The organism is Peptoniphilus duerdenii ATCC BAA-1640 (genome assembly GCF_000146345.1).
GTDB classification, from domain to species: Bacteria; Bacillota; Clostridia; order Tissierellales; family Peptoniphilaceae; genus Peptoniphilus_B; species Peptoniphilus_B duerdenii.
On sequence record NZ_GL397071.1, the window covers coordinates 841,538 to 885,417 of the forward strand.

Genomic DNA, 43,880 nt, shown 5'->3' on the forward strand with positions numbered 1-43,880 from the left:
TATTCCTATTTTGTGATAAAATAATAAATGATCAATATATGATTCTTAAATATACTTTATAGAAATTTTAAAAATTTAGTATGAGTCTGAAAATTTATTTTAATTCAGTTCATCTTGTTAAAAGGTTACTAAGTACTAATTTCCAGATTAAAGGTAATGTTTTAATTATATTTTTGTATTTGGTTTCATTTTGACTTGATTAAGTAGTTTTTTAAGGATTCGTATATAAATAAAAAATTCATTCGTATATAATATATTTAGAAATTCTTCTCAATCTTATTTATAATTATATACGAAAATATGTGTTGAGGTGATTTCATGAATACAGAAAATAGATCAAATATTCTTAAACAATATGAAAGTATTGCTAATTTTCTAGCCACGACTCTAGGAAAAAACGTTGAAATTGCTCTTCTAGATTATAATGAAGGAAAAAGCAAGATAATCTACTTAATAAATGGCGAACTAAGCGGAAGAAAAATAGGTGATGAGTATTCCGGTTTTAGCCTTAGAAAGATTTTAAAGACTGATTATAAAACAACAGACTATGTTTCTAACTACATTGTTATGAACGAAGTAAGTCACAGAGTTTTTAGAGCTTCTACATTCTACATTAAGGATGAAGGGGAGCTAATCGGCATGTTAAACCTACACTATGACCTAACTAAGTTCTTAGAGTTTAGAGATTTCTATGAAAATGAACTTCTTTTCGGTGTTGATGAAAGCAAATCTGAACCTAAGGAGTTCTTTACTGAGTCCATCGATTTAATAGTGGAAAATATGATTAAAAATGTATTTATACACTGGGACAGAAGTGTTCCTACGAGCAAGATACTAGATTCAGCTAACCCAATTAGACAGCTCTACGAACTAGGAGTGTTTAAATTCAAAGGTGCAATCAATAGAGTAGCAGAGCTTCTTGATATATCAAATCAAACCGTTTATAGATACATTAAGGAAATAGAAGAAAGCGAGAAATAATATTTTTTAAGTTTTGATCTCTAGAAATCCCATTTTGGGAAAACATAAAATTTTAGAGGTGAATAATGGGAAAAAGAATTGTGCTTGCCCTTGGGGGAAATGCTTTAGGCAACTCTCCAGAAGAACAGAAAGAAGCTGTTAAATTAACTGCTGAATCAATAGTTGATCTTATAGATGCTGGTAACGAAGTGGTAATTGCTCATGGAAACGGACCTCAAGTAGGTATGATTAACCTTGCAATGAACATAGCGAGTGAATCTGAACATCAAACTCCAGCTATGCCATTTCCAGAATGTGGAGCAATGAGCCAAGGATACATTGGATTCCATCTTCAAAATGCAATTGAAAATGAACTTGCTAAAAGAAGTATAAATAAAGGCGTGGTTACTCTTGTGACTCAAGTGCTTGTTGACAAGAATGACATGGCATTTGACAATCCTACTAAACCAATTGGTTCATTTTATTCAAAGGAAGAAGCCGACGAGATTGCATTAGAAAAAGGATACACATTTAAAGAAGATGCTGGTCGTGGATATAGAAGAGTAGTAGCTTCACCAAAGCCAGTAGATATAGTTGAAAAAGAATCTATAAACGCGATACTATCTGCAAACCAAGTTGTAATCGCTGGTGGCGGCGGAGGAATCCCAGTTATAATGACTGAAGCTGGGCTTGAAGGTGTTGCTGCTGTAATCGACAAGGACTTCACATCAGCTAAGATTGCTGAGCTTGTAGATGCAGACATACTCGTAATCTTAACAGCGGTTGAAAAAGTAGCTATTAAATTTGGAAAACCTGATGAAAAATGGTTAGATACAATGACCATAAAAGAATGTGAAAAATACATTTCTGGCGGAGAATTTGCACCAGGATCAATGCTTCCAAAGGTAGAAGCTGCAATGGCATTTGTAAATTCAAATGAAAATAGACAGTCACTTATTACTTCTCTTGAATCTGCAAAGGACGGCTTAGCAGGTAAGACAGGTACAAAAATTACAAGATAAATAAAAGTGCTTCCAATGGAGGCACTTTTTAGTTTAAATAATTTCTATGTTATAATTAGAATAAATATTTACTTAGAAGGCGGGAGAATCATTTGAAAAATAATAATGAAAATAAAAATAGAGTAAAAAGGATAGAACCATGGTTTGTAGGATCTGTTTTAATGAGTCTTGGATTTATTGTACTCGTTTGTTTTTCTCTGGCAAAAGATGTGGACATGAAAGGACCGGTTGCGATGTACGCATTATTTTTAGCAGGAGATAGGGGAACCAATTTCTTTGACGAGAGCCAAGGTAAAACTATAAGGTATTTAAATCTACTTATGGCAATCGGCGGCGTAATAATAGCAATTGCAAATTTAATAGAAATACTTAGAGGATGAAAATCCTCTTTTTTTATTTTTGTTATGACTCATTTGCCTAGATTAGGTCTTCGGAGGTTATACCCGTTCGACTACGACGGTTCCGCATTGCTTCACCGTCTCCGCTCAGGGTGACCGTCTTCCTTAGGTTCTCTTATTAGACAATGTAAGTAGGTGGTCGTCACCCTGAGCGAGCGAAGCGAGTCGAATGGGTATAAGCTATATTTAACCTAGTCCATGCAAGTGAAACCATCCAAACCTAACCCCGCCAGGGTAACTGCCTTTCCCATATCTTTTCAACAGAGCCTTTGGCTATTGAAGCAAAATTCTTCCGCTACGTGGGAGTCTGTAGTCTTATAGACAACAAAAATCACAAAAAAATATTTTTTTATATTGACAACTGTATGCCGTGTTATATAATAAGTAATACAGAGGTGGGTTATGATTTATAAGATTGATACTACTAAAGATACTCCGATCTACATTCAGATTCGGAATATGTTTGTGAATCTTATCGCTTATGGCGAGCTGAAGAGGGGCGATCCTATTCCTTCTGTTAGAAGTCTTGCCAGTGATTTAAATTTAAATATTATGACTGTGCAGAAGGCTTATACGCTTCTAAAAGATGAGGGTTTTATCGAGGTTGACAGGAGCGTCGGCTCTCGAATTTATTCGGATGCTTCTCTTAAATGCGAGGCTTACGAAGAAAATTTAGAAGATTTATTTAAAGAGGCTATTGCCCGCGGTTATTCCAAGGACGAGGTGGAGGTGATTCTCGATGGTATTTATGATAATTCTACTTGCTAATGCATATTTCATTACAATTGTTGCGTACTTTTCTCAAAAGAGGAATCTGCGTTATGAAAATGGCTATGTCCTCGCGACGACCATGTCCTATGCACAGTTTCAGTCCGATGAGGTACAGGAGATTCTAAATCACGAAAAAGAAATGCGAAAGAAGATTTGTATCGTTTCTCTATTCTTTCCTCTTCTCATGTTTGTGACCAAGTCTGAGGCGTTTATTATGTATATCTTCATCGTTTCTGTACTTGGAGTTTCTATGGGGATGGGCTATTCCACCTATCTTTCCATGAGGAAGCTAAGGGCGCTTAAGAAGTCTTGGAATGTGGACGATGCCAAGGTGCTTTTTGTGGACGTGGTGGCGAATATGGAGATTGAAAAGGCGAAGATTTCAAAATATTTTTACGTCTTGCCGATTATTTTGCTACTACCTTCTCTTTTGAAGTTTAAAATCAATACTCTTGCTTTTACCATCATCATCACTGGATTTATCAATGTGCTTCTCTTTCTCTTCTTTGGTTTTATTTTGAGAAGGAGGGGAAACACGGTTTACACTTCAGACAGGGACGAAAACATCCGTAGGAATCTCCGTGCCAAGGTCTATCCTGAAAGGGTAGCGATCATCCTTGCTACGATTTTTGCAGGGATTACTTCTGTGCTGGTACTCGCAATGGATGGCTTCATTGGATCGAAGTTCATTCTTTGGTACTTGGTTGCGGAGATGGCGGTGGTACTTAGCTACACCATCTACCTTGTGAAGTCGGAGCAGAAGATTGACGAGGAGTTTATCTCTTCTGAAGATGATTTCTACGATCTTTTCGGTTACAACAATCCAAATGATCCGAGAATTCTCGTGCCTTCCAAGTTAAATATCGGCAATATGGAAATTAATCGTGGCAACAAGGCGGGAAAGGCGATCTACTTAATTTCTACGATTTTAATCATTGCACTTTTACTTTCTGTGGGATATTTCTTAACTCCTTCAACCTATAATTATGATTTTAGAGGGGACAGGTTGGAAATCCATGCGAAGGTTTATAGCGACAAAATTGATTTTTCTGATGTGGAAGATTTGGAACTTCTCGACGAATTTCCAAAGGTTGAGATGATCAGAACCAATGGTGCTGCCATCGAGTCCCAAGGTTATGGTGATTTTGAGATGAAGGGTATCGGACCTGTGAGACTCTACATTTACAGAAACGTAGATAAGGTCATCCACATGAAGACGAAGAACAAAAATTTCTATTTCAATTTGGAAGATGATGAAAAGACTATTGAACTTTATAATAAAATTAAGAGTAATTTAGGAGAATAATATGCTTGAAATTAAAAATTTAACTAAAAAATTCGGTGACAAGGTGGCGGTGGGTAACATCGACCTATCGGTAAAATCTGGGGAAATCTACGGATTCTTAGGTCCCAACGGTGCTGGTAAGACCACGACGATTAAGATGATTGTGGGAATGCTCATGCCTGATGGGGGAAGTATATCTATTGATGGAATCGACGCAATAAACGACGATGTGGAAGCGAAGAGACAGATCGCCTACGTGCCAGATAGCCCAGAAATCTACGACATCATGACTGGAAGACAATACCTAAACTTCATCGCCGATGTCTTTGAACTTAGCGACGAAGAGAGAAATAAACAGATTGATAGATACGCAGAAGTATTTGAGATGAAGGAAAATCTCGATGTGATGATCGCTGGATATTCCCACGGGATGAAACAAAAGATCGTCATCATGGGAGCACTGATTCACAGTCCAAAACTTTTAATTCTCGACGAACCGATGGTTGGCCTCGATGCGAAATCTTCTTTTAGATTAAAGGAAATCATGAGAGCCTTGGCAGATGAGGGCAGGACAGTATTTTTCTCCACCCACGTAATGGAAGTTGCGGAAAATCTCTGCGACAGAATCGGCATCATAAACAGAGGCAAGATTATCGCAGTTGGGACGCTTGACGAAATCAAGGCTGCAGCAAAAGACACGGGCAGCTTGGAAAAAATATTCTTGGAGCTAACAGATGACAGAGCTTAAAACATTATTAAAGAAGGATTTTAAAAGTTTCACCTATAGAATTTTCAATTTGAGGACCAACGACGGCAAAGGAAAAAGAAAGAGAATTTTAAATATATTTTTATCTCTGGTTTTAACCATCTACATCATGGGACTTTTCGGAGTGGTTGCACTATCTGCTATCACAAAAATTGCTGAGACCGAAGCAGGATACATGGTTATGATCCAGCTCTTCCTTGGAATGGGAATATTCTTATTGATATTTTACATGGTGGCATTTATGTCGGCGATCTTCTACTCAAACGAGGTGAAGATGCTCATGACTTTGCCAATTAAAAGAGACAACATCCTATTTTCAAAGGCACTATCCATGGGGCTTATCTTCTACATCATATTTGGAATATACGCGAGCTTCGTCTACATTCCATATGCAAAGGCTGGATTTAACGATGTGGCGAAGATCCTTCCGGTAATCATGCTTGTCATAGGCTCGGTGAACTTTGAAATTGCTGTAATCACAATAGTTGTGTCAGTTGTCATGAGGTACCTAAACCAATTTAGAAGCACTAAGTACATCTTCCAAGTGTTGGGATTTACAATTTTGATGGGTTTTTCAATCGGAATTCAATTTGTAGTAAATAGTGCAGTTACAAAGAATCTTGCGGTTTCAAACGGAATAGAAAAAGTTGCAAGTTGGGTGCCACAGATTTTCTTTTTGAAGGTAATACTTGAAAAGAATATTGGAATAGCAATGATCACGGGTATTTTAGCAATGGTACTTGGAAGCGTAATTCTATATATATTTTCAAAAGTATCAACTGGATTCGTCTTCAAGGCGATTAATCTTGAGAACTCAAAAGATTCTCACAAGAAGCATGTAAAGGCGAGGGCGAACACAAAAGAGAATGTTGCGAAGACATTGATGAAGAGGGATCTTCTAAATATTTTAAAGACCCCAGTATTTCTATTCAATGTGGGAATGGGTGGACTTATTTTAGCGGTGTTTGTGGTATTTTTCCTATTTAGCAGTTCAAAAACTATAGGAATAACCCCAAGTTATGGAGTAGTATCAGAGCTTGTCGGCTCATCATTTTCATCTCCAATGGAAGAAGTAATTTTTGCGGCAGCAGCATTCTTCTTAGTTGGGGCAATTGTGAGCATATCAAGTAACACAGCACTTACCAGTTTTACGAGGGAAGGAAAAAAGATTTGGCTGACACAAACCTTGCCAATCTCGGCGAAAGAACAGGTGAGAGGAAGAGTTGCAGCATCAATTTTGCTACAAAGTGTAAACACAATCCCAACTGCATTAATAGCATTATTCTTGGTGGGATTTAGACCAATGTTTATTATCGGAGCCTTAGTAGGACTTGGGGTTGCAATGTTTTTCATAGCGGCATTGGCGATGCTTGTAGGATCATTTAAACCGAAACTCGACTGGGACAACCCACAACAAGCGGTGAAGAGAAATGGAACGGTAATGGTATTTAACCTCGGATTTCTCGGATATATATTCTTGGCAAAATTCATTATATTGGATATATTACCGAAGTATATGAGCCTTAAGTCTCTGGGCGGACCGACGAAAATCGTGGCGGTGGTGCTTGCGGTGCACATGGTTGCGGCGGTTGTAATGTACATGGTCGCACCGATCGTTGTGAAGAAAAGAATGAGAATGTATAATTAGAATTTTAATTATAAAAATATATTAGAAAATAGCGACGTAAGGTCGCTATTTTTATGAGAACATATTAATCTATCGACATATTTTTTACTCAACAATAAATCATAAATCGAAAATTTAACCATTTATGATATAATTTATACAGGTGATTATATGAAATATATTGAATTTAAAATAGAAACAGACACTTCTCACAAGGAGGAAGTGTTAAATATTCTCTATGACAACAATTTGTTTGAGTACATGGAGTCTAGCAAGGAAGTTATAGACGAGCTCGGTCGTTCAAAGGACAGTTGGGACTTTGTAGATGAAAATGTGTTAAATATTGATTCTGATGCGGTGGAGCTCACTGCTTTTCCCGAAAATGAGGAGATAGCGAAGAGTCTTATAAATCTTTTTAAAAGTATTGAAAATACCAAGACCAGTTATCTTATAAAAGACGATGAAGACTGGGCGAACAACTGGAAAAAATACTACCACCAAGTGCCTATTGCGGAAAAACTTTTGATCAAACCTTCTTGGGAAGATTTGGAAGAAGAGTTCCAAGATAGATTAATTGTTGAGATTGATCCTGGCATGGCTTTTGGCACCGGGACCCATGAAACTACCTACATGTGCCTCGAAGCTCTTGAAAAATATGTTAAAGATGATGATGTTGTATTCGATGTCGGATGCGGTTCTGGAATTCTAGGTATCGCTGCGGCAAAACTCGGCGCAAAGGAAATAGTGGCTGTGGATCTCGATGAAAAATGTGTCGAAACTAGTATCGAAAACGCAAAGTTAAATGGTGTGGATGATAAAATGGAAGTCCATCTTGGAAATCTTCTTGATGTGGTGGATGGCACTGCAAATATTATCGTTTCAAACATCATCGCTGAAATCATAACCGGACTTGTCTTCGACTTAAGAGAACATTTAGTTCCAAATGGAATCTTCATCGCTTCTGGAATTATCGAAGAAAAGATTCAAATGGTTGTGGACGAGCTTGAAAGAAATGAGTTTGAAATTTTAGATATCAAGAAGAAAAATGGTTGGTCTCTAATCATAGGTAGAAGTATCGATGTTTAGAGTGTTTCAAGACAGTTTGGAGAGTCTTTCCGAAGAAAACAGACACCATCTTTTAAACGTGGTGAGGCTAAATCCAGATGAAGAGTTTGAGATCGTGTCTTCTGGCAAAGTTTATAGAGCAATCTATGACGGTGAACTTAAGATTTTAAGAGAAGTGGAAAATTCCCATGAGACGAGGCTTAGAATAAATCTCTACATGGCGCTTATTAAACAGGATAAATTCGAACTTGCCTTGGAAAAAACCACAGAGGTGGGTGTATCTTCTATAACTCCTATAATTTTTAAAAGAACTGTGGTAAATATAAAGGGCAAGGAAGATAAGAAGCTACTGAGATGGCAAAAAATTTTGGAATCTGCTGCGAAGCAATCGAAAAGAGACATAATTCCATCTATAAATAACCCAGAAAAATTAGAAAATATAAATTTTAAAGGAACATTGATCGTTCCCTACGAAGGTGCAGAGAATCTCTACATCGATGATGTTTTAAAAAATACAAAAGGTATAGAAGAAATCTCCATATTAATCGGTCCGGAAGGCGGATTTGATGAGTCGGAGATAGAATATTTAAAGACTATGGGATGCAAAATCGTAACCTTGGGAACTAGAATCCTACGGGCGGAGACTGCGGCAATCGTCGCTTGCTACCAGGTCGGAGTAAATGAGGTGGTTCGTTGAAGACATTTTCAATTTTGACCCTCGGTTGCAAGGTCAACCAGTACGAGTCAGAAGCTATGAAAGAAATCTTTGAAAAAAATGGATATATAGAAGTAGATAGTGAAACGGATGTGGCGGACGTGTACGTGGTGAACACCTGCACAGTTACCAATCTTTCAGATAGAAAATCGAGACAGTATATAAGGCGTGCCAAGAGGGAAAATCCCGATTCCATCGTCTGTGTGGTGGGATGTTACTCCCAAGTTAGTCCTGATGAAGTACAGGCTATCGAAGGCGTGGACATCATAATGGGCACCACCGACAGAAGTAGAATTTTTGAGTTGGTGGAAAATTTTAAGAAGGACAAGAATCAAATCTCCATCGTCAAATCTCTTAAAGGTTTTACAGAGTTTCAACATATAGAAATCGACAAGGAATCGGAGATGACCAGATCCTACATGAAGGTTCAGGACGGCTGCAACAGATATTGCACCTACTGCATCATTCCATATGCGAGGGGTCCAATTAGATCGAGAACCATTGAAGATTCTGTGGAAGAAGCGAAGAGACTCAGCGAAGCAGGCTACAAGGAATTGGTGCTAACTGGGATTCACATCGGATCCTATGGAAAAGACTTAGGAGATGAAAGACTTGTAGACCTCATAGAAGAGATTACGAAGGTGGATGGCATTGAGAGAATACGTCTATCTTCCATCGAGCCGATAACCATCACTAGAGATTTTCTCGAGAGGATAAAGGCGACGGGAAAAGTCTGTGACCATTTTCATTTGAGCTTACAAAGCGGATCCAATGCAGTTCTTAAAGCCATGAACAGACGCTACACCAGAGAAGAATACATCGAAACCTGTGATTTAATAAGAGAGTACTATCCTTATGTTGGTCTAACTACAGATATCATCGTCGGATTTCCAGGAGAGACTGACGAAGATTTTGAAGATACGGTGGACCTAGTTAAGAGGGTTGAATTTTCCAAGATTCACGTCTTTAAATATTCCAAGAGATCTGGAACTCCTGCAGCGGAGATGAAGAACCAGGTGGATGGAAATATAAAGATCGAAAGATCCAACAGACTTCTCGAACTTTCCGACAAGATGATGGAAAGATTTATAGAAAAAAATAGAGATACAAAGTTAAAAGTCCTCTTTGAAGAAGAAAAAGACGGATATATGAGAGGATATAGCACGAACTATATAGATTGTAAGATTAAGACCGACTTGGAACTTAAAAACCAGGTTCGTGATGCAAAAATAGTGGCAATAGATGGCGAAAGTGCCATTGTAGAAATAGAAAGGAGTTAGTATGGATTGTTTATTCTGTAAAATAATAAATGGGGACATCCCATCAGAAAAAGTGTACGAAGACGATCTAGTGTATGCTTTCAAAGACATAAATCCAGAAGCCCCAGTTCACTTTTTAATCGTGCCAAAGGAACATATTAAAAGTGCCTACGAACTAGATGAAGCACACAAAGAATTAATAGGACATATATTCCTTGTAGCGAAAAAAGTTTTAAAAGATATGGGAATTGAAAATGGATTTAGAATCGTAAACAATGCGAGAGAAGACGGTGGACAGACTGTAGATCACCTACATTTCCATGTGCTTGCAGGCAGAAGTTTAAATTGGCCACCAGGTTGATTTAGAAATGGAGTGGGAAACCACTCTTTTTTTATGTCCAAATATAAAATAAATGCTCTACATGTTATAATAACAGTATGAAAATCAATTACGACATAGAGATGAATAAAATAATAGAAAAATTAGATAGAAAGCCGAGACTTTTAATCCATTCCTGTTGCGGACCTTGCTCCACTGCGGTGCTTGAAAGGCTGGTAAAATATTTTGAAATAGATATTTTATTTTTTAATCCAAACCTGGATAGTGAAGAGGAATTTGACAAGAGGGTCATCGAACAGAAAAAAGTAATCGCCCACATGGAAGATAAAAATCAATCCAAAATAGGGATAGTTGCCGTGCCTTATAATCACGATGAATTTTTAAACATTGCAAGTGGACTTGAAAGGGAGAGAGAAGGCGGCAAGAGATGCATGAGGTGCTACTATCTTCGTCTTAAAAAAGCGGGAGAGTATGCAAAAGCACAGGGCTACGACTACTTCACCACCACATTGTCCATAAGCCCTCATAAGAATTCTCAAGTCTTAAATAAGATGGGAATTGCCTTGGGAGAAAGAATCGGAGTAAGCTACCTGATGAGCGACTTTAAAAAGAAGAATGGATTTAAACGCTCAGTGGAAATATCGGAAGAACTACATCTATACAGACAAGATTACTGCGGATGTGAATTTTCAAAAATAGAAGCCATGGAGAGAATGAAATGAAGAAATTAATGGCAGGACTACTAGTAATAGTTGCGGCAGCCCTATGCCTATCCTATGCCTACTTTTATTACGGACAACATAGTGCAAGTAAAAAGCCTGCAAAAATAGAAAAAATAAATAAAACAGAAGAAAAAGAACAGGAAAAAGTGGAGCCGGTCCATGTAAAACTTATGGCGACAGGGGACGTTATGTTTCACATGCCTACTTACAAAAGTGCATTTAATAAGGAAAAAGGCGAGTACGACTTCACAAGCTTCTACGAAAAAGTAAGCGAAGATCTAAAGGGAGCGGACTTTGCCTTTGCAAATTTGGAAACAACAATAAATCCAAATAGACCTCTTGCCAGCTATCCAATGTTTAACACGCCGAAGGAAGCCTTGAAGTATTTGAAAGCAGCTGGATTTAAGGGAATGTCCACTGCAAATAACCACTGCATCGACACAGGCTTAGAAGGAATATTTACTACAATTGATGAACTAGATGCCAATGGATTTATACACTTCGGCACGAGAAAGACTGAAGATGAAAAACCACCAATCGTGGATTTAAAGGGAATAAAAGTTGGATTTATCTCCTATTCAGAAATTTTTAACGGAATGGAAGGGGTCATACCTGCAGATAAAAAATATGTCATAAGTCCAATCAACTATGAAAAAATAAAATCGGATATAGATTACTTAAAAGAAAATGGAGCAGATATAATCATCTCCATGCCTCACTACGGAGTTGAGTACAAGACAGAACCGACACAGTTACAACAGGAAGCATCGAAATTTATGTTAGATAATGGAGTGGACCTAGTGCTAGGATCCCACCCACATGTCCTTGGAAGAGCGGGAATGTGGGAAGTGGGAGGAAGAAATAAATTCTTAATCTACTCCATGGGCAATTCCATCTCCAACCAAAGACAACCATGGATGGGCACCTATGACACGGAAATGGGAGTACTGGTGGAGATAGATATCACAAAAGCAGAAGAAATAAACTTCGAAGTGGCGCTTCATCCCACATATGTGGCAAGATTTAGACAAGAAGGCGGAAACAGGTACTACGTCTACAAGATGACTGACCTCTTTGAAGGCGGAAAATACCAAGGAGACATTGACGAAAAAGAGAGACAGAAGGTCCACATGCTCTACGAAAGAGCCAAGGAAATATTGGGAGAAAAATATGTTAAGTAAAATATTTTTACGATATATGGATGAAGCCGCAAACCACATTGGTCCCATGTACAACTGTGCAGAAGCCATCATCCTTGCGGTGGATGAAGAATATAAATTAAATCTACCAGAAGAATTGGTGAAATCAGTGGCAGGATTCGGAGGAGGTATGGGAGCAGGCTCAACCTGTGGCTACTTAACAGGAGCCATATCTGCACTTTCACTTATCTTTGGACCAGAAGATCCACCTTATGGCACCATGGATCTCGCGGGAATATGTGCGATATATGTAGAAAATTTTGAAAAACTGGGTAGTACCATAAACTGCGTCGACCTAATAGCAGAAAACCCACCATGTATCGACATGGGAGTAAAGAGTCTTGACCTACTTCAGGAAGTAATCGAGCAGAATAAAACTAAATAATATATTTTACAAATTAAAATAATTTTTGGATAAAGTAAAAAGGCTATGGATTTTCCGTAGCCTTTTTAAATTAATGTTTAATTAGTCCAAAATAATTTTAATTTAGTTTCATGTCGCCGTCTCTTATTATGCCTTTATTTTTTAAGATCAAATATACTACATAGGATATTATCGCTGGCAGTATGAAGTGGAGTAGTGCCATGTTTAGTAGTACTGTTCCTTTTGAGATGGATTCCATTGCGTTTATGGTTCCAATCTGTCCTACGAATCCGCAGGTGCCCATGCCTGATCCCAGTGGGGTGTTTTCCATCTTAAAGATTATTGTGGAAATCGGTCCTAGGATTGCTGATGCTATGATGGATGGTAGCCAGATGACTGGTTTTCTTATGATGTTTGGCATTTGTAGCATTGAGGTTCCGATTCCTTGTGCTAGTAGTCCTTCGAAGCCATTATCTTTGTACGAGATTACTGCAAATCCTATCATGTTTGCACAGCATCCAACGGTTGCCGCTCCTCCTGCTAGGCCTGATAGACCAAGCATTATACATATTGCCGCACTACTTATCGGCAAGGTTAGTATCATGCCCATTGCTACTGATACGATTACGCCCATGATAAGCGGTTGTTGTTTCGTGGCTGCCATGATTGCATTTCCGATTGCAACCATCATTGCTTGGATATATGGTCCTATGAATGTGGCTATAATCGCGCCTACTAAGACTGTTACCACCGGTGTTAGGACGATGTCGATCTTAGTTTCTTTGGAGATTAGTTTTCCAAATTCCACTGCGAAGATGGTGGATATAAATACTCCTATTGGTCCTCCTAGTTGATACCCTGCTACACCAACTACTGCTGATGAGAAGAGGACTAGGTCCGGTGCGTTTAGTGAATACGCAATGGATACTGCTATTGCTGGTCCTGTTGCAGCTTGTACTATTGGCCATAGGGTCTTGGATAGAAATTCGATATTAAATTCTTGCCCTATGGTGTTAAGTATTGTTCCTACGAGCAATGATGCGAATAGACCATATGCCATGGCTCCCATTGCATCGATAAAATAAGTTTTGAAAGAGATGTTTACTTTCTTTCTGTTTAAAAATTTGTTCAAGGTTTACCTCCTGTTTATATTATAGTACAATTTTTATTTTTTGAATGAGTGTTTTAATTTTTAAACTAAAATTGTTGTCGTTTATTCTAAACAAAAAAACCTAGGTTGTCCTAGGTTTATAGTTTGTCCCAAATGGTTACTTCGCCATTTGCGAGGGATTTCTGTATGTCTATTACTCTTTGGTTTCTTGAGCCTCGAAATCTAAGGCTTAAGTCCAATTCTTTTTCTATAAATAATCCGTCTACCAATATGTCACATTCTTTTAGTAGTGCCAGTTTTTCTTCGTCTTCTAAGATTTTCTCATAGGTAAAGCCTGAGTAGACCCAGATGGATTTATCCACTTCTCTTTTTATTTTTTTTACGATTTCTTTTAGTTCATGAGGATGTTCCATTGGCTCACCGCCGATTAGTGTGAGTCCGGATACTTCTTGTAGTTTTAAATCTTCTATTACTTCTCTTGTTTCTTTGTCCGTCCACTTTTCTCCGAAGTCAAAGTCTTGGTACTCTTCGTTAAAACAGCCTTTACAGTGGTGGTTACATCCGGTGACAAAGATGGAGGTTCTTATGCCTTCTCCGTTTGCCACGTCGTATTTTCTAATTTGTCCGTAGTTCATTAGATGTGTAGAACTCTGTCTTTTATTTCTTTGGTTCTTCCTTCTGTCCAGAAGTTTTCGCCAAGGTATCCACAGGTTCTTCTAACTACTGTAAGGGTGTCTTTATCTTTGTTGTGACATTGTGGGCATTCCCATTGTCCGTCTTCGTTGACTTTTATTTCTCCATCAAATCCACACTTTGCACAGTAGTCTGATTTGGTATTGAATTCTGCATATTGGATATTGTCGTAGATATATTTTACTATGGTTTCTATTGCATCTAAGTTGTGACTCATGTTTGGAATTTCTACATAGGAGATACATCCGCCTTGGGATTTGTCTTGGAATTTTGCTTCGAAGGCAAATTTTTCAAATGCGGTGATCTTTTGTCTTACATCTACGTGGAATGAATTGGTGTAGTATCCTTTGTCCGTAATGTTTTCTATGATTCCAAATCTATTTCTGTCGATGGTGTTAAATCTATGGGTTAGTGATTCTGCTGGTGTGCCATAAACTGCAAATTGTAGTCCAGTTTCTTTGGTCCATTCTTCTTTCTTTTCGTTTAGTTTGTCCATAATCTTCATGGCAAAGTCAAATCCTTCTGGATCTGTATGTGGAACTCCCTTTATGAGCATGGATGCTTCGTAGATTCCAATGTATCCGATGGTTACTGTTGCGTATCCGCCTTTTAGAAGATGGTCTATGTGTTGGTTGTGAACGAGTCTTGCAATGGCTCCGTGTTGCCAATGGATTGGACTTACTTCTGATGTTACATCCTTTAGATGGTTATATCTTAAAAGACCAACTCTCTTAACTAGGTCGAGTCTCTTTTCTAATATTTCAAAGAATTTTTCTTCGTCGCCACGAGCTAGGATTCCTATTTGTGGTAGGTTTATGGTGCACACGCCTATGTTGAATCTTCCGTCGAACTTGTAGTTGCCGTTTTCGTCCTTGTATGGTGATAGGAATGCCCTACATCCCATAGGTGAGAAGACATTGCCTTCGTAGTTTTCGCGCATTTTCTTCGCTGAGATATAGTCAGGGTACATTCTCTTTGCTGTACATCTTATAGCAAGGGCGGTTAGATAATGGTATTTTGAATCTTTGTGTATATTATTTTCGTCAAGAACATAGATTAGTTTTGGGAATGCTGGTGTAACATATACGCCTGCTGTGTTCTTGATTCCTTGTATTCTTTGTACTAATATTTCTTCGATGATTTGTGCAACTTCGTCTACGTATGGATCTTCGTCCTTTACGTGCATAAATAGCGTTACAAAAGGTGCTTGTCCGTTGGAAGTCATAAGGGTATTTATTTGATATTGGATGGTTTGAATACCTGATTGCAAATCCTTCTTAGTCATTGCGTCCGCCATCTTTTGTGCAGTTTCTACGTCGCCTATCATTTCAACGCATAGGTTTAGATTCTTTTCGTAAGAACGTCTTAGATATTTTCCAAGGCAAGAAATATCTATTGATTGTCCGCCGTATTGGTTGGAAGCAATCTGTGCTATTATCTGTGTCATAACATTACATGCAACTTGGAAAGATTTAGGAGTTTCAATCATCTTGCCATTTACAACCGTTCCGTTGTCAAGCATATCCTTCATATTTACCAAGCAGCAGTTGAAAATCGGTTGAATAAAATAATCCAAATCATGGATGTGGATTGCACCACTGTCATGAGCTTCAACTAAATCCGCTGGAATCATCTTTCTCTTTGCAATGTCCTTTGAAACTTCTCCCGCGATTAAATCTCTTTGGGTAGAGGCGATGATTGCATTTTTGTTTGAGTTTTCATCGATAACTTCGATGTTGGTTTGGTCAAGTAGACCTATTATTTCGTCATCTGTAGTGTTTGACTCTCTCTTAAAAGCCTGAACAGATTTATATGATTCATAAGCCCTAGCAGTTGCAGGGTTGTTTAAATTTATAAGTCTATAGTAGACTTGTTCTTCAATATCATAGATGGATAATTCTTTATTAAGTGCCTTTGCGTCTTCATAAATTTCGTCGGCTATGGCTTTAGCTTGTCCTTCCACGAAGACTCCGTTGGAAGAATGCATAGCCTTGTTAATAGCAATTTCTATTTTGCTTTTGTCAAAAGGCACCCTGTCGCCATTTCTCTTTCTTACATACATTTCTATCTCCCTCACTTTTTAATCATAAATATATAATACTATATGTTGTGGTGTTAATCAATCAAAATTTAAAATAAATACTATATAAAGTGCAGTAACTTTATGTAACTTTACTAGACGATGGGCTATTATAAATGTTATAATAAATTTTAAAGGAGAGATTATGAGAAGAACAAAGATTGTGTGCACCATAGGACCTGCTTCAGATTCTGAAAAGGTACTAGAAGCACTTTTTAAAGAAGGATTAGATGTTTGTAGACTTAATTTTTCCCATGGGACTCAGGAAGAGCACCTTGAAAGACTAAAGAGAATAAAAAACATTAGACAAAAACTTAATCTACCGATAGCAACCATGCTTGATACCAAGGGACCAGAGATAAGGCTGGGAATTTTCAAAGACCAAAAAAGGATTAATCTGGAATCGGGAGATAAATTTACTCTTACTACTAGAGATTTGGAAGGAGATGAGCACATCGCCTCCGTATCTTACAAGGATCTGCCACATGATGTAAAGGAAGGCTCGAGAATATTAATCGACGACGGACTTGTCGAACTGAGGGTAGAATCCATAGAAGGAACAGAAATTCACTGTAGTTGTTTCAACGGTGGAGAGATATCTTCTAGAAAAGGTGTAAACGTTCCCGATGCACAAGTGAATCTGCCGGCACTGACGGAGAAAGATATTTCAGATATAAAATTTGCAGTTAAAAACGATATGGACTTCATTGCCGCATCATTTATTAGAAAAGCGGAGGACGTACTAGATATCAGAAGGATCCTCGAAGAAGAAGGAGACTACGATATCAAAATTATTTCCAAGATTGAATCCAAAGAAGGACTTGAAAATTTAGATGAAATTATAGAAGCTTCAGACGGAATAATGGTGGCTAGAGGAGATCTTGGCGTGGAGATAGACACTGAAAAAGTGCCAATCGCACAAAAGAACATGATCAAAAAATGCAACGAAAAAGGAAAAGTAGTCATCACTGCCACCCAGATGCTGGACTCAATGATTAGAAATCCGCGTCCTACGAGGGCAGAGGCAAACGACGTTGCAAATGCTGTGCTTGATGGCACATCTTGTGTAATGTTAAGTGGGGAGACTGCAAGCGGAAAGTATCCGATTGAATCTGTTATAACCATGAGAAAGATTTTAGAAGTGACTGAAGACTCCATGGACTTCGACGAAATTTTAAGTAAGAAGATCGAAGAAATTTCAAACACTATCACAAATGCCATTGGCAAGAGTACCTGCACCATTGCAAGGGACTTAAATGCAAAAGCCATAATCACAGCGACAACCTCTGGATATACCACAAGATCCATCTCAAAATTTAGACCGAAATCACTTATAATAGGAGCGACCACTTCTGAAAAAGTGAGAAGGCAACTGAATATGGAATGGGGAGTAAAATCCATCCTTGTGGAAAATAAAGAGATAAGTAATGATGTCATCGATGCATCCATAGAAACATCGGTGAAAAAAGGTCTTGTGTCTCCAGGAGATACGGTTATAATAACCGCAGGAGTTCCTGTGGGTTTAGCAGGCTCAACCAACTTAATTAAAGTCGAAATAATAGGAGAGATCCTGTCAAAAGGTATAGGTATCGGCGACAAAGAAGTGACTGGAAGAGCGGTAGTAATAGAAGATGAAGGTGACTTCATCAAGAAGTTCAAAGATGGGGATATAGTAGTAACCAAAGCAGTAACCCAAGAAATGACCAAGTACCTAGACAGAGCAGCAGGCCTGGTAGTGGAAGAAGAAGGCTTCACCAGTCCATCTGCAATAGTAGGCATCACATTGGGACTACCAACAGTAGTGGGAAATATAGACATAACCCAAAAGATAAAATCCGGAGACATCATAACATTGTCATCATCGGAAGGTATAATAAGAAAAGGAAAGGTATTAAATTAAATGAGCACATTAGAAAAGTTAATCGAAGTAGTAAAGCAAGATTCAGAAAAAGCCCTTGGCTGTACCGAGCCTGTAGCTGTAGGCTACTGTGCAAATGTGTGCAATAGTTACTTAGGCGCAGGCGAAAATGAAAAGATTGAATCAGTAGAAGTAAGAACATCCAAGAATATTTTCAAAAATGGAAAAGCAGTTTATATTCCAGTAGTAAAAGAAACTGGACTTGATTTAGCTGCAGCACTTGGAATATTTGCTCCTACAGTGGACGATGGATTTATGGTGTTTGACAAAATAAACGACGAAGTAATAAAAAAGGCAAAAGAATTATTAAAGTCAGGTAAACTAACCGTAAAACACATCCCAACTAAAGAAAATGTCTATGTAGATGTAAAGATAAAAACAAAAGATAAGGAAGCTATAGCAGTAGTATCTCACGCCCACACCAACATCAGCGAAGTAAAAGTCGACGGAGAAGTAGTATATAGAAACGATGAAGAAATAGTTGCAAAAGATGACGACGATAAAATCGACATCAAGTCACTATCATTCAAAGAACTTAGAGAAATCGTAGAAGGAGCTCCAGAACACACATTTGACTTCACACTAGAAGGAATCGAAGTCAACTTCAAAGCATCAGAACAAGGACTAAATGAAAAAGGTAAATTAGGAGCAACTTTAAAAGGACTAAAAGAAAAGGGAATCCTAGCAGATAACTTTGTAACCAAGGCGAGAATCATGACCGCAGCAGCAGCTGACATGAGAATGACTGGAGGAGACTGTCCGATAGTTACCTCAGGAGGATCAGGAAACCAAGGAATCGGAGTAATCCTACCAATAGCAATCGTAGCAGATGAAGAAGGAATAGATAAAGATAGATTAGGAAGAGCACTATTCTTTGCACACATCATAAATAGATATGTAAAAGAATACTCAGGCAAACTATCAGGTATTTGCGGATGTGCAATAGGAGCAGCAGTAGGAGCCAGCGCAGCAATAACCTGGATGTTAGGAGGCACAGATGAACAAATAGCAGGAGCTCCAACCAATATCTATGCAAACCTAACAGGAATGGTATGTGACGGAGCAAAAGAATCTTGTTCAATGAAACTATCTACCTCAGCAGAAGAAGCGATCCTTGCAGCATACCTTGCAGTAAACGGAATGATCTCTAAAGAAAGCGTAGGAGTAGTAGGAGCAACCATAGAAGATACCATCTCCAACATAGGAAGACTTTCAAGAGAAGGATTCAAAGACGTAGACAATGTAATGCTAGATATAATAGAAGCATACTAAAATATAAAACACTAAACGGGCAAGGAGCCCGTTTTTAGTACCATAAATAGTGTAAGAAGGAAGTAATTCCTATCTTGCACTATTTTTGTATAATGGAGAAGTAGTATGACGAAGTGATTTTAGGGTTGAAACATCCGAAATAAAAACTGTCAACTATCTCTTCATTATTCATATTCGGTTAAGCAGGTTGGGCGAAACGTCCGTGTCACAAGCTAAAATGAGTGTAATGGTGCAGGTAGAAACTACAAAAGAAAAAGAGAAAGAGAAAGAAGGAAAACCATGATATCTATAGGAATAGACGTATCAAAAGAAAAATTTACAGTTTGTGCATTAGAACAAGGAAGCAAAATAATTTGGAAACCAATTGACGTTTATCTAAACAAAAAAGAAGTAGAAGAATTAATAGAGAAACTAGAAAAATTAAAAGAAGAAATAAAAATAACAATGGAAGCAACAGGAAAATATCATCTACCAATACTTTATGAACTAAAAGAAAGAGGATACTTTGTTTCAGTAATAAATCCACTAAAGATGAAACAATATTGCCGAGCATTAAACTTTAGAAAAGCAAAAAATGACAAGATAGACGCAAAACAAATAGCAGAATATGGGCTAATGTATTGGAAAGAATTAGAAGACTACAAAGTAGATGAAGAAAACTACAGAGTCTTAAAAGAATTAAATAGAAACTACCAACATTATATGGATCTAAGAATCAATCAAATGAACTTCATAGACCAAACAATACATCAAACATTTCCAGGAATAAAAAACCTAATCCCTCATGGATCAGGAGACTTTTCAAAAGATAAACTATTAGACTTTTTAGAAAAATGGTGGCATAAAGACCTAGTATTAGAAAAAACAGAAGAAGAATTTGTAGAAGAATATAAAACATGGGCAAAAGAAAAGAGATACCATCCAAATGCAAATAAAGCAAAAGCAATTTACAGCTTAGCAGAGGATAGTATCTCAACACAACCTTCCCATAACTCAAAAATAGAAACGAATATCAGGGAAGGAATAAACCTGATAAAACAAATAAATCAGATTCTAAATAGCATTTTATCACAAATGGTAGAAATATCCGAGCCCTTAGAAGAATATCAAGAGGCAAAAAAATTTTCAGGCATATCAGACAAATTAGCAGTACAAATAGTAGCAGAATTTGGTAACTTATTAAAATTTAAAAATAAAAAATGTCTAATATCTTATTACCTAGGGATTATTTAAAGCCAGAGCATTGGCAAGAATAGGATTTAGAGCAATAGCACTAGCATCTATTACAACAAGAGGTGGATTTACCGACCTATTAGACCAAATTGATGATAAGAGAAAAATAGTAGTAGCTTTAGATAATGATATCTTTGATTTAGGAGGAGAGAACGGCAAGAAAGGTTATTATAAATGATAAACTTCTTTGATATTGTTGCATTACTTCATGCATATAAAGATGAAAACAAATTAGACATGGAAATAAAAACAGTACTATTCCCATTAAAATATAAAGGAATTGATGATTATATATATGCTTGCAAGAAGACAACAAAACAAGATATAACACTTCAATATCCAATAATAGGAACTATAGATGCCCTAGAGGCAACAAAGAGGTTTGAAAAGAATAAGACTTTCTTAGACTTTGATGTAAATAGAGATAAAGGCAATATGAACACTTATTCTAATATAGCTGGAGTACTAACAGATGAAGAGATTTGGAAATTATCTAACAAACTTGGATTATATGACCGTTTAATATTCGTAATAGCAGATGAATTTTATCAAGCAATAGAAGCATTTAATTATATGCCTAGGCAAGAAAAAACAACATATGCACAAAATTTTAGAAACATCAATGTTTATCTTTTAAATCTCGTTCTTTCTTGGATAGTGGAAAGAGGAGTGCAAGGCTTCTTAAAAAAAGATATGAAGACTCTAGTATTTAAAAAAGGTGCAGATATAAACTTCACCTTTGCCCCTCCAGGGAAATTAAACAGTAACCTAGATAAAGCTGACCTTGAAGTCAAAGACAAGAATCACTATATAGAAGTACTAATAAAGTGCGGAAATTATGAAATGCTTAAAGCAATAAGACAAGCAAGAGGAAGCAAATATAAAAACTTTTTAGAACTTTTAAAAAATGGAAGTAGAGTTGAAATAGCTTATGTAGATTTAATAGATAAAAAAGTAGTATTCTGGAGATTAAGAAAGGGCATGGAGCTTGGAGAAGGGGTAGCCCCACAAGCACCAGGACAAAAACTGGCGGTTGATAATCTGTAGCTTGAACTCTTAGGTAGCCCCACAAGCACCAGGACAAAAATGAACAAGCCTAAACTTTAAAGAGGAAGACATTATAAGAGAAATACCGCTAAGGTATATTTTTTAAAAAGCATAAACACAATAGGTTATAAAAATAAACTGAACCCCTAAATCCTAAATAAGGATGGAGGGGTTTTAAATTTTGTAAGAAATGAATAAGGCGTGGATGTCTTCTTAAGCATTAAATAGAATTATATTGACCGTAAAGAGAAAAACTGATAAAATTATCAATTGAGAAAGGTTATCGTTAACGGAATTGTGTGGTGATTCTTATTTTAAAGACCTTTCCATGGTATACATATTTACCAAAAATATAAAAATATTACACAAGGAGGTTTTTATGAAAAAAAACAATATTTATTGTAAAACAATGACGTTTTTATTAGCGTTTATTATGTTGGTATCTGTTTTGCAAGTTTCAATTTTTGCTAATGTGCCAAGTGAGCTAAATCAATTTAATGATATTCCAGAAAATCATTGGGCAAAAACTAGTATTATTAAACTTGCTGAAAAGAGAATAGTTAATGGGTATGAAGATAAAACTTTTAAGCCTGACAAGAAAATCACAAGAGGAGAATTTATTAGTATAATTAATAAATCTTTTGATTTTTCAAAAAAAGCTGATGTGAAATTTAGCGATGTATCATCAGAGCTATGGTGCTATGAAGGTATTTCAATAGCTGTTGGCGAAAGTTATACATCAGGGTATCCAGATGGGACATTTAGACCAAATTCAGAGGTTACTAGAGCTGAGGCTGCGGCTTTTCTAACAAGGATATTTTCAAAAGAAAAGAATATAGAGAAAGAACAGAAATTAGATTTTAAGGATGAAATTCCATCATGGGCTAGAAATTCAATAAATTTAATGATAGAAAAAGGGTATATGAAAGGCTATCCAGATGGAACTTTCAAGGCAGACAAATCAATTACAAGAGCAGAGATTTGTGTATTAATTGATAGTGCAGAAGAGGGAATTAAAGAATATAAGCGTTTAGTTGGGAAAAAGAAAGACCAAAACATTAAAACAAATGAAGTAAAGGAACGCAAGAGTTCATCAACAAATAGCAATAGTTATAACAATTCTTACTCAGGTAATAGCTCTTATGGACCAAGTACACCAGATAAGCCTAATGTTCCAGATAAACCAAATGTTCCAAATAAACCAGAGCTACCAGATAAGCCTAGCCTTCCAGATAATAAGTCAAACCCGTTAAAAATGACTAGCGTAGGAAACAATCTTTATTTATTTGAAGTGGATAAAGAGGCTAATAAAGAAGAAATTAAAAATATTTTAGGTGAACAATACCTTTCATCGAAGAATTATTGCATAGGTAAAGTTTTTAAGGATACTACAAAAGTACTTTTATATGCAGAAGATCTTAAAATAAAATGCGAAAAATTTAATGGTAAACTTCCAGAAGTTACAAGCGGTATCTATATGGATAAAGATGGAGAACTTGTAGCTTATGATGACAAAGATGCTAGTGAAAATATTACTCTTTTTGTTGGGGAAGTTAAATTAGATAAACCTTTTAAAACAAGCAAAACTGTACTTGGTCTTAAGGGCAATCAAATTAATGGTGGACTAGATTTACAATCTTCTACAAAAAGAATTGAAGGACTAAACTTTTTCTTAGAAGAAACACCAAAAGAAAGCATGATATTAGATTCGGCTATCTCTCAATCTGGTAGTACTAAGATGCCTATATCTGACTTAGAGATTATAAATAACACATTTAATTTTGGAAATAATGTTGGAAGTGCTAAAAACGGTATAAAAATCTTGTCTTCATTAGATAGTGGCTATTTAAAGATTAATAATAATACTTTTAAGGGTCTTGGTGCAGATATTGAAGGTAAAAATTACAATAATTCTGCCATTGGAATTAATACTAGAACTAAAAATGGAACACTTACAGAAATTAAAGAAAATAAAATACTAGGATATGGATATCACGGTATAGGCGTTACTGTTAGTGAAAATGCTAGTTTAAGTGTAGAGGGAAATATATTAGAAGACATTGGCCAGAATGGTATTGATATCAATCTTTTCGGTAGAGGAAAGGACATAAACGTAAAGAATAATATTATTTCTAAATACGGTTCTAAAGAAATAAAGACGACAAGTTTCACTGATCCAGCAGGAAAAGTGGGTAATAGATTTGAAGTTGGACTTGGCATTGCATATGTAGATAAAAGTGTGTATGGTGTCAAGATAAATGAAAAATATTATGATGATAAGGATAAATTTTTAAAAGACTTATTTGAAATTAATACAATTGCTTCAAAAGAGCAAAATGATAAAAATGAAGGAGTTTTAAATTGCACTCCTATATACATGGGTCATCAAACTAGATTTAAAAAACCTGTAGATGAAATCAATAAGGAGTATTCTAGACTTCAAAACGAAGAATTAATTATTGTAAAAGATGATGATAAGGATTTAATAATTCCAAATGAAAAAATTAAAAGTAAACAAGTAAAATCTATTAAGATAGTTGGTAATGGTGGCGGAAAAGTTATATTAAACCCATCTTTAACAATTACTGATGATTTAACTATAGATTTACCAAATGCAAATTTACAAAACAACGCCAATGTTGAAAAAGAAAAAGTTCATATCTTAAATATTAGAGATAATGATTATTCCAATTTTGTAATAAAACCACAATTTACAAATATAACTCTAAAAAATGCGGAAGAGCTTCCTGTTGAAATTTTAGAAATTAAAGATAAAACAGGAAATGTGGTTACAAAGGAAAAATCAACTCTTACAAATAACATTAAGGTTTTTGTTGGAGATAAAGAGACAACAGAGTTTAGAGTTAATGAAGAAAATGATAAGGTTATTTTAAACAAAACATTATTAAATAACTTATTGAAATTTTCAACTATAAAGATTGAATATAAAGATGAAGCAAATAATGTTTCAAAAGTTCAAAAATCTTTTGATATTTCGGTAGACAATAGCTCTTCTATGAAGGCAGAGTTTGAAGGAAATAAAGAAGCGACTATTTATGAAAGCTTTGCTCCTAATGAAGGCCTAAAAATAAAGATAAATGAGATTAAAGATGCTAGTGGAAATAATGTAGAAATTTCTAAAACAAAGCTTGTAGAAAATTTAAAAGTTAGAATATCTTATAGCGAAGCTAAAAAAGAAGATTTTGAAGTAAATGGCGATACGATAACAATAAAGAAAACTTTCTTAGACATGATTTCAACTCCTGTTTTTGGGAAATCACATGATGTAGTTGTATCTTTAACAGACTTAGATAATAATATTTTAGATGCGAAGACAACACTTAAACTGAATATTGTAAATAATTCTAGTGTAAAAGTCGAACCTGTAAGTACTCTTACATTTACTCAAGGGAATGCACCTATTAACGGAATGACATTTAAAATAACAAGCATAAGAAATTCAAAAGGTCTAGAATTAGAGAAAAATGATGTCGATTTGGAAAATTGCCTAGATATTGAACCATTCCCAACAAACTGGGGCGATGATAGTATAGAAAATCTTGGTAATGGTAACTTCCGTTTTAATAGAAAATATTTAGATATCGATTCAGATAAAAAAACAGTAACAATTAAAAAAGAATACCTAGATAAATTGCAAATAAATGATAAGGACACTGAGTTTGGTACAAAACAAATAATTGTTAAATATAGAGATCCTAGAGTTGGAATAAACTTTAGGAGTGAAAAGTTTATTATTCATATTAAAAAGGCTTTAAAACCACTAAGCGAAGACACTACTATAACTTCAACAAAATATGAAATAAAAGAGAATACTATAAAGCCTATTAACAATTCAATTAACAATAAGACAAGTGTATCTGAATTTATTAAAAACATTGTAAAGGGAAATGAAAGACAAGTTCTTAGAGTCTATTCAAAAGAATATATAAACAATAATAGTTTATCTTATGAAAATATATATAAATATAAGAAAAGCTATGAAAACATCCAAAACAATGATTATTTGGTAGTAACAGCTGAAAATGGAAAGAATACAAAAATTTATCAAATTATATTTGAAGAACACCAAGATAATTCTTTAGTTATTTCTATTAAAGATAAAAGTATAGTTTCTAATTTTGGTACAACATTTATTGAAGTTTCAGAAAATGCTACATTGGATCAGATAAAAAATGCACTAGAAGTTCAAGAGAATGCAAGTATTAAGATTGAAAACAATAATGGCGAAGATACTACAGATGTTAGGGATGGATATATCTTAATTGTTCAAAAATATGAACAAAAGGAAGAAAGAACCATTAAATTAAAATATGCTAAAAAGACATATAGGGCATTAATTGTCGCAAATAGTGATTATGGTAATGACAAGCTTAATTTAGTAGGACCAAAAACAGACAAGGTGCTAATGAAAAAAGTGTTTGAAAACCAAGAAATAGATTCAAATAAATTCGAGAATATCACTGTTGTTGAAAATACTAAGAAACAAGAATTTTTGAATAAGATTAGCGAGGCTTTCAAGGGAGCTAAGTCCAATGATGTAAGTTATTTATATTATTCTGGACATGGAAATAATGTAGATGGCATAAGTTATATTTGTACTACAGATTATGCAGAAAACAAAGAAAAGCAAATAAAACTATGGATTAGTGTAAATGAATTAAGAGAAGCTTTAGATAAGATACCAGGAACAAAAGTGTTAATACTTGATTCTTGTAATTCTGGCGGTTTTATTGGCAAGAAAGTAGATGCTGTAACAACTTCTACTTCAAAGACAAGCTTAGCTATAAATTCAAAAGAATTTAATGAAAATATACAAAGGGCTTTTGATACTTCATTATTAAGAGAGCGTTCAGTTGGATATCTTACAACTAATGAATATAAAGTGTTAACAGCTAGTTCAGAAGATGAATACTCTTTTGAAGATAAAAAAGAAAAAGTAGGTAAATTCACTAAAGTTTTATCTCGTGTTGCTGGAATAAATGGCGATGTTGTTGGAGATGTTGACAATAACGGAAAAATCTCTCTCGAAGAAGCCTATAAGTATTTAGAAGATAATGTTGTGTATACATCTCACATTCAAGCATTCCCAAGAAATGACTCTTATACAATATTTGAAGTAGGTTCAAATGCAAAACCAATTAGTAATGATAAAAAAGTTACTTCTGTAAAAAATTCAGAAAACAAGGACAATTTAAATATTATTATAAATGGTGATAGAGGGTTAATAAAATCAGGAGAATTTAAAATAACCGATAAAGTTACAGTAGCAGAGTTTTTAAAGCAAATTCAAAAAGGGCATCCAAATCAAGAACTAAAAGTTGTAAGACTCATTCCTTCAAGGGTAGAAAAGAAAGATACAGAATTGCTTGAAAAACTAGACTATCTAGAAGTTACAGCAGAAGATGGAACAAAGGCTAATTATGTTATAACTGTAGAAAAATCTAAGGAAGCTTCTGATTTAAGTATAACTTCAAAGAAAGATGATAAAGAAATTGGTTTTTATACTATAATACCAAGCAAAAAAACAATAAGTAGTAGTCTTAAAAAGATAACAGAAAATACTACAGTAGAAGAATTCTTATCAAACATTGAAAAGGGACATGCTAAGCAAAGCCTTAGTGTAGCTGATAAAATAGGCAATACAAAAAGTACTAGTGACAAATTAGCTACTGGAGATAAGCTTATTGTAAGAGTTGAAACTGGAGAAAAAGATGAATATACTATTATTCTTGAAGAAAAAAAGACAGGATTAGTATTTAGAAATAGTGCATTTACAGTTGAAACTGGTGCAGGTCCATTTGGTAATAAAATCAAGTCAGGAAATAAGGCATTAGATACCAACGTAACAGTAGAAGAGTTCTTAAACCTTATTGAGAATAAAAATGAATTCCTATCAATTAAGGTTAATAGCGGTGTAACCTATGAACCAAAGATGGGCAAAGAAAAGTTAGAACAAGGGGACTTTGTATTGCTATCTCCGAATTCTGGGGGATATCCTCAAAGATATATTTTAATTGTAAAACCTGCGATTATGCCTAATCCAAGTATAGAGATATCAAAAGTAGATTTTGGAGATAATTTCACTGTAGACCACGACAAAAAGACTATTTCTTCAGGTAGAGTAAAACTTACTACAGAATTAACTGTAGGAGAGTTTTTGGGCTATGTTGTAAATTCTAATGATTTTAGCAAATTAGAAGTAAGAAAGGCTAAGAGTTCAGATAAATTAAAAGAGGGAAATACTCTTCGTATTACTGCTAAAAATGATCCTAAGAAAATAACAAAAGTTTATAACTTAATTTTTGAAGAAAGTGAAGTAAAAGAAATTCATCCAGATTTTGGGGAAGATTTTATCGTAGACTCAAGCAATAAATTTTCTCTGAAAATTAAATCTCAAAATACGAATATAACTGAAGCTATGACTGTTAAAGAATTCCTATCTAAGTTAAGAAATAGGGATAAGTTCAGTGGTATTAAGTTTAAAAGAGGTTGGGATGAATTAACTGATGAAAGTACGCTTAAAGACGGAGACAAAATGCAAGTCACAATAAAGAAGCCATCTTCAAGTCTAGCTCCAGTTAATGAAACAAAAATCTATATAATAGAAACTTATAAAGATTTAGAGTTAGAAGTTCCAGATTTTGGAGGAGCATATAAGTTTGGGACAATTAAGAAAAATGAAATATCAGGAGATAGAGAAGAACTTACAAGTGATATAACTGTAAAAGAATTTATTGGTAAAATTAAAAATGCTGATAAATACGATAGTATAAAGATACAAAAAGCATATGAAGAAACAATAAAAAATGACACCGATAAAATAGAAAGTGATGATAAGTTAATTTTAAAAAAGGGAAATAAAGAAGCAGTTTATAAATTAATTAATGTAACTGATAATAATGGCGGAATATCCATACCATCTTTTCATTTGATTAATCTTTTGTAAATTCTTTATAAGTTGTTTATCAAATTAAATTTTACAATAAATAATTAATTAAGAATATGGCTTAAGAAATGAATCTGTATACTATATATTTTTGAAAATCATATAGTGTACAGATTCAAGTTATAATCGAAATCAACTAAAGTAAGCTTGGAGTTTATGTATTATTTAGATACGGGATACCAATTTTCTAAATACGAGATGATTAAAAAATTATAAAAGAATTTAGTACATAATACTTTTATTGAAATACTATTTCAAGTTTATTTTATAAAAATATAAAAAAAGGAAGGTTTTAAAATTGTTGAAAAGAATATTTGTTTTTTTTCTAGCTTTTACTATTTGTTTAACATCTTTAAGTCCTGTAATGGCATATAGTGAAAATGAAGGGAATATTGAAGCTGCTAGTATAGAAAAGACTAATAAAAAATTTGAAAAAATAAAAGAATCTTTAATTAGAAGAGGTGTTTTAGTAAATCAAAATGAAAGAATTCCAGTTCTATTGGTATTAAAAGATAAAGATGAATACAAAATTAAGGATTTTTCTTTTAGTTCAATAGATAAAATTTGCGATCAGATAAGTTTATCTAAAAGATATCATGAAAAATTTATAACAGATTTTGAAAAATTATTGGGACACAATGTATACTTTGAAGAAGTTAGTTATATTGTAAGTCAAAGCTTGAGTTTAAATTTAAGTTTGGATGAACTTAAAGTTTTGAGTGAAATAGACGATGTCGAAAGAATATCATTGAATTACCCAGACCTGAAACTTGCAAAAAGACCTCAAGAATACAAAATAAAACTTATGGAAAGAAGCTATAATCCAGAAACTACCTTTGGTAGGGGGGAATTAATTGCCATAATAGATTCTGGTTTTGATACAGACCACAAAGATTTTATTATGGAAGATGTTACAGGTGCAAAATATGAAAGTGAATCGAAAATAAATGAAGTGCTAAGTAAATTAAGAACAGCTTCCCCAGAGAATTATCAAGGTAAATGGATAAATAATAAATTTCCTTATGGATTTAACTATGCTAATAATACAGATAATGTTTCAGGTGGTAATCCTTCACATGGGACTCATGTTGCTGCTATTGCAGCTGCTTCAAAAGGATTTAAAGGACAAGCACCTAATGCACAAATACTGGCAATGACAATATTTGCAGGAGAAAATAGTGGTACAGAGCCAAGCAAATATGTAAAGGCAATTGAAGATAGTATCGTTTTAGGGGCTAGCTCCATAAACATGAGTATAGGTGTACCAAATTCTACACTTAGAAATGTAGGAGAAGACGTATTAAAGGCTGTAGATGTAGCAAGAAAAGCTGGGGTTTTAGTTAGTGTATCTACAGGTAATTCAGCACATACAGACTCTGAAATACAAGCACCTAAAAAAGATCAGCCGAATTATGGGACTGTATCCGACCCAGCCATAATAAAAGATGTTATAGCCGTGGCATCGATGAATAATGACAGTGTGGTTCTTCCATATTTGGAAGTTAAGGGTGAAAAAATCCCTTATTATCCATGCCAAGAAGAGGCATTAATCGAAGCATATGACCAAGAACTTGAATTAGTTGATGTAGGGCATGCTACGAAAGAAGAAGTTAGTAAAATGTCAGGCGATTATTTAAAAGGGAAAGTTGCTTTAATAGAAAGAGGATTAAATCGTTTTGATGAAAAAGTTGCCTTGGTTGCATCAAAGGGAGCTAAAGCAGCTATAATTTATGACAATACTGATAGTGATGATTGGGTTAATATGGGAATTAAAGACCCTGCTATTATGCCAATCTTTGTTTTAAGATCCGCAGGCTTAATATTAAAAGAAAAATCAAAGTCATCAGCTTTTGTGGTTATAAAGAAAGAAAAAAATAGTTTTAAATTAAACAACGATGGAGAAATGTCATATTTTTCAAGTTGGGGACCAAGCCCAGAGTTCGATTTAAAACCTGAAATAACAGCGATAGGAGGACATGTTTGGGCGGCTCAACCTGGAAATACGCATGGAGATAAATCAGGGACATCAATGGCAGCTCCACAAGTAGCAGGAATAGCAGGGTTGTTACAAGAAAGGCTAAAAAAAGATAATGATCTTTTATTACCTAGCGATAATTCAGATAGTGATAAATCTAAAAATTATGATTTAATTAAAAACTTATTGATGTCAACTGCTCAGCCTAATAAATTAAAAAATGAAAACTATTATGTATCTCCTCGTAAACAAGGGGCAGGTTTAGTTAGCAAGGAAAATGTACTGAGAACATATGCGTATGTGAGTTCATTAACTCCTAACAAGGATAAAGAGGTTTCTAAAATAAACTTAGGAGCAGTAGATACGAGATTTAATTTAAATTTCACTGTTCATAATATAAGTAAGACTAAGAATCTTATATTTAATAAGATAGTTGTAACTTGCCAAACAGATAAATTAGATTCTTCAAAAAAAGGATTTATAATTCCTTTAGGAGTTGAAAAAATTACAAATGATATTACAAGAGAAGAAGAAATTAATTTAAAACCAGGTGAAAGTAAAAATATAAATTTATCTCTTGATATTTCTGAAAAAGACAAAGATATATTGAAAGATTTCATAAATGGATATTTTGTTGAAGGATTTATAAAAATAGTTTCAAATACTCCAGAACAACCAGATATAGGACTACCTTATATAGGATTTAGAAAAATTGATAAGGATGGAAATAAAGTAAATTTCTATGACACTCCTGTTTTAGAAAGACCTATATATGAATTCACTGATTTATCAGAAAGCTCTAATGATTACCCGAAATATTATAGACAAAAAAATTCTGAAAAAACAAATCCTTTTACAAGCTTAATAGGAAAGAATAAAGAAAAAGTTGTAGTTTTAGGAGAAACTACAAAAACAGGAGATTTTATAAGAAAATTTGAAAAAGAGAAAATAGCTTTTTCACCAAACAATGATGGGAATTTAGATTATGTAAGTTTAAGAGGGGTATTTATTTCTCAATATATACAAGATCATATAAAGGTTTATAATATCAAAGATGAATTAGTTTATGAAGGTAAGATAAATCATTCTGGAGAAACACTAATTGGAGATAATGGGAAAAAAATAGACGGGATAATTGATGTTGGTAAAAAGAATGAAGCTTTATCTGAGTCAGGCGATGGACATATTTATTCTGAAAGTGACAAATATAATTGGGATGGAAAAGATTCAGGTGGCAATTTGCTTACTGAAGGAAAATATAAATACGTGTTTTATGCAAGAGGTGTAGACGAGAAGGCTAAGGAACAAAAATATGAATTCAATATCATTTTAGATAAGACTAAACCAGAGCTGATAAACATGGAATTAATGGATGGTTCTATAAATGCAGATATTGCGGAGAATGGAAGCGGAGTTTCTAAAGCTTTAATAGAAGTTTATGATAAGGATGGAAATCTAGAATCTAAAAAATATATGGATTATAGCGAAAAAATTTCAATTCCATATGATAAGGATAAAATTACTAGTACGTATTTAAGAATTGAAGATTTTGCGGGCAATGTGTTTTTTAAATCTATAAAATCAATTTTACAAAAAGAAGATTTGGGAAGTTTATCGGTAGACTTTAAGAAAAACACATGGGGAAATAACTATTTAGATGTGAGTTTAGACAAAAAAGATTATGAAATAAAAATTTATGATGAAAAAGATCAACTATATTTAGGAATGGAAGATTTGCCAGTAGGAAAATACAAGGCAAAACTTATATTAAAATCTATAGAATATTCTTGTGAAAAACCAGAAATAGACTTTGAAATAACAAAATCAAACATCAATCCTAGCATTACTTTTATTCTTAAAGGAACATTCCCTAGTAATATAAGTTTGCCAATAAAAGTTTATACAAAGAAGGGCGACTTTGAAAAGATAGGAAGACCTAAAATTAGGTTAACAAATAAAAGTGGTTATAGTATTGATGTTGAAGCTAAATCTGGTTTTGGCTCAAAGATATCTAATGAATTTAAAACCAAAATATCCGAAGGAGAATGGACTGCAGAATGTATAAGTACTGCTAAGGATTGGAAATTAATCCCTGAAAAAATAACATTTACAGTGGGGCAGTACGGAAAAATTAACGAAGATGTAGAATTTCTATATATTGGTCCTAAATTTAATCAAATCCTACCGCAATTTGATACCAGTCAAGCCCAAGGCATAAATGAAAATGATATTGGGTTAGAGCTTGAATATATCCTAAGTGGTGATGATTTTAAAGAATGGGACAGACATAAGTTTGCTGGAAAGAATTTGGAGTTACCACCAGCATGTTATAAGGCAAAAGTAAAATTACCAGAAGGTTACTTTTCTGATCCTGCACAAATCGAACTAGATCTAAGAGAAAAAAGTGCAGCACCAAAATTTAAAATTTACAAGAATGATAATTCTAAAAAAGGGTGTTTTAGTATCAATACAAGGGTAGATGGAGTATTAAATAATAATTTTGAAGTAAAATATAAAGTTACAAATGAAAAAGGAGAAGAAATAAAAGAGTTTGAAAATCTACCTTATGGAGTTTATAAAATTGAAGCTATTACCTCAGTAGTTGGTTACTTTGTAGATAAACCTATATTAGAATATAGTTTAGGACCAAGCACAAATAATAAAAATTTAGACTTTAACTGGAAAAGCTTTAAAAACTTAGATAAGAAAGGCGAATTAGCTATTTGGCCTGATTGGGGATTCTATGGACAAACTGATGCTGGAATATTTAATCAGCTTTTAAATGGAAAGCCTTATATTTACAAATTAAGAAGAATAGATAAAAAACAAAATGATTTAGAATTTAAAATGCCATATCCTGGTTATAACCAAAGAATTAATATTCAAGATATTCCTTACGGTGTATATTCACTTAATGTAGACTTATCAGAAATAAACGGTTATTACGTCGACAAACCAACAAGTCAAATAGTAATTTCTAAAGACAGAAGCACACTTAATATAAAATACGGGAAAACGCCATATCCTATAAAAGATTATACTATAAGCCTAAATAATTCTGCGGGGATTAAAATAACAAGTAATAAAAGCACAAGTAAAGAAGGGGAATTTGTAGAATTAAATTATAGCGGCAACTTAAATGGAAAAGTTTTAAGTGGTTTTTATCTTGACTATGAGATTGAGTATCAGGTTCCAGATGGTTTTTATGGAACAAAAACAGAAGTAAAAAAAGAAAGAGAGTTTTTATACCCTGATAGCAGTGGAAACTTCAAGTTTATAATGAGGAGCGGTAATCTCAAAGTTACTCCAAAGCTTGAAGATAAAAAAATTATTCATAATATAGAAATTTTGCCTTCGGAAAATGGAACTGTCCAAGTAAATAAAAATAAAGCTGTAGCTGGGGAAGGAATTTCTATATCGGCAATAGCAAATGATGGTTATGTTCTGGATAAGATATTATGTAACGATAAAGAACTAGAAAAGGCAGAGTTTATAATGCCTGATAAAGATGTGAAACTTAAAGTAATATTTAAAAAAGTGAGTTTAAATTTTGAAAAACTTATTGAAGCTATTAATATTGCAAAAGGAAAACTTGCTGAAAAAGAAATATTAATTAGTCAAGACGGTTCGGATATACCTTTAGGTAAAAAATGGGTTAAAAAAGATGATTATGAAAATCTTAACACAGTTCTTAAAGAAGCTGAAAGTATAATAAACAAGGCAGATAGTCAAGAAGCAATCGAAAAAATAAACGATAAATTAAATGAAGCTATTAGTTCTTTGAAATTTAATGAAGGAAAATTAATAATAAAAAATGTTACTGTTATAAGTTTAGAATCTGATGGAAAATCTGAAACAGAAACTACAAAAACTATTACTTTAAAACTTTCCGAAGAAATTAATCTTAAAATTGAAGATATAAATTTATTAGGAGCAAAGGTTGAAAAAATTGAGAAGACTGAAAATATTTATAAAATATTTATAAAAGATATCGGTGTAAAAAATGAAGAAAATTTAACTTTATCTTTAAAAAAATTAGGCTATAAATTTTCTAATGATAATATTCAAGTAAAAGTTTATGTAGAGAAAAAAAATGAATCAGATAAACCAGAAGAGGATAAGCCTAATTTAAAACCTAATGTTAAACCAAAAGAAGGGTCTAACGAAAATGCTCAAAGGGGCTTTGATAATTATACTGATAATAGAGGTTATAATTCTGCTAAAGTATTTTCTATCCCAGTAATAGTGAAAAAAGAGGTGAACTCTTCTAAAGAAATTAATAAAATCGATTATGAAAAACATTGGGCTAAAGAATTTATAGCTAAGGTCCTTAATAAAAAAATTATGGAAGATAAAGATGGAAATTTTGAACCAGACAAAAAAGCTACAAGACTTATTTTAGTTAAGGCTTTAGCTAAACTTCAAGGAATTAATCCTAATGACTACAAAGATAAAAACTTTAAAGATTTAGACATCAGCTCTGAAGATACAGGCTATATTAATTGGGCATATAAAAATAAAATAGTTATGGGCTATGAAGATGGTGAATTCAAAAAAGATAGAGAAATAACTAGAGAAGAAGTAGCGGCTATTTTAAATAGATATGTGGAAAATTTAAACATCAAGAGAAAAGATGCAAAAAATATTGAGTTTAAGGATGAAAAAGATATATCCGATTGGGCTAAGCTTGAAGTTAAAAAAGCTGTAAAAAGAGGATTGTTTGAAGGCAGAAATAATGGAAAATTTGCACCAAAAGACAGTATAACAAGAGCGGAAATTGCTAGAGTTATTGTGAATTTGATGAATAATTAAATATGAAATTTAGGAATAGGTACATTTTTTAATGTGCCTATTTCTATATTTCAAAGTTGAGATAGTCGATTTTTAAGCTGTACATGATTTAAGGCAACAAGCTAAAGACAATAAATTAAGATTTAAAATATATTCTACTTAAAATTATTAATAAACTCTTTAACGAATTCTAGAAGGAAATCTAAATGCCTTAAATTCAATTATTACATTTAATAGAATAGCCATTGAGAAATATAGAATCTATTACATAGAAAAAAAGATAATTTTATTTGTTTGTAAACTAGATACAATTAAACGCATAGAATGAGCCAGACGATCCAACATCTTCAAAACATCCTCAAATTTTCATTAAAAATTTTTTCTAACTATTATATATTTATTTTTGTTATTCTCTTTTTACCGAACATGATATCATTAACAGGTGAAAATCTTCTATGTTCATTAGCAACAGAATCTTGATTAATCTTTAGATATTTCTTAGTCATTTTAATATCACTATGACCCATTAAATATTGGAGATAAACTATGTTACCGCCGTTTTCTAAGTATGTTGTAGCGAAGTAGTGTCGAAGTTGATAGGGGGTAATCCTATCTTCTCCACAGAGTTCTAAGATATCGCAGTACCTAGCAAACTTTCTTTGTATAGCAGTTGTGGATAACTCTTTACCAGAATCAGATAGGAAGAGATTATTAGACTTGAAGTTATTTCTCTTATTAATTTCAAAAAGCCTCTTAACATATTTAATCACTCCATCAGATAAGGGAAGTATCCGAGATTTATTACATTTTCCAATACTTGGGGTAATCCGAAGATCCTTATTATAATAGTCAAACAAATTTTCATAGACTTGCACCGCTTCAGCTGGTCTTATCCCAGTATCCAAAGTCAACAATATGAAAACATAGTCTCTAAATTCAGTATAAGAATTTAAGTCTAAAAGACTCAAGATCTTTTTCAAACTCTCTTTCTCAGCTGGTCTAGGTTCAGCATCTTCTTTCTTTCTTTTTATCCCTAACTTCACTATAGGATTTTCTTCAATTATCTCCCTCTCAATCAAGAAATTAAAATAAGTATTGAGTCTTTTTCTGTATCCGTTGTAGCCACCCTTTAAATCTCTTTTTTCAAGAAAGAAATTCAAAACTTTTTCTTCAAGATTATCTCCACGAGCAACTTCATTAAAAACAGTAAAGTCTTTGCTGTAACCATATAATGTATTATAGGATAAACCCTCCATAGCCTTATATTTTAAAAAGTTCAATTGATTACAATCTAAAGCACTAACATCAAATTCAAACATACGCCTTTGCTCCTTTCTTTAATTTTCTTGGTTCTTCAGAGTCCTAAAGTTTTTCAAAAAAAAAGAAAGGACACGAACCTAACTAAGTTCGTATCCAAAAGCGTCTCCCAAAACCATCTATTTGTCGCTGGTTTGGAAGTCAACAGTTTCTTGGTGCCCAGAGCCGGAATCGAACCAGCGACACGTAGATTTTCAGTCTACTGCTCTACCGACTGAGCTATCTGGGCATATGGTGGGCCTTCAGGGACTCGAACCCCGGACCTACCGGTTATGAGCCGGGCGCTCTAACCGACTGAGCTAAAGGCCCCTACTTAAAGAGTCTTGGCGGAGAAAGAGGGATTTGAACCCTCGCGACCCTAATGAGCCCTACTCCCTTAGCAGGGGAGCCTCTTCAGCCTCTTGAGTATTTCTCCAGTATCAATTCCCTACGGTTATGTTTTCCGCATCACTCTTAATAGTATATATGACCATCTAAGAATTGTCAACAGAAAAATTTGAGATAAATCTATCTCTTTGGAATTGCTATTCTATTTTAACATTTTAAATTATATAAGTAAAGAAAAAATTTTTTTTGGGGGGATTATTTCCGTGAAAACTAGTTTTTTACCTAAGGAACATACATTTGACAAATATTTTTCTTCTCATTAAGATATAATATATTAGAAAGAATATATTTATATAAAAGGTTAGATTATGGATTTTAAGATACATTCAAAATTTAAACCCACTGGAGATCAACCGGAAGCTATTGATGGTTTGGTCAAGGGTTTAAACAAAGGTTATAAACATCAAACTTTGCTGGGAGTTACTGGCTCGGGCAAGACTTTTACCATGGCAAATGTAATTGAAAAGGTGCAGAGACCGACTCTTGTAATCGCACACAACAAGACTCTTGCATACCAACTTGCCAGCGAGTTTAAGGAATTTTTCCCAGAAAATGCAATTGAATACTTCGTCAGTTACTACGACTACTATCAACCGGAAGCGTATGTGCCTGGAACGGATACTTTTATTGAAAAGGATTCTTCTATAAACGATGAGATCGATAAACTGAGACACTCTGCAACCATGGCTCTTTTTGAAAGAAGAGACGTGGTTATTGTGGCGTCTGTATCTTGTATCTATGGTCTTGGTGATCCGATTGATTACGAGCATCTTGCAATTTCTCTTCGCCCTGGTATGATAAGGGACAGAAACGAAATCATGTCTAAGCTTGTGGATATTCAATACGTTAGAAACGATATAAATTTCATAAGAGGGACATTTAGAGTTAGGGGAGATACTTTGGAAGTATTTCCTGCATCTAGTTCCGATAGATCCATTCGTATTGAATTTTTTGGTGACGAAATCGATAGAATTACTGAAATAGATACTCTAACTGGAAATATAACTGGATATTTAAACCACGCATTTATAACTCCTGCATCCCACTTTGCAACTTCTTCTGAAAAGGTGGACAGGGCGATTGAAACTATAAAGATTGAACTGGACGAGAGATTAAAAGAACTTCGCGGTCAGGAAAAATTACTTGAAGCGCAAAGGCTTGAACAGAGAACCAACTACGATTTGGAAATGCTTCAAGAGATGGGATTTTGTTCTGGAATAGAAAACTATTCGAGACATCTGTCCGGTAGAGAGCCGGGAAGTCGTCCATACACTTTGATAGATTATTTTCCGAAGGATTTTCTTTTAATTATTGACGAATCCCACGTGACCATTCCTCAAATTCGAGGAATGTACAACGGTGATAGATCTAGGAAGCAGACCTTGGTGGACTATGGTTTTAGACTTCCATCTGCCCTAGACAATAGACCCCTTAGGTTTAACGAGTTTGAGTCCATGGTCAATCAGGCAATCTATGTCAGTGCCACACCTGGACCTTACGAAAAGGAACATCAAGAAAATTATGTGGAACAGATCATAAGACCTACTGGACTTCTCGATCCAAAGATTGAGGTAAGACCTATTAAAGGTCAAATCGATGACCTAGTTTCTGAAATAAATAAGAGGGCAGAAAAAGGCGAGAGAACTCTTGTCACTACACTTACGAAAAAGATGGCGGAGGACCTTACCAAGTATTTTAAAGAACTTGGAATCAAGGTTACCTATATGCACTCCGACGTGGATACCATCGAGAGAATGGAAATTATTAGAGATCTTCGTCTAGGTGTTTACGATGTGCTAATTGGAATCAACCTTCTTCGTGAAGGTCTGGACCTACCAGAGGTTTCCCTCGTTGCAATCTTAGATGCGGACAAGGAAGGTTTCCTTCGTTCTGAGACTTCTCTTATACAGACATCTGGTCGTGCTGCGAGAAATGTGGACGGCATAGTAATCATGTATGCGGATACCATCACCAAGTCAATGGATGTAACCATAACCGAGACAGAAAGAAGAAGAAAGATTCAAAATCAGTACAATATAGATCACAATATTGTTCCTAAGACCATCGAAAAAGGAATTAGGGACGTCATCGCCACTACAATTGCATCAGAAAGTAACGAAACTTACAAAGTGGATGATGAATTTACAAATGATGAAATAGAAGCCATGATTGAAGGCTTAAAGGTTAGAATGTACAAAGAGGCAGAGGGCTTGAACTTCGAAGCTGCTGCTGAAATTCGTGATAAAATAGAAGAACTTAGAAAGAAGATGATTGATTGACAGATAATATTGTTATAAAAGGCGGAAGGCAACACAATTTAAAGAATGTGAATCTAACTCTGCCGAGAAATAAATTTATAGTTTTTACAGGACTATCTGGATCTGGCAAGAGCTCACTGGCTTTTGACACCATCTATGCGGAAGGACAAAGAAGGTATGTTGAGAGTCTGTCCTCCTATGCGAGACAGTTCTTGGGTCAGATGGATAAGCCAGAAGTTGAGAGTATAGAAGGGATGAGTCCTTCTATTTCTATTGACCAAAAAACAACCAGCAAGAATCCTCGTTCAACCGTTGGTACAGTAACGGAAATTTATGACTACTTGAGACTTCTCTTTGCAAGGGTGGGTCATCCTTACTGTCCAATCTGCGGCAAGGAAATAACTTCCTACACAGTAGACCAAATGGTTGACAGAATTATGGAACTGGAGGAGAGAAGTAGAATTGTAATCCTCGCTCCAGTGGTGAGAAGAAGAAAGGGAACCCACAAAAAAGTTCTCGATAAGATAAAGAAAGATGGATTCATAAGAGCGGTTGTAGATGGCGAGATGCTTGACATAACTGCAGAAGAAGTGGAACTGGACAAGAATACATTCCACGATATTTCCATAGTAGTAGATAGACTTATAGTTAAAGAAGGAATCGAGTCAAGACTTAGCGATTCCCTTGAGCTTGCTCTAAATGCCAGCGACGGAATTGTAAATGTCGATGTTATAGATGGAGAGACCTTTGTGTTTTCATCTAAACTCGCTTGTCCGGATTGTAATATTGTAATAGAAGAGATCACTCCTCGTTCATTTTCATTTAACAGTCCACTGGGAGCCTGCGAAGTTTGTAATGGACTTGGATTTTCTAAAGAGCCTGATCCAGAACTGATCATTCCAAACAAGGACCTATCCATAAGCGAAGGAGCCATCGCATCATTTTCAAATGTGGACGGAACCTACTACATGGAAATCTTCAAACAGATTGCAAAACATTATAAATTCAGCGAGAAAGCACCGATTAAAGATGCTCCTCCTGAAATGATAAATGACATTCTCTACGGAACAAAGTACAATGTAAATATAAAGTACAAGTCAATGTTTAGTGGTATGACCGGATTCAAAGGCAACTGGGAAGGCGTAATTTATAATTTAAAGAGAAGGTATACTGAGACTAGTTCCGACAGAGTTATAGACAAGATTGATGAATTTATGTCTGACGAACCTTGCCCAAAATGTCATGGCAAGAGGCTAAAGGATGCGTCCTTAGCGGTAAAGGTAAATGGAAAAAATATTGCAGAAGTGACGGATATGTCCATCGTTGATGCTCTGGAATTTTTCAACAATCTAAAACTTTCTGAAAAAGAAGAGATAATCGCAAAACAGGTGCTAAAAGAAATAAGAGAGCGTCTAGGATTTTTAAAAAATGTCGGTCTCGATTATTTGACCATGTCCAGAATGGCAGGCACCCTTTCCGGTGGAGAGGCACAGAGAATTCGTCTTGCTACTCAAATAGGATCTCACTTGGTTGGAGTTATCTATGTCCTTGATGAGCCGAGCATTGGACTTCATCAAAGAGACAACGACAGACTTTTGAAAACTCTTAGAGAGCTTACAGATATTGGAAATACTTTGATTGTAGTAGAACATGATGAGGATACCATGAGAGCCTGTGATATGATTGTGGATATCGGCCCGAAGGCGGGAATCCATGGTGGTGAAATCGTCGCAACAGGCTCGGTGGAAGACATAGAAAAATGTGAAAGATCCATAACTGGACAGTATCTCTCTGGCAAGAAGAAGATAGAAGTTCCAAAGACAAGGCGTGAATATACAGGCAAGACCATAAAAATTCATGGAGCAGCGGAAAATAATCTAAAAGATATAGATGTTGAGATACCTCTCGGACAATTCGTCTGTGTTACTGGAGTCAGTGGCTCAGGCAAAAGTTCCTTGGTAAATGAAATTCTATACAAGGCCCTCGCTTCATCGGTAAACAAATCGAAGATCAAGCCTGGAAAATATAAATCAATCGAAGGATTAGAAAATATAGACAAGGTTGTAGACATTGACCAAAGTCCTATCGGCAGAACACCACGTTCAAACCCAGCAACCTACACAGGAACCTTTGATTTAATAAGAGATATATTTGCCATGACAAACGAAGCCAAGATGCGTGGATATAAGAAGGGCAGGTTTTCTTTCAATGTAAAAGGCGGAAGATGCGAAGCTTGTAGTGGAGACGGAATAATAAAGGTAGAGATGCACTTTCTACCAGATGTATATGTGCCTTGCGAAGTCTGCAAAGGAAAGAGGTACAATAGGGAAACACTACAAGTATTATTTAAAGGCAAAAATATTTCTGACGTGCTTGACATGACTGTGGAAGAAGCGATAGAATTTTTCGAGAACCATCCGAGGGTACTTCGCAAGTTAGAAACACTACAAAATGTAGGGCTATCCTATATAAAATTAGGACAACCATCCACCCAACTTTCTGGAGGAGAAGCGCAGAGAATAAAACTTGCAACGGAGCTATCCAAGAGAGGAACCGGAAACACCATCTACATTTTAGATGAACCGACAACAGGTCTTCACACTGCAGATATACACATGCTTATAGAAGTTCTCCAAGAATTGGTGGACAGGGGCAACACAGTTGTGGTGATCGAACACAATTTAGATGTAATAAAGACGGCGGACCACATAATCGATCTAGGACCAGAAGGAGGTTCTGGAGGAGGGACGATTGTGGCAACGGGACGCCCGGAAGAAATAGTTAAAAATAAAAATTCCTACACGGGAAAATATTTAAAGAAAGTGCTTGGTGACAATGAAAAAAAGAATTAAAAATATAGTATTAGCGGCGCTAATCATCATCTCAGCAGCATTACCAAATTCATCACTTGCCTATACAAGACCAAATAATTTTTCAAATTTAAAAGGTGCAGCAAGGATTGAAGGAATAAAGAGATTTCAAGCTGAGTTAAACGTGCCAACCACAGGAGTGGTAGATGCGATGACGAAAAAAGTACTTCACACTGAAAATATTAGAGTGAGGGACTATGTAAAACCACCGACAAATGGCAATTGGATCACAGTAAACCTAATCAACAGGATCTTGACTATGTACAAGGGAAATGAAGTTCTATATAAATTTCCGGTAGCGGTAGGTGCATCAGCAACACCAACTCCAGCGGTAAAGGGAAAGATTATGAATAAACACGTGAACCCAGCTTGGGGAGGAATGGGCGGAAAGTATAAGGCAACTTCGCCGGACGATCCGTACAATCCACTTGGAGAGAGATGGATGGGGTTAAACCTTGGTAAGTACAGCGGATATGGAATCCACGGCACCATCAAACCACATCAAATAGGAATGTATGTGTCCAACGGATGTATAAGAATGTTTAATCACGATATAGAAAACTATATCTTCCCAGCATCTAAAGTTGGTATGCCAGTTTATATTGGAAGAAATGAAGAGTTAAACTCCTGGGGCGTGTACCAATATTTTGAAGAAATAGATCCTAATGCAGCACCAAAAGATACACCTCAAAAACCAGTGGTAGAAAATTACGAAACAGAGGATCTATACGAGTATTAATTAAGTAAGAAAGTTCAAGAATAGTTCTTGGACTTTTTTGTTTGGGAAAATGTGTCTTGCATTTGTAGCGGAAACATTTTGCTTCCACAGCCGAAGGCTACAATAAACTTTGCAAATAGTTAACACCTATCTAGCGAAACCTCTCCCAATTAGTCATCCTGAGCGGCAAAGGCGTTAGCCTTTGAAGTCGAAGGGTCTTTGTACAGATTAACCACCCAATTGCAGTCACCCTGAGCGGAAGAGCCGAAGGCTCTGGAGTCGAATGGGTATAACCTCCGAGGGTCAAGTCAAGACAAGTGAAATAATTTCAAAAATTATGATAAATGTAAATAAATATCCTATACTTCTTTAAAACCATATTCTTTCTTCTTCAAATCTTTTTTTACGAGGGAGAGGGGCAGTCGAGTTCTGCAAATCAGCCTTCGCAATGCTCGGCTTCTTTGGAACTCTTTGCATAAGACCTGCTACGAAATCAAAGATTTCGGCTAGGGCTTCGAAGGATCTGACCTATATTTGACCTAGTCTAGGCAATTATTTCTCAAAAATTGCCAACTACAGTCACCCTGAGCGAGGAAATTTATTTCCGAGTCGAACGGGTATAACCTCTGGTGGTCAAGTCCTTGCAAATGAATTATTTTCAAATATCATAATAAATATTATTAAATATCCTATAAATAACCTAAACCAATTCTTTTTCCTTCCAATTTTCTTTTACGAGGGAGAGGGAAG

Annotated in this window: 28 protein-coding genes and 3 tRNA genes; 24 read left to right on the plus strand and 7 right to left on the minus strand. The window is 34.9% G+C overall.

Annotated features, from left to right (window positions below):
* Positions 1 to 318 precede the first annotated feature (318 nt).
* The 14 genes from HMPREF9225_RS03805 (at position 319) to HMPREF9225_RS03870 (ending at position 12,514) form a co-directional block, all read left to right on the plus strand.
* On the plus strand, positions 319 to 981 hold the full coding sequence (locus HMPREF9225_RS03805; RefSeq protein ID WP_008901623.1) for a helix-turn-helix transcriptional regulator: 663 nt from the start codon (positions 319 to 321) through the stop codon (positions 979 to 981).
* Between the two features lie 65 nt (positions 982 to 1,046).
* A complete protein-coding gene (gene arcC, locus HMPREF9225_RS03810) occupies positions 1,047 to 1,982 on the plus strand; it encodes a carbamate kinase (RefSeq protein WP_008901624.1) in 936 nt (311 codons plus the stop codon).
* 92 nt (positions 1,983 to 2,074) lie between these two features.
* Complete coding sequence (locus tag HMPREF9225_RS03815; RefSeq protein ID WP_008901625.1) at positions 2,075 to 2,362, plus strand: hypothetical protein; 288 nt, start codon at positions 2,075 to 2,077, stop codon at positions 2,360 to 2,362.
* 420 nt (positions 2,363 to 2,782) lie between these two features.
* Positions 2,783 to 3,148: a GntR family transcriptional regulator gene (locus tag HMPREF9225_RS03820; protein ID WP_008901626.1), complete on the plus strand. Its 366-nt coding sequence runs from the start codon at positions 2,783 to 2,785 to the stop codon at positions 3,146 to 3,148.
* On the plus strand, positions 3,120 to 4,457 hold the full coding sequence (locus HMPREF9225_RS03825; protein WP_008901627.1) for a PH domain-containing protein: 1,338 nt from the start codon (positions 3,120 to 3,122) through the stop codon (positions 4,455 to 4,457). The genes HMPREF9225_RS03820 and HMPREF9225_RS03825 overlap by 29 nt, the downstream gene beginning before the upstream one ends.
* Before the next feature lies 1 nt (position 4,458).
* Positions 4,459 to 5,184 carry an ABC transporter ATP-binding protein gene (locus HMPREF9225_RS03830; protein WP_008901628.1) on the plus strand — a complete coding sequence of 242 codons (726 nt, stop codon included), beginning with the start codon at positions 4,459 to 4,461 and terminating at the stop codon, positions 5,182 to 5,184.
* Positions 5,171 to 6,850 carry a hypothetical protein gene (locus HMPREF9225_RS03835; protein ID WP_008901629.1) on the plus strand — a complete coding sequence of 560 codons (1,680 nt, stop codon included), beginning with the start codon at positions 5,171 to 5,173 and terminating at the stop codon, positions 6,848 to 6,850. Before HMPREF9225_RS03830 ends, HMPREF9225_RS03835 begins: the two co-directional genes overlap by 14 nt.
* Positions 6,851 to 7,000: 150 nt before the next feature.
* Positions 7,001 to 7,915, plus strand: coding sequence for a 50S ribosomal protein L11 methyltransferase (gene prmA / locus HMPREF9225_RS03840; RefSeq protein ID WP_008901630.1), 915 nt, complete (start codon positions 7,001 to 7,003; stop codon positions 7,913 to 7,915).
* Positions 7,908 to 8,591, plus strand: coding sequence for an RsmE family RNA methyltransferase (locus HMPREF9225_RS03845; RefSeq protein WP_008901631.1), 684 nt, complete (start codon positions 7,908 to 7,910; stop codon positions 8,589 to 8,591). Before prmA ends, HMPREF9225_RS03845 begins: the two co-directional genes overlap by 8 nt.
* The gene (gene mtaB / locus HMPREF9225_RS03850) at positions 8,588 to 9,889 is read left to right on the plus strand and encodes a tRNA (N(6)-L-threonylcarbamoyladenosine(37)-C(2))-methylthiotransferase MtaB (protein ID WP_008901632.1); all 1,302 of its coding nucleotides are present in this window, start codon (positions 8,588 to 8,590) and stop codon (positions 9,887 to 9,889) included. Before HMPREF9225_RS03845 ends, mtaB begins: the two co-directional genes overlap by 4 nt.
* 1 nt (position 9,890) lies before the next feature.
* Complete coding sequence (locus HMPREF9225_RS03855) at positions 9,891 to 10,229, plus strand: histidine triad nucleotide-binding protein (RefSeq protein ID WP_008901633.1); 339 nt, start codon at positions 9,891 to 9,893, stop codon at positions 10,227 to 10,229.
* Positions 10,230 to 10,306: 77 nt separating this feature from the next.
* Positions 10,307 to 10,930: an epoxyqueuosine reductase QueH gene (locus HMPREF9225_RS03860; RefSeq protein ID WP_008901634.1), complete on the plus strand. Its 624-nt coding sequence runs from the start codon at positions 10,307 to 10,309 to the stop codon at positions 10,928 to 10,930.
* Positions 10,927 to 12,111 (plus strand): CapA family protein, encoded by a 1,185-nt coding sequence (locus HMPREF9225_RS03865; RefSeq protein WP_008901635.1) that lies wholly within the window; start codon positions 10,927 to 10,929, stop codon positions 12,109 to 12,111. The genes HMPREF9225_RS03860 and HMPREF9225_RS03865 overlap by 4 nt, the downstream gene beginning before the upstream one ends.
* Entirely contained in the window at positions 12,101 to 12,514 is a 414-nt protein-coding gene (locus HMPREF9225_RS03870; protein WP_008901636.1) for a C-GCAxxG-C-C family (seleno)protein, read from the plus strand. Before HMPREF9225_RS03865 ends, HMPREF9225_RS03870 begins: the two co-directional genes overlap by 11 nt.
* A 97-nt stretch (positions 12,515 to 12,611) precedes the next feature.
* Here the strand turns inward: HMPREF9225_RS03870 and HMPREF9225_RS03875 are convergent, their stop codons facing one another.
* The 3 genes from HMPREF9225_RS03875 to nrdD form a co-directional block, all read right to left on the minus strand.
* The gene (locus tag HMPREF9225_RS03875; RefSeq protein ID WP_008901637.1) at positions 12,612 to 13,625 is read right to left on the minus strand and encodes a PTS sugar transporter subunit IIC; all 1,014 of its coding nucleotides are present in this window, start codon (positions 13,623 to 13,625) and stop codon (positions 12,612 to 12,614) included.
* 116 nt (positions 13,626 to 13,741) lie between these two features.
* Positions 13,742 to 14,239, minus strand: a complete 498-nt coding sequence (nrdG, locus tag HMPREF9225_RS03880) for an anaerobic ribonucleoside-triphosphate reductase activating protein (protein WP_008901638.1) — start codon at positions 14,237 to 14,239, stop codon at positions 13,742 to 13,744.
* Complete coding sequence (gene nrdD, locus HMPREF9225_RS03885) at positions 14,239 to 16,359, minus strand: anaerobic ribonucleoside-triphosphate reductase (protein WP_008901639.1); 2,121 nt, start codon at positions 16,357 to 16,359, stop codon at positions 14,239 to 14,241. The genes nrdG and nrdD overlap by 1 nt, the downstream gene beginning before the upstream one ends.
* A gap of 163 nt (positions 16,360 to 16,522) precedes the next feature.
* Here nrdD and pyk point away from each other — a divergent pair, with 163 nt between their 5' ends.
* From pyk to HMPREF9225_RS03915, 7 genes are all read left to right on the plus strand, one after another.
* Entirely contained in the window at positions 16,523 to 18,277 is a 1,755-nt protein-coding gene (gene pyk / locus HMPREF9225_RS03890) for a pyruvate kinase (RefSeq protein ID WP_008901640.1), read from the plus strand.
* Positions 18,278 to 19,567 (plus strand): L-cysteine desulfidase family protein, encoded by a 1,290-nt coding sequence (locus HMPREF9225_RS03895; protein ID WP_008901641.1) that lies wholly within the window; start codon positions 18,278 to 18,280, stop codon positions 19,565 to 19,567.
* A 279-nt stretch (positions 19,568 to 19,846) separates the two neighbouring features.
* On the plus strand, positions 19,847 to 20,800 hold the full coding sequence (locus HMPREF9225_RS03900; protein ID WP_008901642.1) for an IS110 family transposase: 954 nt from the start codon (positions 19,847 to 19,849) through the stop codon (positions 20,798 to 20,800).
* A gap of 10 nt (positions 20,801 to 20,810) precedes the next feature.
* The gene (locus HMPREF9225_RS10315) at positions 20,811 to 20,978 is read left to right on the plus strand and encodes a hypothetical protein (RefSeq protein WP_008901643.1); all 168 of its coding nucleotides are present in this window, start codon (positions 20,811 to 20,813) and stop codon (positions 20,976 to 20,978) included.
* On the plus strand, positions 20,975 to 21,847 hold the full coding sequence (locus HMPREF9225_RS03905) for a hypothetical protein (protein ID WP_008901644.1): 873 nt from the start codon (positions 20,975 to 20,977) through the stop codon (positions 21,845 to 21,847). The genes HMPREF9225_RS10315 and HMPREF9225_RS03905 overlap by 4 nt, the downstream gene beginning before the upstream one ends.
* Positions 21,848 to 22,226: 379 nt before the next feature.
* Positions 22,227 to 28,814 (plus strand): S-layer homology domain-containing protein, encoded by a 6,588-nt coding sequence (locus HMPREF9225_RS03910; protein ID WP_040551305.1) that lies wholly within the window; start codon positions 22,227 to 22,229, stop codon positions 28,812 to 28,814.
* A 301-nt stretch (positions 28,815 to 29,115) separates the two neighbouring features.
* Positions 29,116 to 35,601, plus strand: coding sequence for a S8 family serine peptidase (locus HMPREF9225_RS03915; protein WP_040551306.1), 6,486 nt, complete (start codon positions 29,116 to 29,118; stop codon positions 35,599 to 35,601).
* Between the two features lie 368 nt (positions 35,602 to 35,969).
* Here the strand turns inward: HMPREF9225_RS03915 and HMPREF9225_RS03920 are convergent, their stop codons facing one another.
* The 4 genes from HMPREF9225_RS03920 to HMPREF9225_RS03935 form a co-directional block, all read right to left on the minus strand.
* Positions 35,970 to 36,899 carry a tyrosine-type recombinase/integrase gene (locus tag HMPREF9225_RS03920; protein ID WP_008901647.1) on the minus strand — a complete coding sequence of 310 codons (930 nt, stop codon included), beginning with the start codon at positions 36,897 to 36,899 and terminating at the stop codon, positions 35,970 to 35,972.
* A gap of 151 nt (positions 36,900 to 37,050) precedes the next feature.
* A tRNA-Phe gene (locus tag HMPREF9225_RS03925) sits at positions 37,051 to 37,126 on the minus strand.
* Positions 37,127 to 37,129: 3 nt separating this feature from the next.
* Positions 37,130 to 37,206: transfer RNA gene (locus HMPREF9225_RS03930), tRNA-Ile, on the minus strand.
* A 15-nt stretch (positions 37,207 to 37,221) separates the two neighbouring features.
* A tRNA-Ser gene (locus HMPREF9225_RS03935) sits at positions 37,222 to 37,312 on the minus strand.
* Positions 37,313 to 37,592: 280 nt separating this feature from the next.
* On the opposite strand from HMPREF9225_RS03935, the gene uvrB reads away from it, so the two are divergent.
* From uvrB to HMPREF9225_RS09785, 3 genes are read left to right on the plus strand one after another with little or no spacing between them, the layout of a single operon-like run.
* Positions 37,593 to 39,563: an excinuclease ABC subunit UvrB gene (gene uvrB / locus HMPREF9225_RS03940; RefSeq protein ID WP_008901648.1), complete on the plus strand. Its 1,971-nt coding sequence runs from the start codon at positions 37,593 to 37,595 to the stop codon at positions 39,561 to 39,563.
* The gene (uvrA, locus tag HMPREF9225_RS03945; protein ID WP_008901649.1) at positions 39,560 to 42,394 is read left to right on the plus strand and encodes an excinuclease ABC subunit UvrA; all 2,835 of its coding nucleotides are present in this window, start codon (positions 39,560 to 39,562) and stop codon (positions 42,392 to 42,394) included. The genes uvrB and uvrA overlap by 4 nt, the downstream gene beginning before the upstream one ends.
* Complete coding sequence (locus HMPREF9225_RS09785) at positions 42,378 to 43,151, plus strand: L,D-transpeptidase (protein WP_008901650.1); 774 nt, start codon at positions 42,378 to 42,380, stop codon at positions 43,149 to 43,151. Before uvrA ends, HMPREF9225_RS09785 begins: the two co-directional genes overlap by 17 nt.
* Positions 43,152 to 43,880 lie beyond the last annotated feature (729 nt).

Excerpts from the sequence above, each read along its gene's own strand:
- pyk (WP_008901640.1), top strand. The coding sequence starts at position 16,523 with ATGAGAAGAACAAAGATTGTGTGCACCATAGGACCTGCTTCAGATTCT.
- HMPREF9225_RS03820 (WP_008901626.1), top strand. The coding sequence starts at position 2,783 with ATGATTTATAAGATTGATACTACTAAAGATACTCCGATCTACATTCAG.
- HMPREF9225_RS09785 (WP_008901650.1), top strand. The coding sequence starts at position 42,378 with ATGAAAAAAAGAATTAAAAATATAGTATTAGCGGCGCTAATCATCATC.
- HMPREF9225_RS03825 (WP_008901627.1), top strand. The coding sequence starts at position 3,120 with ATGGTATTTATGATAATTCTACTTGCTAATGCATATTTCATTACAATT.
- HMPREF9225_RS03910 (WP_040551305.1), top strand. The coding sequence starts at position 22,227 with ATGAAAAAAAACAATATTTATTGTAAAACAATGACGTTTTTATTAGCG.
- nrdD (WP_008901639.1), bottom strand. The coding sequence starts at position 16,359 with ATGTATGTAAGAAAGAGAAATGGCGACAGGGTGCCTTTTGACAAAAGC.
- HMPREF9225_RS03920 (WP_008901647.1), bottom strand. The coding sequence starts at position 36,899 with ATGTTTGAATTTGATGTTAGTGCTTTAGATTGTAATCAATTGAACTTT.
- HMPREF9225_RS03830 (WP_008901628.1), top strand. The coding sequence starts at position 4,459 with ATGCTTGAAATTAAAAATTTAACTAAAAAATTCGGTGACAAGGTGGCG.
- HMPREF9225_RS03870 (WP_008901636.1), top strand. The coding sequence starts at position 12,101 with ATGTTAAGTAAAATATTTTTACGATATATGGATGAAGCCGCAAACCAC.
- HMPREF9225_RS03860 (WP_008901634.1), top strand. The coding sequence starts at position 10,307 with ATGAAAATCAATTACGACATAGAGATGAATAAAATAATAGAAAAATTA.
- HMPREF9225_RS03845 (WP_008901631.1), top strand. The coding sequence starts at position 7,908 with ATGTTTAGAGTGTTTCAAGACAGTTTGGAGAGTCTTTCCGAAGAAAAC.
- prmA (WP_008901630.1), top strand. The coding sequence starts at position 7,001 with ATGAAATATATTGAATTTAAAATAGAAACAGACACTTCTCACAAGGAG.
- uvrB (WP_008901648.1), top strand. The coding sequence starts at position 37,593 with ATGGATTTTAAGATACATTCAAAATTTAAACCCACTGGAGATCAACCG.
- HMPREF9225_RS03835 (WP_008901629.1), top strand. The coding sequence starts at position 5,171 with ATGACAGAGCTTAAAACATTATTAAAGAAGGATTTTAAAAGTTTCACC.
- HMPREF9225_RS03855 (WP_008901633.1), top strand. The coding sequence starts at position 9,891 with ATGGATTGTTTATTCTGTAAAATAATAAATGGGGACATCCCATCAGAA.
- HMPREF9225_RS03805 (WP_008901623.1), top strand. The coding sequence starts at position 319 with ATGAATACAGAAAATAGATCAAATATTCTTAAACAATATGAAAGTATT.
- HMPREF9225_RS03895 (WP_008901641.1), top strand. The coding sequence starts at position 18,278 with ATGAGCACATTAGAAAAGTTAATCGAAGTAGTAAAGCAAGATTCAGAA.
- HMPREF9225_RS03905 (WP_008901644.1), top strand. The coding sequence starts at position 20,975 with ATGATAAACTTCTTTGATATTGTTGCATTACTTCATGCATATAAAGAT.
- arcC (WP_008901624.1), top strand. The coding sequence starts at position 1,047 with ATGGGAAAAAGAATTGTGCTTGCCCTTGGGGGAAATGCTTTAGGCAAC.
- HMPREF9225_RS03900 (WP_008901642.1), top strand. The coding sequence starts at position 19,847 with ATGATATCTATAGGAATAGACGTATCAAAAGAAAAATTTACAGTTTGT.
- nrdG (WP_008901638.1), bottom strand. The coding sequence starts at position 14,239 with ATGAACTACGGACAAATTAGAAAATACGACGTGGCAAACGGAGAAGGC.
- HMPREF9225_RS03865 (WP_008901635.1), top strand. The coding sequence starts at position 10,927 with ATGAAGAAATTAATGGCAGGACTACTAGTAATAGTTGCGGCAGCCCTA.